This is a genomic window from Acidovorax sp. (assembly GCF_021287135.1).
Classification (GTDB): domain Bacteria; phylum Pseudomonadota; class Gammaproteobacteria; order Burkholderiales; family Burkholderiaceae_C; genus Acidovorax.
In genome coordinates this window covers 1-56,537 of record NZ_JAJTBB010000036.1, presented here as the reverse complement: position 1 = coordinate 56,537, position 56,537 = coordinate 1, and the positions used below count along the sequence as shown (strand labels likewise).

The 56,537-nt window shown below is 66.8% G+C and carries 50 protein-coding genes and 1 tRNA gene (1 of these 51 running past the window's edge); 31 read left to right on the top strand and 20 right to left on the bottom strand.

What is annotated here, in order from left to right; genetic code table 11:
* Positions 1-419: the 5' portion of a GspH/FimT family pseudopilin gene (locus LWW96_RS09335; RefSeq protein WP_291486245.1), read on the bottom strand. The gene continues 118 nt to the left of window position 1, outside the view; the window shows 419 of its 537 coding nt (coding positions 1-419); the start codon lies at positions 417-419; the stop codon falls past the left edge of the window.
* 586 nt (positions 420-1,005) lie between these two features.
* Between LWW96_RS09335 and rpsO the strand changes: the two genes are divergently transcribed.
* The 22 genes from rpsO to LWW96_RS09220 all read left to right on the top strand — a co-directional run bounded on the left by rpsO (position 1,006) and on the right by LWW96_RS09220 (position 21,630).
* Complete coding sequence (gene rpsO, locus LWW96_RS09325) at positions 1,006-1,272, top strand: 30S ribosomal protein S15 (RefSeq protein WP_291486243.1); 267 nt, start codon at positions 1,006-1,008, stop codon at positions 1,270-1,272.
* 206 nt (positions 1,273-1,478) lie between these two features.
* A complete protein-coding gene (gene pnp / locus LWW96_RS09320) occupies positions 1,479-3,728 on the top strand; it encodes a polyribonucleotide nucleotidyltransferase (protein ID WP_291486241.1) in 2,250 nt (749 codons plus the stop codon).
* Between the two features lie 97 nt (positions 3,729-3,825).
* Entirely contained in the window at positions 3,826-4,812 is a 987-nt protein-coding gene (locus LWW96_RS09315) for an NAD(P)H-quinone oxidoreductase (protein WP_291486238.1), read from the top strand.
* 2 nt (positions 4,813-4,814) lie between these two features.
* Entirely contained in the window at positions 4,815-5,564 is a 750-nt protein-coding gene (tpiA, locus tag LWW96_RS09310; RefSeq protein WP_291486236.1) for a triose-phosphate isomerase, read from the top strand.
* A 37-nt stretch (positions 5,565-5,601) separates the two neighbouring features.
* Complete coding sequence (secG, locus tag LWW96_RS09305) at positions 5,602-5,961, top strand: preprotein translocase subunit SecG (protein ID WP_291486234.1); 360 nt, start codon at positions 5,602-5,604, stop codon at positions 5,959-5,961.
* A gap of 117 nt (positions 5,962-6,078) precedes the next feature.
* Positions 6,079-6,163, top strand: a tRNA-Leu gene (locus tag LWW96_RS09300).
* A gap of 72 nt (positions 6,164-6,235) precedes the next feature.
* Positions 6,236-6,595 (top strand): NADH-quinone oxidoreductase subunit A, encoded by a 360-nt coding sequence (locus LWW96_RS09295; RefSeq protein ID WP_291486232.1) that lies wholly within the window; start codon positions 6,236-6,238, stop codon positions 6,593-6,595.
* 25 nt (positions 6,596-6,620) lie between these two features.
* Entirely contained in the window at positions 6,621-7,100 is a 480-nt protein-coding gene (locus tag LWW96_RS09290) for an NADH-quinone oxidoreductase subunit B (RefSeq protein ID WP_007849129.1), read from the top strand.
* 10 nt (positions 7,101-7,110) lie between these two features.
* A complete protein-coding gene (locus LWW96_RS09285; RefSeq protein WP_291486230.1) occupies positions 7,111-7,722 on the top strand; it encodes an NADH-quinone oxidoreductase subunit C in 612 nt (203 codons plus the stop codon).
* 27 nt (positions 7,723-7,749) lie between these two features.
* Positions 7,750-9,003: an NADH-quinone oxidoreductase subunit D gene (locus LWW96_RS09280; protein WP_291486228.1), complete on the top strand. Its 1,254-nt coding sequence runs from the start codon at positions 7,750-7,752 to the stop codon at positions 9,001-9,003.
* Positions 9,000-9,488, top strand: coding sequence for an NADH-quinone oxidoreductase subunit NuoE (gene nuoE, locus LWW96_RS09275; RefSeq protein ID WP_291486226.1), 489 nt, complete (start codon positions 9,000-9,002; stop codon positions 9,486-9,488). Before LWW96_RS09280 ends, nuoE begins: the two co-directional genes overlap by 4 nt.
* A complete protein-coding gene (gene nuoF, locus LWW96_RS09270) occupies positions 9,488-10,843 on the top strand; it encodes an NADH-quinone oxidoreductase subunit NuoF (protein ID WP_291486224.1) in 1,356 nt (451 codons plus the stop codon). The genes nuoE and nuoF overlap by 1 nt, the downstream gene beginning before the upstream one ends.
* 14 nt (positions 10,844-10,857) lie before the next feature.
* Complete coding sequence (nuoG, locus tag LWW96_RS09265) at positions 10,858-12,993, top strand: NADH-quinone oxidoreductase subunit NuoG (RefSeq protein ID WP_291486222.1); 2,136 nt, start codon at positions 10,858-10,860, stop codon at positions 12,991-12,993.
* Positions 12,990-14,072 carry an NADH-quinone oxidoreductase subunit NuoH gene (nuoH, locus tag LWW96_RS09260; RefSeq protein WP_291486220.1) on the top strand — a complete coding sequence of 361 codons (1,083 nt, stop codon included), beginning with the start codon at positions 12,990-12,992 and terminating at the stop codon, positions 14,070-14,072. Before nuoG ends, nuoH begins: the two co-directional genes overlap by 4 nt.
* Before the next feature lie 15 nt (positions 14,073-14,087).
* On the top strand, positions 14,088-14,600 hold the full coding sequence (gene nuoI / locus LWW96_RS09255) for an NADH-quinone oxidoreductase subunit NuoI (RefSeq protein ID WP_291486218.1): 513 nt from the start codon (positions 14,088-14,090) through the stop codon (positions 14,598-14,600).
* A gap of 49 nt (positions 14,601-14,649) precedes the next feature.
* Entirely contained in the window at positions 14,650-15,318 is a 669-nt protein-coding gene (locus tag LWW96_RS09250; protein WP_291486215.1) for an NADH-quinone oxidoreductase subunit J, read from the top strand.
* The gene (gene nuoK, locus LWW96_RS09245) at positions 15,315-15,623 is read left to right on the top strand and encodes an NADH-quinone oxidoreductase subunit NuoK (protein ID WP_005793248.1); all 309 of its coding nucleotides are present in this window, start codon (positions 15,315-15,317) and stop codon (positions 15,621-15,623) included. Before LWW96_RS09250 ends, nuoK begins: the two co-directional genes overlap by 4 nt.
* Before the next feature lie 31 nt (positions 15,624-15,654).
* On the top strand, positions 15,655-17,706 hold the full coding sequence (gene nuoL / locus LWW96_RS09240) for an NADH-quinone oxidoreductase subunit L (RefSeq protein ID WP_291486212.1): 2,052 nt from the start codon (positions 15,655-15,657) through the stop codon (positions 17,704-17,706).
* A gap of 12 nt (positions 17,707-17,718) precedes the next feature.
* Entirely contained in the window at positions 17,719-19,194 is a 1,476-nt protein-coding gene (locus LWW96_RS09235) for an NADH-quinone oxidoreductase subunit M (RefSeq protein WP_291486210.1), read from the top strand.
* Between the two features lie 32 nt (positions 19,195-19,226).
* Positions 19,227-20,720 carry an NADH-quinone oxidoreductase subunit NuoN gene (nuoN, locus tag LWW96_RS09230; protein ID WP_291486208.1) on the top strand — a complete coding sequence of 498 codons (1,494 nt, stop codon included), beginning with the start codon at positions 19,227-19,229 and terminating at the stop codon, positions 20,718-20,720.
* A gap of 53 nt (positions 20,721-20,773) precedes the next feature.
* Complete coding sequence (locus LWW96_RS09225; protein ID WP_291486206.1) at positions 20,774-21,079, top strand: DUF2818 family protein; 306 nt, start codon at positions 20,774-20,776, stop codon at positions 21,077-21,079.
* 26 nt (positions 21,080-21,105) lie between these two features.
* Entirely contained in the window at positions 21,106-21,630 is a 525-nt protein-coding gene (locus tag LWW96_RS09220; RefSeq protein WP_291486204.1) for a DUF1178 family protein, read from the top strand.
* A gap of 178 nt (positions 21,631-21,808) precedes the next feature.
* On the opposite strand, the gene LWW96_RS09215 is transcribed toward LWW96_RS09220, so the two are convergent.
* A complete protein-coding gene (locus LWW96_RS09215) occupies positions 21,809-23,614 on the bottom strand; it encodes an ABC transporter transmembrane domain-containing protein (RefSeq protein WP_291486202.1) in 1,806 nt (601 codons plus the stop codon).
* A gap of 391 nt (positions 23,615-24,005) precedes the next feature.
* Between LWW96_RS09215 and LWW96_RS09210 the strand changes: the two genes are divergently transcribed.
* The 5 genes from LWW96_RS09210 (at position 24,006) to LWW96_RS09190 (ending at position 28,912) form a co-directional block, all read left to right on the top strand.
* Positions 24,006-24,779, top strand: coding sequence for an ABC transporter ATP-binding protein (locus LWW96_RS09210; protein WP_291486201.1), 774 nt, complete (start codon positions 24,006-24,008; stop codon positions 24,777-24,779).
* Between the two features lie 145 nt (positions 24,780-24,924).
* Positions 24,925-25,641 carry an ABC transporter ATP-binding protein gene (locus LWW96_RS09205; protein WP_291486199.1) on the top strand — a complete coding sequence of 239 codons (717 nt, stop codon included), beginning with the start codon at positions 24,925-24,927 and terminating at the stop codon, positions 25,639-25,641.
* A gap of 58 nt (positions 25,642-25,699) precedes the next feature.
* On the top strand, positions 25,700-26,896 hold the full coding sequence (locus tag LWW96_RS09200) for an ABC transporter substrate-binding protein (protein ID WP_291486198.1): 1,197 nt from the start codon (positions 25,700-25,702) through the stop codon (positions 26,894-26,896).
* 113 nt (positions 26,897-27,009) lie between these two features.
* Positions 27,010-27,894 carry a branched-chain amino acid ABC transporter permease gene (locus LWW96_RS09195; protein WP_291486196.1) on the top strand — a complete coding sequence of 295 codons (885 nt, stop codon included), beginning with the start codon at positions 27,010-27,012 and terminating at the stop codon, positions 27,892-27,894.
* 16 nt (positions 27,895-27,910) lie between these two features.
* Positions 27,911-28,912: a branched-chain amino acid ABC transporter permease gene (locus tag LWW96_RS09190; protein WP_291486194.1), complete on the top strand. Its 1,002-nt coding sequence runs from the start codon at positions 27,911-27,913 to the stop codon at positions 28,910-28,912.
* Between the two features lie 29 nt (positions 28,913-28,941).
* Here LWW96_RS09190 and LWW96_RS09185 read toward each other — a convergent pair whose 3' ends face one another.
* From LWW96_RS09185 to LWW96_RS09155, 7 genes are all read right to left on the bottom strand, one after another.
* Positions 28,942-30,117 (bottom strand): carotenoid 1,2-hydratase, encoded by a 1,176-nt coding sequence (locus tag LWW96_RS09185; RefSeq protein WP_291486192.1) that lies wholly within the window; start codon positions 30,115-30,117, stop codon positions 28,942-28,944.
* A 184-nt stretch (positions 30,118-30,301) separates the two neighbouring features.
* Positions 30,302-31,396 (bottom strand): PLP-dependent cysteine synthase family protein, encoded by a 1,095-nt coding sequence (locus LWW96_RS09180; RefSeq protein ID WP_291486190.1) that lies wholly within the window; start codon positions 31,394-31,396, stop codon positions 30,302-30,304.
* A gap of 53 nt (positions 31,397-31,449) precedes the next feature.
* Positions 31,450-32,526, bottom strand: a complete 1,077-nt coding sequence (locus LWW96_RS09175; RefSeq protein WP_291486188.1) for a glycosyltransferase — start codon at positions 32,524-32,526, stop codon at positions 31,450-31,452.
* A gap of 103 nt (positions 32,527-32,629) precedes the next feature.
* The gene (locus LWW96_RS09170) at positions 32,630-33,736 is read right to left on the bottom strand and encodes a collagen-like protein (RefSeq protein ID WP_291486186.1); all 1,107 of its coding nucleotides are present in this window, start codon (positions 33,734-33,736) and stop codon (positions 32,630-32,632) included.
* 129 nt (positions 33,737-33,865) lie between these two features.
* Positions 33,866-34,120, bottom strand: coding sequence for a hypothetical protein (locus LWW96_RS09165; RefSeq protein ID WP_291486184.1), 255 nt, complete (start codon positions 34,118-34,120; stop codon positions 33,866-33,868).
* A 759-nt stretch (positions 34,121-34,879) separates the two neighbouring features.
* Entirely contained in the window at positions 34,880-35,584 is a 705-nt protein-coding gene (locus tag LWW96_RS09160; RefSeq protein ID WP_291486183.1) for an IPTL-CTERM sorting domain-containing protein, read from the bottom strand.
* 230 nt (positions 35,585-35,814) lie between these two features.
* The gene (locus LWW96_RS09155; RefSeq protein WP_291486181.1) at positions 35,815-38,472 is read right to left on the bottom strand and encodes an FtsX-like permease family protein; all 2,658 of its coding nucleotides are present in this window, start codon (positions 38,470-38,472) and stop codon (positions 35,815-35,817) included.
* A gap of 200 nt (positions 38,473-38,672) precedes the next feature.
* Here LWW96_RS09155 and LWW96_RS09150 point away from each other — a divergent pair, with 200 nt between their 5' ends.
* Positions 38,673-39,101, top strand: coding sequence for an Hsp20/alpha crystallin family protein (locus tag LWW96_RS09150; protein WP_291486179.1), 429 nt, complete (start codon positions 38,673-38,675; stop codon positions 39,099-39,101).
* A gap of 39 nt (positions 39,102-39,140) precedes the next feature.
* Here LWW96_RS09150 and LWW96_RS09145 read toward each other — a convergent pair whose 3' ends face one another.
* The 7 genes from LWW96_RS09145 to gdhA all read right to left on the bottom strand — a co-directional run bounded on the left by LWW96_RS09145 (position 39,141) and on the right by gdhA (position 48,111).
* Positions 39,141-39,800, bottom strand: coding sequence for an ABC transporter ATP-binding protein (locus LWW96_RS09145; RefSeq protein WP_291486177.1), 660 nt, complete (start codon positions 39,798-39,800; stop codon positions 39,141-39,143).
* Positions 39,797-40,807, bottom strand: a complete 1,011-nt coding sequence (miaA, locus tag LWW96_RS09140) for a tRNA (adenosine(37)-N6)-dimethylallyltransferase MiaA (RefSeq protein WP_291486174.1) — start codon at positions 40,805-40,807, stop codon at positions 39,797-39,799. The genes LWW96_RS09145 and miaA overlap by 4 nt, the downstream gene beginning before the upstream one ends.
* A complete protein-coding gene (locus LWW96_RS09135; protein ID WP_291486172.1) occupies positions 40,800-42,038 on the bottom strand; it encodes a multidrug effflux MFS transporter in 1,239 nt (412 codons plus the stop codon). Before LWW96_RS09135 ends, miaA begins: the two co-directional genes overlap by 8 nt.
* Positions 42,039-42,127: 89 nt before the next feature.
* Positions 42,128-42,961: an alpha/beta fold hydrolase gene (locus tag LWW96_RS09130; RefSeq protein ID WP_291486170.1), complete on the bottom strand. Its 834-nt coding sequence runs from the start codon at positions 42,959-42,961 to the stop codon at positions 42,128-42,130.
* Between the two features lie 100 nt (positions 42,962-43,061).
* The gene (locus tag LWW96_RS09125; RefSeq protein WP_291486168.1) at positions 43,062-45,512 is read right to left on the bottom strand and encodes an ATPase, T2SS/T4P/T4SS family; all 2,451 of its coding nucleotides are present in this window, start codon (positions 45,510-45,512) and stop codon (positions 43,062-43,064) included.
* Positions 45,509-46,642 (bottom strand): PilT/PilU family type 4a pilus ATPase, encoded by a 1,134-nt coding sequence (locus tag LWW96_RS09120; protein WP_291486167.1) that lies wholly within the window; start codon positions 46,640-46,642, stop codon positions 45,509-45,511. The genes LWW96_RS09125 and LWW96_RS09120 overlap by 4 nt, the downstream gene beginning before the upstream one ends.
* A 125-nt stretch (positions 46,643-46,767) precedes the next feature.
* Positions 46,768-48,111 carry an NADP-specific glutamate dehydrogenase gene (gene gdhA / locus LWW96_RS09115; RefSeq protein WP_291486165.1) on the bottom strand — a complete coding sequence of 448 codons (1,344 nt, stop codon included), beginning with the start codon at positions 48,109-48,111 and terminating at the stop codon, positions 46,768-46,770.
* Between the two features lie 265 nt (positions 48,112-48,376).
* Here gdhA and LWW96_RS09110 point away from each other — a divergent pair, with 265 nt between their 5' ends.
* Positions 48,377-49,540: a glycerophosphodiester phosphodiesterase gene (locus LWW96_RS09110; RefSeq protein WP_291486163.1), complete on the top strand. Its 1,164-nt coding sequence runs from the start codon at positions 48,377-48,379 to the stop codon at positions 49,538-49,540.
* Between the two features lie 119 nt (positions 49,541-49,659).
* Here the strand turns inward: LWW96_RS09110 and LWW96_RS09105 are convergent, their stop codons facing one another.
* The gene (locus LWW96_RS09105; protein WP_291486161.1) at positions 49,660-50,553 is read right to left on the bottom strand and encodes a methyltransferase domain-containing protein; all 894 of its coding nucleotides are present in this window, start codon (positions 50,551-50,553) and stop codon (positions 49,660-49,662) included.
* A gap of 202 nt (positions 50,554-50,755) precedes the next feature.
* Here LWW96_RS09105 and LWW96_RS09100 point away from each other — a divergent pair, with 202 nt between their 5' ends.
* The gene (locus tag LWW96_RS09100) at positions 50,756-52,630 is read left to right on the top strand and encodes a hypothetical protein (protein WP_291486159.1); all 1,875 of its coding nucleotides are present in this window, start codon (positions 50,756-50,758) and stop codon (positions 52,628-52,630) included.
* A 39-nt stretch (positions 52,631-52,669) separates the two neighbouring features.
* Here the strand turns inward: LWW96_RS09100 and mutL are convergent, their stop codons facing one another.
* Complete coding sequence (gene mutL / locus LWW96_RS09095) at positions 52,670-54,685, bottom strand: DNA mismatch repair endonuclease MutL (RefSeq protein WP_291486157.1); 2,016 nt, start codon at positions 54,683-54,685, stop codon at positions 52,670-52,672.
* Between the two features lie 95 nt (positions 54,686-54,780).
* On the opposite strand from mutL, the gene LWW96_RS09090 reads away from it, so the two are divergent.
* Complete coding sequence (locus LWW96_RS09090; protein WP_291486155.1) at positions 54,781-55,437, top strand: DedA family protein; 657 nt, start codon at positions 54,781-54,783, stop codon at positions 55,435-55,437.
* A gap of 78 nt (positions 55,438-55,515) precedes the next feature.
* Here the strand turns inward: LWW96_RS09090 and LWW96_RS09085 are convergent, their stop codons facing one another.
* Positions 55,516-55,755, bottom strand: a complete 240-nt coding sequence (locus LWW96_RS09085) for a glycine zipper 2TM domain-containing protein (protein WP_291486154.1) — start codon at positions 55,753-55,755, stop codon at positions 55,516-55,518.
* Between the two features lie 192 nt (positions 55,756-55,947).
* Positions 55,948-56,283: a cupin domain-containing protein gene (locus LWW96_RS09080; RefSeq protein ID WP_291486153.1), complete on the bottom strand. Its 336-nt coding sequence runs from the start codon at positions 56,281-56,283 to the stop codon at positions 55,948-55,950.
* Positions 56,284-56,537: the final 254 nt, after the last annotated feature.

Sequence of the window (56,537 nt, the reverse complement as noted above, 5' to 3'; positions counted from 1 at the left end):
CCCAGCGCCGGGGCGCCGCCATTGGTCTGGGAGAGCATGCCCCAACGATCCACGTATAACATATTCACGCCGCCACTTTGAACCATCGTGAGCTTGCTGGGGGCCGCGCTGACCTGCAAATCTGTCGTGATGCCGCCCTGGGTATGGGTAACTTTCCAGCCCTGGTTCCACCCTGCTGAGGCGTCGATCGCTACGCCGCCGCCGCGCTTGATGGCTTCCGAGCGAGCGAAGTACAAGGTGGATGTAAGTTCTTCGGCAGCGCTGCGCACGCGCCAGCGTTCAATCAAAGGCCTGAAGCTGGGGGCGGCCAGGGCGGCCAGGATGGCAACAATGGCGACGACAACCATCAGTTCAATCGCGGTAAAGCCGCGTTGGGTTGGCTGGTCGGGGCGTCTTGGCGATGGGCGCAGTGCGTGCATGGCTGCGATCGTAAGAAGTCTCCGATCGCTTCCATCCAGTACCCGCGACAAGTGGTGCCGCCGCCGTGACGAATGGCGTTATTTGCGCGTGTAGCCCCTGCAGGCGCCCGCGTTGTGCAGCCCCTTGCACTCGCGGTACATGCGGCGGTCGTGCTCGGCCGACGTTTCCTCGGAGCTGCTGCGTTGGTGAGTCACCTTGCTGACGCCTTTCTTTTTTGCCGCTGGAGCGGAGTCAGCCGCCGTTGGGTGGGCGCCTTTCGTTCTGGCGGACGCGGGCGCAGCGCCAGCCAGTGTGCCTGCCACGAGGATGCAGGCCGCAGCAAACGGGAGCCATCGCTGTTTCGTAAGAGGTGAAGGGCCTGTTGGCAAGGAGGTGGTGGTGTGGTGTTTCATGGGCGCGTTTCCCTCGGATGGTCGTGCCAGTATGGCCGGGCGCGCAGGCTTGGCAACGGGGCAAATGTCAATCAGAGTTATAATCCCTGGGTTTTGCACGGTGCAAGACGCACGCCCGCAGCCTTTCCAGCCGCTGGCGCAAGTAAAAACCCAGGGCCCGCACGCTGTTCGGGCCTGTCACCAAGGAAAACCAATGATCGCATCTTCCATCAAGGCCGAGGTCGTCAAGGCCAACGCTCGTTCTGCCAACGATACGGGCAGTCCAGAAGTCCAGGTGGCTCTGCTGACCGCTCGCATCAACGAACTGACGCCCCACTTCAAGACCCACGCCAAGGACCACCACGGTCGCCGTGGCCTGCTGCGGATGGTGAGCCGCCGCCGCAAGCTGCTGGACTACCTGAAGGCCAAGGACGCTGACCGTTACACCGCGCTGATTGCCAAGCTGGGTCTGCGCAAGTAATCTTTGCAGCATGCAAGAACGCCTGGGTTAGTCCGCTAGCTCAGGCGTTTTTTACTTCGGAGCCGCAAAACAGAGCGAAGCTGTGTCATTCCAATGGGGCGCGCCAGCCGCTGGCCGCTGCGCCCCATTGGAATGGCATCGTGTTCTGAATTGCCCTCCATCCCAATCTGGCAGCGCGCTGCCAGCTATTAAAACAGGAGCTGAACATGAGCATTTTCAACAAGGTCACCAAGTCATTCCAATGGGGCGACAAGACCGTCGTCATGGAAACCGGCGAGATCGCCCGCCAGGCCTCCGGCGCTGTGCTGGTGAACATCGACGACACCGTGGTGCTGGCCACCGTGGTGGGTTCCAAGATCGCCAAGGCTGGCCAGGACTTCTTCCCCCTGACGGTGGACTACATCGAGAAGACCTACGCCGCCGGCAAGATCCCCGGCAGCTTCTTCAAGCGCGAAGCGAAGCCCAGCGAACTTGAAACGCTGACCAGCCGCCTGATCGACCGTCCCATCCGTCCGCTGTTCCCCGAAGGCTTCTACAACGATGTGCATGTGGTCATCCACACCATCTCGCTGAACCCCGAAGTGGACGCCGACATCGCCGCCATGATCGCCACCAGCGCCGCGCTGTCGATCTCGGGCATCCCGTTCAACGGCCCTATTGGCGCTGCGCGCGTGGGTTACATCAACGGCGAATATGTGCTGAACCCGGGCCAGACGGCCCGCAAGAATTCGCAGATGGACCTGGTCGTCGCCGGCACCGAAGCTGCCGTGTTGATGGTCGAGTCCGAAGCGCAGCAGCTGTCTGAAGACGTCATGCTGGGCGCCGTGGTGTTCGGCCACGAGCAGGGCAAGATCGCCATCAACGCCATCCACGAACTGGTGCGCGAGGCCGGCAAGCCCGTGTGGGACTGGCAGGCGCCCGCCAAGGACGAGCCCTTCATCGCCAAGGTCACGGGCCTGGCCGAGGAAAAACTGCGTGCCGCCTACCAGATCCGCAGCAAGCAGGCCCGTACGCACGCGCTGCGCGAAGCCACGGCTTCGGTGTTCGCGTCGCTCAAGGCCGAAGGCGTGGAATTTGATTCCGTGAAGGTCGAAGGCCTGCTGTTCGAGATCGAAGCCAAGATCGTGCGCAGCCAGATCCTGGCGGGCGAGCCCCGCATCGACGGCCGCGACACGCGCACCGTGCGCCCCATCGAGATCCGCAACAGCGTGCTGCCCCGCACGCACGGTTCGGCCCTGTTCACGCGCGGTGAAACCCAGGCGCTGGTGATCTCCACGCTGGGCACCGAGCGCGACGCGCAGCGCATCGACGCGCTGGCTGGCGAGTTCGAAGACCGCTTCATGTTCCACTACAACATGCCTCCCTTTGCCACCGGCGAAGTGGGCCGCATGGGCTCCACCAAGCGCCGCGAAATCGGCCACGGCCGCCTGGCCAAGCGCGCCCTGGTGGCCGTGCTGCCGACGAAGGAAGAGTTCCCCTACACCATGCGTGTGGTGTCGGAAATCACCGAATCGAACGGCTCCTCCTCGATGGCTTCCGTGTGCGGCGGCTGCCTGTCGCTGATGGATGCGGGCGTGCCCATGAAGGCGCACGTGGCCGGCATCGCCATGGGCCTGATCAAGGAAGACAACCGCTTCGCCGTGCTGACCGACATCCTGGGGGATGAGGACCATCTGGGCGACATGGACTTCAAGGTGGCTGGTACGACCAACGGCATCACCGCCCTGCAGAGGGACATCAAGCTCCAGGGCATCACCAAGGAAATCATGCAGGTGGCGCTGGCCCAGGCCAAGGAAGCGCGCATGCACATCCTGGGCAAGATGCAGGACGCCATGGGCGAAGCCAAGACCGAAGTGTCCAGCTTCGCGCCCAAGCTCTACACCATGAAGATCAACCCCGAGAAGATCCGCGACGTGATCGGCAAGGGCGGTGCAGTGATCCGCGCCTTGACGGAAGAGACGGGCTGCCAGATCAACATCGAGGAAGACGGCACGATCACCATCGCCGCCACCGACGCCGCCAAGGCCGACGAGGCCAAGCGCCGCATCGAGCAGATCACGGCCGAAGTCGAGATTGGCAAGGTGTATGAAGGCCCCGTGACCAAGATCCTGGACTTCGGCGCGCTGATCAACCTGCTGCCTGGCAAGGATGGGCTCCTGCACATCAGCCAGATCGCCCATGAGCGGGTGGAGAAGGTGTCGGACTACCTCACCGAAGGCCAGATCGTGAAGGTCAAGGTCCTGGAAACGGACGAAAAGGGCCGCGTGAAGCTGTCGATGAAGGCTCTGGCCGACCGTCCCGCAGGCAGCGACCGCCCGGCACCAGCCGAGCGCGGCGACCGCGAACCGCGCCGCGACCATGCTCGCGACAACAACCGCCAGCCGGTGGAACAGCAGCAGCAACAACAGCAACAAGCCGTGCCGTCGTCCGACGGTTCGGGCCAGATGGCTGGCTGATCGATATTTGCTATTGTTTTTGTAGCTTCTTGCGCTTACTGGATAAGCGCAAGAGGCCAAAAACACTTCAAATAACCGACTGTTCAAGGAGTCCGACATGCAAGCTGTCGAGATCACGTCCTTCGGGGCTCCGGAGGTGTTGCGCCTGGGCGAGCGCCCCGTGCCGCAGCCCGGTGCTGGCGAAGTGCTGATCCGTGTTGCTGCCAGTGGCATCAACCGGCCGGACGTGCTTCAGCGCAAAGGGCACTACGCACCACCCCCCGGCACTTCCGATCTGCCGGGCCTGGAGGTTGCGGGCGTGGTGGAGTCCGGCGATGCTGCTGCGATGGCGGAGGCGGGCCTGAAGGTGGGCGACAGGGTCTGCGCCCTGTTGGCTGGCGGTGGGTATGCGCAATGGTGCGTTGCGCCGGTTGCGCAGTGCCTTCCGGTGCCCCAGGGCTTCAGCGATGTCGAGGCGGCCTCGCTGCCCGAGACCTTCTTCACTGTGTGGAGCAACGTGTTTGACCGCGGGCGTCTACAGCCGGGCGAGAGCCTGTTGGTGCAGGGTGGAACCAGTGGCATTGGCGTCACGGCCGTGCAATTGGCGCGGGCGATGGGCGCGACGGTCCTGGCCACGGCGGGAAGCGACGCCAAGTGCGCGGCCTGTCTGCAACTGGGCGCGCACCACGCCATCAACTACAAGACCCAGGACTTCGTGGCCGAATCTCGGCGCATCACGCAGGGGCGGGGCGTGGACGTGGTGCTGGACATGGTCGCCGGTGACTACGTGGCGCGCGAGGTGGAGTGCCTGGCCGAGGATGGCCGGCTCGTCATCATTGCCGTGCAAGGCGGGGTGAAGAGCGATTTCAACGCTGGGTTGGTGCTGCGGCGCCGTCTCGCCATCACGGGCTCGACCTTGCGCCCGCGCCCGGTGGCGTTCAAGGGCGCCATCGCCCGCGCCCTGCGCGAACATGTGTGGCCGTTGCTGGAGGCGGGGAAGGTGCGTCCTGTGATCCACAGCACCTTTGCCGCGGCGGAGGCTGCCAAGGCCCATGCCTTGATGGAGTCGAACCAGCACATCGGCAAGATCGTTTTGACGTGGTGACCATGAAAAGCAAGAAAAAACTCATTGCCGGCAACTGGAAGATGAACGGCAGCCTGGCTGTCAACGACGCGTTGCTCAAAGGCCTGGTCGCGGGCCTGGCCGAGGCGGCCTGCGACGTCGCGGTGGCCGTGCCGGCACCGTATCTGGCGCAGGTCCAGGCGGCCGTCTTCGGGTCGGTCATTGCGGTGGCGGCGCAAGATGTCTCGCAGCACGACGCGGGCGCCTACACCGGCGAGGTGTCTGCGGCCATGCTCAAGGATTTTGGCGTGCGCTACACGCTGGCGGGGCATTCGGAGCGCCGGCAATACCACGGCGAGACGGATGCCGTGGTGGCCGAGAAGGCCCAGCGCGCGCTGGCCGCCGGCATAACGCCCATCGTCTGCGTGGGCGAGACCCTGCAAGAGCGCGAGTCCGGCCAGACCGAGGCCGTGGTCAAGCGGCAGCTGGCCGCAGTGATCCACTTGAACGGGCATTGCATCAGTGAAGTGGTGGTGGCGTACGAGCCGGTCTGGGCGATCGGCACCGGCCGCACGGCGTCGCCGGAACAGGCGCAGGCCGTGCATGCCGTGCTGCGCGCGCAACTGGCGGCGGCCAGCGAGCACGCCGACCGCATCCGCCTGCTGTACGGTGGCAGCATGAATGCGGCCAATGCAGCCCAGCTGCTGGCCCAGCCGGACATCGACGGCGGCCTGGTCGGGGGCGCATCCCTCAAAGCCGCGGACTTCCTGCAAATCATCGGGGCCGCCCGCTGAGGCGCCCTGCAACTATTCAATCCGGAGTGAACAAAGAATGAACGTGATCGTGAACTTGGTCTTGGCTGTGCAGATGATCGCAGCCCTGGGGATGATTGGTCTGGTGCTCGTCCAGCACGGCAAGGGGGCCGACATGGGGGCGGCCTTCGGCAGCGGCAGTTCCGGCAGCCTGTTTGGCGCCAGCGGCAGTGCCAACTTCCTGTCGCGCACCACCGCGGTGCTGGCGGCGGTGTTCTTTTGTGCGACGCTGGCCCTGGCCTACTTTGGCAACGCCCGCCCCACCAGCTCGGGCAGCGTGCTGGAAGCGCCGGTTGCCGCACCGGCCGCCGCCGCGTCGGACGCTGCTGCGGCGCCTGCCGTGCCGGCCTCTGGTGCTGCCCAGATCCCGACCAAATAATCTGCGCGAAATTGAGCCCTGTAAGCAGAAGCAGGGTTTTTCCGAGGTAGAATCCTGGATTGTCTGGAAAGCCAACGCCGCAAGGCTCCTCATGCCATCCAGATACATGCAAAATCAGCCGTCGTGGTGAAATTGGTAGACACGCTATCTTGAGGGGGTAGTGGCGAAAGCTGTGCGAGTTCGAGTCTCGCCGACGGCACCAAAACAAGGCCTGCCTGTGTGACCCGGCTGGGGTCCTGACAAGCAAGGCATCAGCGGTGAGCACCTCCTCAAGATGAACCTCGATCAGTACCTCCCCGTCCTTTTGTTCATCTTGATCGGCATTGCCGTCGGGGTGGTGCCGTTGGCGTTGGGTTACATCCTCGGCCCCAACCGCCCGGACGCAGCCAAGAACTCGCCCTACGAGTGCGGCTTTGAGGCCTTCGAGGATGCGCGCATGAAGTTCGATGTGCGCTACTACCTCGTTGCCATTCTCTTCATTCTGTTCGATCTCGAAATCGCATTCCTCTTTCCGTGGGCCGTGACGCTGCACGAGGTGGGGTTTGCCGGCTTTGCTGCGGTCCTGATCTTCCTGGCCATCCTCGTCGTGGGCTTCGCCTACGAGTGGAAAAAGGGTGCCCTGGACTGGGAATAGGCAAGCCCTCAACAAGGATGATGCAATGATTGAAGGCGTGATGAAGGAAGGCTTCATCACCACGAGCTACGACTCTGTGGTGAATTGGGCCAAGACCGGCTCCCTGTGGCCCATGACGTTCGGCCTGGCCTGTTGTGCCGTCGAGATGATGCACGCGGCGGCGGCCCGCTATGACATCGGCCGCTTCGGCGCGGAAGTCTTCCGTGCCAGCCCGCGCCAGTCCGATCTCATGATCGTTGCGGGCACGCTGTGCAACAAGATGGCGCCCGCCCTGCGCAAGGTGTACGACCAGATGTCCGAGCCCCGCTGGGTTCTGTCCATGGGTTCGTGCGCCAATGGCGGTGGCTACTACCACTACAGCTACTCCGTGGTCCGCGGCTGTGATCGCATCGTTCCTGTCGACGTGTATGTGCCCGGTTGCCCGCCCACTGCCGAGGCGCTGATCTACGGGATCATCCAGCTGCAGCAGAAGATCCGCCGTACCAATACCATTGCTCGCGTCTGAAGGGTCGATGATGACTACCCCTGTTGCCATTCGGCCTGAGAAACTCAAGGACGCCATTGCCGCTGCGCTGGGTTCCAAGGCGCGCCAGGTCACCTTGGCCCTGGACGAGGTTACCGTGGTCGTGGCGGCCCAGGATTACCGCGATGCCATGCGGGTGCTGCGCGATGCGCAAGACTGCCGGTTCGAGCAGCTGGTGGACCTGTGCGGCGTGGACTATTCCTCCTATGGCGATGGGGTGCACGAAGGCGCCCGCTACTGCGTGGTGTCGCATCTGCTGTCGGTCAGCTTGAACCAGCGTGTGCGGGTCAAGGTGTTCTGCGCGGATGACGATTTCCCGGTCATTGCCTCCGTGGCCGACCTCTGGAATTCTGCCAACTGGTACGAGCGCGAGGCGTTTGACCTGTTCGGCATCGTGTTCGATGGGCACAACGACCTGCGCCGCATCCTCACGGACTACGGTTTCATTGGCCATCCCTTCCGCAAGGACTTCCCCCTGTCCGGCCATGTCGAGATGCGCTATGACACCGAGCAGCGCCGCGTGGTCTACGAGCCCGTGTCCATCGAGCCGCGCGAGATCACCCCGCGCATCATTCGCGAAGACAAGTACGGAGGCCTGCACTGAGCCGCCCGGCGTCTCATGTGATCCATCATGGCTGAAATCAAGAACTATTCCCTGAACTTTGGTCCGCAGCACCCGGCCGCGCACGGTGTGCTGCGCCTGGTGCTGGAGCTTGATGGCGAGGTGGTGCAGCGCGCCGACCCGCACATCGGGCTGCTGCACCGCGCCACGGAGAAGCTGGCCGAGCACAAGACCTACATCCAGTCGCTGCCCTACATGGACCGCCTGGACTACGTGTCGATGATGTGCAACGAGCACGCCTACTGCCTGGCCATCGAGAAGCTGCTGGGCCTGGAAGTGCCCCTGCGCGCGCAGTACATCCGGGTGATGTTCTCGGAAATCACGCGCCTGCTGAACCACCTCATGTGGCTGGGTTCGCACGGCAATGACTGCGGCAGCTCCACCATCCTGATCTACACCTTCCGCGAGCGCGAAGACCTGTTCGACATGTACGAGGCCGTCTCCGGCGCGCGCATGCACGCGGCGTACTTCCGTCCGGGTGGCGTGTACCGCGATCTGCCGGACTCGATGCCGCAGTACAAGGCCAGCAAGATCAAGAACGCCAAGGCGCTGGAGGCCCTGAACCAGAACCGCCAGGGCTCGTTGCTGGACTTCATTGACGACTTCACCCAGCGTTTCCCCGGCTGCGTGGACGAGTACGAAACGCTGCTCACCGACAACCGCATCTGGAAGCAGCGCACCGTGGGCATTGGCGTCGTGCCGCCTGAGCGTGCGCTCAACCTGGGCATGACCGGGCCGATGCTGCGTGGCTCCGGCATTGCCTGGGACCTGCGCAAGACCCAGCCCTACGATGTGTACGACCGCGTCGATTTCGACATCCCCGTGGGCAAGACCGGCGACTGCTACGACCGCTACCTGGTCCGCGTGCAGGAAATGCGCGAGTCCAACCGCATCATCAAGCAGTGCGTGGACTGGCTGCGCGCCAACCCCGGCCCCGTGATCACGGACAACCACAAGGTGGCGCCTCCGGCGCGCGAATCCATGAAGTCGAACATGGAAGAGCTGATCCACCATTTCAAGCTCTTCACAGAAGGCTTCCGCGTGCCCGAGGGCGAGGCCTACGCCGCGGTGGAGCATCCCAAGGGCGAGTTCGGGATCTATCTGGTGAGCGACGGCGCCAACAAGCCCTACCGCCTGAAGATCCGCGCACCCGGTTTTGCCCACCTCGCGACGCTCGATGAAATGGCGCGCGGCCACATGATTGCGGATGCCGTGGCCATCATTGGCACCATGGACATCGTGTTCGGAGAGATTGACCGATGATTACCGAAGCGACGAAGGCGCGTTTTGCGCGCGAAGTGGCCAAGTACCCCCCCGAGCAGAAGCAGTCGGCCGTGATGGCCTGCCTGTCCATCGTGCAGCAGGAAGAGGGCTGGGTCAGCGCCGAGAGCGAAGCGGTCATTGCCGAGTACCTCGGCATGCCCCAGATCGCCGTGCACGAAGTTACGACGTTCTACAACATGTACAACCAGCAGCCCGTGGGCAAGTACAAGCTGAACGTCTGCACCAACCTGCCGTGCCAATTGCGCGACGGCCAGAAGGCATTGCACCACCTGGAAAAGAAGCTGGGCGTGTCCATGGGCGAGACCACGGTCGACGGCCTGTTCACCTTGCAGCAGTGCGAGTGCCTGGGTGCGTGCGCGGATGCACCGGTGATGCTGGTCAATGACCGCACCATGTGCAGCTTCATGGACAACGACAAGCTGGACCAGCTGGTCGACGGTCTGCGCGCGGCGGAGGGCAAGTGATGACCACGGCAGCACAGATTCTTTCCCAGTTCCGTGCCACGGGCGTACAGACCTGCTTCCATGACCGCCACATCAACCCGCAGATCTATGCGGGCCTGGACGGCACGAACTGGAGCCTCAAGGACTACGAAGCGCGCGGCGGCTACCAGGCCCTGCGCAAGATCCTGGGCAAGGACGGTGGCGAAGGGCTCAGCCAGGACCAGGTGATCGCCACGGTCAAGGAGTCCGGCTTGCGCGGCCGCGGCGGTGCAGGCTTCCCCACGGGCCTGAAGTGGAGCTTCATGCCCCGTTCGTTCCCCGGCCAGAAGTACCTGGTCTGCAATTCGGACGAGGGCGAGCCCGGGACCTGCAAGGACCGCGACATCCTGCAGTTCAACCCGCACATCGTCATCGAAGGCATGATCATCGCGGCGTACGCGATGGGCATCACCGTGGGCTACAACTACATCCACGGCGAGATCTTCCAGACGTACGAGCGCTTTGAAGCCGCCCTGGAAGAAGCCCGCGCGGCCGGCTACCTGGGTGACAACATCCTGGGCGGCAGCTTCAGCTTCCAGCTGCATGCGGCCCATGGCTTCGGCGCGTACATCTGCGGCGAAGAAACGGCCTTGCTGGAATCGCTGGAAGGCAAGAAGGGCCAACCGCGCTTCAAGCCGCCGTTCCCGGCCAGCTTCGGCCTGTACGGCAAGCCCACCACCATCAACAACACCGAAACCTTCGCGGCAGTGCCCTGGATCATCCGCAACGGCGGCCCGGCCTACCTGGAATGCGGCAAGCCCAACAACGGCGGCACGAAGATCTTTTCGGTGTCGGGCGACGTGGAGCGGCCCGGCAACTATGAGATCCCGCTGGGCACGCCATTTGCCAAGCTGCTGGAACTGGCCGGCGGCGTGCGCAAGGGCCGTCAGCTCAAGGCGGTGATTCCCGGCGGCTCGTCCGCGCCGGTGCTGCCCGCGTCCATCATCATGGAATGCACGATGGACTACGACTCCATCGCCAAGGCTGGCTCCATGCTGGGTTCGGGTGCCGTGATCGTGATGGACGACTCCCGCAGCATGGTCGAGAGCCTGCTGCGCCTGTCGTACTTTTATTCGCACGAATCCTGCGGCCAGTGCACGCCCTGCCGTGAAGGCACGGGCTGGATGTGGCGGGTCATTGACCGCATCCAGCATGCCCAGGGCCGCGAAGGCGACCTGGACCTGCTCAATTCCGTGGCCGACAACATCCAGGGTCGCACGATCTGTGCGCTGGGTGATGCCGCCGCCATGCCCGTGCGCGCCATGCTCAAGCACTTCCGTCCCGAGTTTGAGGCACTGATCCGGAACAAGGGCCCGCAGGCTGCGGCCTCCGCCTGATCGCGAGAAGACATATGGTTGAAATTGAACTGGACGGCCAGAAAGTGGAAGTCGCCGAGGGCTGCATGGTGATGCATGCGGCCGAGAAGGCGGGCACCTATATTCCGCATTTCTGCTACCACAAGAAGCTTTCGATCGCGGCGAACTGCCGCATGTGCCTGGTGGACGTGGAGAAGGCCCCCAAGCCCATGCCCGCCTGCGCCACGCCCGTGACGCAGGGCATGATCGTGCGGACCAAGAGCGACAAGGCCATCAAGGCCCAGCAGTCGGTCATGGAGTTCCTGCTGATCAACCACCCGCTGGATTGCCCCATCTGCGACCAGGGTGGTGAGTGCCAGCTGCAGGATCTTGCCGTGGGCTACGGCGGCTCGTCGTCGCGCTACGAGGAGGAAAAGCGTGTCGTGGTCCACAAGGATGTGGGGCCGCTGATCTCCATGGAAGAGATGAGCCGCTGCATCCATTGCACCCGCTGCGTTCGCTTCGGCCAGGAGGTCGCCGGCGTGATGGAGCTGGGCATGGTCAACCGCGGCGAGCATTCCGAAATCACCACGGTGATGGGCGATACGGTGGACTCCGAGCTCTCGGGCAACATGATCGACATCTGCCCGGTCGGTGCCTTGACCAGCAAGCCGTTCCGCTACAGCGCCCGTACCTGGGAACTGTCGCGCCGCCGCTCGGTGAGTCCGCATGACTCCACGGGTGCCAACCTGATCGTGCAGGTCAAGAACCACAAGGTCATGCGCGTGGTCCCGCTGGAAAACGAGGCCGTCAATGAGTGCTGGATCGCCGACCGCGACCGTTTCTCCTACGAGGCCCTGAACAGCGACGAGCGCCTCACTCGCCCCATGCTCAAGCAGGGTGGCGTGTGGCAGGAGACGGACTGGCAGACGGCCCTGGAATACGTGGCCAACGGCCTCAAGAACATCAAGAACGAACACGGCGCCGGCAGCATCGGTGCGCTGGTGAGCCCGCACAGCACGGTCGAGGAGCTGTACCTGGCTTCCGCCCTGGTGCGCGGCCTGGGTAGCGACAACATCGACTACCGCCTGCGCAACGCAGAATTTGCAGCGCCCGAAGGCGTTCGCTGGCTTGGCACCTCGATTGCCTCGCTGTCCACGTTGCAGCGCGTGCTGGTGGTCGGCTCCAACCTGCGCAAGGACCATCCGCTGTTCGCGCAGCGCATCCGGCAAGCGGCCCGCCACGGCTGCCAGGTCAGCGCCATTGATGCGGTGGCGCACGACTGGGCGCTTCCTGTGGCCCAGTGGGTGGTGCAGGGCGCCAGCCAATGGGTGCCGGTGCTCGGCGGCATTGCGTCCGCGGTGGCCCAGGAGAAGGGCATCGCCGCGCCAGCGGGTGCTGCGGCTGCCGACGAAGCGGCTGTGGCCATCGCCCGGTCTCTGCTGGGCGGCGAACGCAAGGCGGTGCTGCTCGGCAATGCCGCTGCGCATCACGCGCAAGCCACGCAGCTGCTGGCCCTGGCCCAATGGATTGGCGAGCACACGGGTGCGACGGTCGGCTATCTGACCGAAGCGGCCAACACCGTGGGCGCGCAATTTGTGGGCGCACACCCGGTCAACGGTGGATTGAATGCTGCTCAGATGCTCTCCGGTGGGGTGAAGGCCGCAGTGCTGCTCAACACGGAGCCCGTTCATGATTCCGCAGTGGGCGCGCAAGCTGCCGCGGCCCTGTCTGGTGCAGACATGGTGGTGACGCTGAGCCCCTTCAAGGCCAACCTGGAGTTCAGTGACGTCTTGTTGCCGATCGCTCCGTTCACTGAAACGTCCGGCAGCTTCATCAACGCCGAAGGGCGTCTGCAAAGCTTCCACGCGGTGGTGAAGCCGCTGGGCGACACCCGTCCCGCCTGGAAGGTGCTGCGCGTGCTGGCCAATCTGCTGGGGGTTCCCGGTTTCGATTTCGAAACCTCGCAGGATGTGCTGGTGCGGGCAACCAATGCGCCCGCCGGCTCTGTGGCCCAGCTGGGCGCCGACCAGCTCTCCAACAAGGTGTCGCAACGGCCTGCAGCCGCGCCCGCTGCCGCCGCAGCGGAGCCGGTTGTGGCCTCCATCTACCAACTGGACGGCCTCGTGCGCCGTTCGCCGTCGCTGCAACTGACTGCCGACGCACGCCTGGCACGTGAGGTGGCCGCATGATCGACGCACTCTACAACGGCGGGTTGAACCTGCTGCCTTTCGGCTGGTGGGCCACCGTGGCCTGGCCAGTGCTCTGGATTTTGATCAAGATCGTGTGCATCCTGGCGCCGCTGATGGGCGCCGTGGCCTACCTGACGCTCTGGGAGCGCAAGCTGCTGGGCTTCATGCAAGTGCGCTACGGTCCGAACCGCGTAGGCCCCATGGGCCTGCTGCAGCCCATTGCCGACGCCTTGAAGCTGCTGACCAAAGAAATCATCCAGCCCGCGGCCGCGAGCAAGGGCCTGTTCGTGCTCGGCCCCGTGATGGCGATCATGCCTGCGCTGGCTGCGTGGGTGGCGATCCCGTTCGGTCCGGACGTGGCGTTGGCCAATGTGAACGCCGGCCTGCTGCTGATCATGGCCATTACCTCCATTGAGGTGTACGGTGTGATCATCGCCGGCTGGGCTTCCAACTCCAAGTACGCCTTCTTGGGGGCGCTGCGCGCCTCGGCCCAGATGGTGAGCTATGAAATCGCGATGGGCTTCTGCTTCCTCGTGGTGATCATGGTGTCCGGCAGCATGAACCTCACTGAAATCGTGATGGGCCAGGGCCGTGGCATGGCGGCCGACAAGGGCCTGGTGTTCCTGTCGTGGAACTGGCTGCCGCTGCTGCCGATCTTCCTCGTCTACCTGATCTCGGGCGTGGCTGAAACCAACCGCCACCCGTTCGACGTGGTGGAAGGCGAAGCGGAAATCGTGGCCGGCCACATGGTCGAGTATTCGGGCATGGGCTTCGCGATCTTCTTCCTGGCCGAGTACGCCAGCATGTGGCTCGTGTCCATCCTGGCGGCGCTGATGTTCCTGGGTGGCTGGCTGCCTCCCGTGGACAGTGCGCTCTTCAACTGGATTCCCGGGTGGATCTGGCTGGGCATCAAGACCTTCCTGGTGGTGTCCATGTTCATCTGGATCCGCGCCACCTTTCCGCGCTTCCGCTATGACCAGATCATGCGGCTGGGTTGGAAGATCTTCATTCCGGTCACCCTGGTGTGGCTGCTCATCGTGGGTGGGTGGTTGCTCTCGCCCTGGAACATCTGGAAATAAGCGGGGACAACACGTATGACTGCTACTGTTGCTGCTGCACCTTTTTCCCTGAAGGACTTTCTCAAGAGCTTCATGCTCGTGGAACTGGCCAAGGGCATGGCCTTGACGGGCCGCTACGCATTCCGCCGCAAGGTCACGGTGCAATTCCCGGAAGAGAAGACACCGCTGTCGCCCCGTTTCCGCGGCCTGCACGCCCTGCGCCGGTACGACAACGGTGAAGAGCGCTGCATTGCCTGCAAGCTGTGCGAAGCCGTGTGTCCCGCGATGGCGATCACCATCGAGTCCGACGTGCGGGCCGATGGATCGCGCCGTACCACGCGCTACGACATCGACCTGACCAAGTGCATCTTCTGCGGATTCTGCGAGGAGAGCTGCCCCGTCGATTCGATTGTGGAAACGCACATCTTCGAATACCACGGAGAAAAGCGCGGCGATCTGTATTTCACGAAGGACATGCTCCTGGCCGTGGGGGACCGGTACGAAGGCGAGATCGCTGCGGCAAAGGCCGCCGACGCCAAGTACCGCTGAGCGGTGATGGGTTCAGCCTCGTTGCCCGACTTTCTATAAAGACCGACCCATGGACGCCAAGACCGGTTTCTTCTACCTCTTCTCGGTTGTGCTGCTGTTTGCAGCCTTCCGGGTGATCACCGCCCGCAACCCCGTGCATGCGGTGCTGTACCTCATCCTCGCGTTCTCGCAGGCGGCCGCTGTGTGGCTGCTGCTCAAGGCCGAGTTCCTGGCCATTGCGCTGGTGCTGGTGTACCTGGGCGCAGTGATGGTGCTGTTCCTGTTTGTGGTGATGATGCTGGACATCCACATCGACACCGTGCGCAAGGGTTTCTGGAAGCACTTTCCCCTGGCGGCGACGGTGGGCGCCCTGATCGCCCTCGAAATGGCCGCCGTGCTGATGGGGGGCTTTCGCAGCATGGATGAACCCAAGGCCATCGCGGCCGTGGTGGACGCTGCGGGCCAGGTGGTGCCTTATTCCAACACCAAGGCGCTGGGCAAGCTGCTCTACACCGAATACCTCTTTCCGGTGGAAATCGCAGCCGTGATCCTGCTGGTGGCGATGGTGGCGGCCATTGCCCTGACCCTGCGCCATCGCAAGGACAGCAAGGCCATCAATCCGTCCGAACAAATCCGCGTGCGCGCCGCAGACCGCCTGGAGGTCGTGAAGCTGGCGGCGACCCAGAAGCCTGCTGCTGAAGTGGCCGCCGCGCCTGCTGCCGAGGAGAAAAAAGCATGACGCTGACGTTGGGACACTTCCTCTCTCTGGGCGCGATGCTGTTCGCGCTGGCGGTGATCGGCATTTTCCTGAACCGCAAGAACCTGATCGTGCTGCTGATGGCGATCGAGCTGATGCTGCTGGCGGTCAACATGAACTTCGTGGCGTTCTCCCATTACCTGGGTGACATGCACGGGCAGGTCTTCGTGTTTTTCATCCTGACGGTGGCGGCGGCCGAGTCCGCCATTGGCCTGGCCATCCTGGTGCTGTTGTTCCGCAACAAGTCCAGCATCAACGCGGAAGACCTCAACACCCTCAAGGGTTGATGGGCTGCCAGTATTCCCAAGGTTCTCAAGAATGAGTCAAACCCTCTCTGCTTCAACGCTCCTGGCCGTGCCATTGGCCCCGCTGGCGGGCGCCTTGCTGGCCGGTATCTTCGGCACGACCTTTGGTGGTAACTGGATTGGCCGCCGCCTGAGCCACACCCTGACGATCCTGGGGGTGCTGGTGGCGTTCGTGCTGTCCGCGATGACCCTCAAGAGCGTGGCGCTGGACGGCGCACGCTTCAATGAAACCCTCTACACCTGGATGGTGGTGGGCGGATTGAAGATGGAAGTGGGCTTCCTGGTGGACAGCCTGACGGCCATGATGATGGTGGTGGTGACCTTCGTGTCGCTGATGGTGCACATCTACACCATCGGCTACATGGAAGAGGATGACGGCTACAACCGTTTCTTCGCGTACATCTCGCTGTTCACGTTCTCCATGCTCATGCTGGTCATGAGCAACAACCTGCTGCAGCTGTTCTTCGGCTGGGAAGCGGTGGGCCTGGTGTCGTACCTGCTGATCGGCTTCTGGTTCAACAAGCCGTCGGCCATCTTTGCCAACATGAAGGCCTTCCTGGTCAACCGCGTGGGCGACTTTGGCTTCATCCTGGGCATCGGCCTGATTGCGGCCTATGCAGGAACGCTGAACTACAGCGAGATCTTTGCCAAGGCGGGCGAACTCGGCGGGTTGCCCTTCCCTGGCACCCAGTGGATGCTGATCACCGTCATCTGCATCTGCCTGTTCATCGGCGCGATGGGCAAGTCGGCCCAGTTCCCGCTGCACGTGTGGCTGCCGGATTCCATGGAAGGCCCCACGCCCATTTCGGCGCTGATCCACGCGGCCACCATGGTGACCGCCGGCATCTTCATGGTGTCGCGCATGTCGCCGCTGTTCGAGCTGTCGGAAACCGCGCTCAACTTCATCATGGTGATTGGTGCCATCACGGCCCTGTTCATGGGCTTCCTGGGCATCATCCAGAATGACATCAAGCGCGTGGTGGCGTATTCCACGCTGTCCCAGCTGGGCTACATGACGGTAGCGCTCGGTGCGTCGGCCTACTCGGTGGCGGTGTTCCACCTGATGACCCACGCGTTCTTCAAGGCTCTGCTGTTCCTGGGTGCTGGTTCCGTCATCATGGGCATGCACCACAACCAGGACATCCGCTGGATGGGCGGCGTGCGCAAATACATGCCGATCACTTGGCTCACTTCGCTGCTGGGCTCGCTGGCGCTCATCGGTACCCCGCTGTTCTCGGGCTTCTACTCCAAGGACAGCATCATCGAGGCCGTGCATTTCAGCCATCTGCCGGCTGCCGGTTTTGCGCACTTCGCCGTCCTGGCCGGCGTGTTCATCACCGCGTTCTATTCGTTCCGCATGTATTTCCTGGTCTTCCACGGCAAGGAGCGTTACGACCAGAATCCGGACGCGCACCACGATGACCACCACGGCCATGACGACCACCACGGCCACGCTGCCAAGCCGCACGAGTCTCCCTGGGTGGTGACGGTGCCGCTGGTGCTGTTGGCGATCCCCTCGGTGGTGGTGGGCTTCATGTTCATCGAGCCCATGCTGTTCGGCGACTTCTTCAAGGACGTGATCTTTATCGATGCCGCCAAGCACCCGGCGATGGCCAAGCTGGCCGAGGAGTTCCACAGCCCCGTGGCCATGGCCCTGCACGGCTTGCAGACCGCGCCGTTCTGGCTGGCACTGGCCGGGGTGGTCCTGGCGTACTACATGTACATGGTCAAACCGGCGGTGCCTGCGGCGCTCAAGCGGTTCTTTGAATCGGTCGGCATCTACCAGTTGCTGGAAAACAAGTACGGCATGGACTGGATCAATGAAAACATCCTGGCCCGCGGTGCGCGCGCTCTGGGCGTGGGCTTGTGGAAGGGTGGCGACCAGGCCGTCATCGATGGGGCCCTGGTGAATGGTTCCTGGCGCATCGTGGGGGCGGTCTCCGGCGTCGTGCGCTGGCTGCAGTCGGGCTTTGTCTTCCACTACGCGCTGGTGATGATCCTGGGGGTCTTCGCACTGATGACCTGGTTTGTCTGGGGCGACGCTGTGTTGCGGCTCATCAAATAAGGAAAACAACAAATGGGTCTGTTGAGTCTTGCAATCTGGACGCCGATCGCCTTCGGTGTGCTGCTGCTGGCCCTTGGGCGGGATGAGCATGCACGGGCGGTGCGGTGGATCGCGCTGCTGGGGGCCTTGATCGGCTTCCTGGTCACCTTGCCCCTGTATGGCGGGTTCGAACTGGGCACGGCTGCAATGCAGTTCGTCGAGAAGGCGGCGTGGATCGAACGCTTCAACATCCATTACCACCTGGGTGTGGATGGCATTTCGTTCTGGTTCGTGCCCCTGACGGCGTTCATCACAGTGATCGTGGTGGTGGCTTCGTGGGAGTCGATCACCGAGCGCGTCAACCAGTACATGGGTGCGTTCCTGATCCTGTCGGGCCTCATGATCGGCGTGTTCGCAGCACTGGACGGCATGCTGTTCTACGTGTTCTTCGAGGCCACGCTGATCCCGATGTACCTCATCATCGGTATCTGGGGCGGCCCCAACAAGATCTACGCAGCGTTCAAGTTCTTCCTGTACACGCTGCTCGGTTCGCTGCTGATGCTGATCGCGCTGATCTACCTGTACAACCAGTCGGGTGGCAGCTTTGAAATCGCCACCTGGCACCAGCTGCCGCTGAGCGGCCGTGCGCAGACGCTGCTGTTCTTTGCCTTCTTTGCCGCCTTTGCCGTGAAGGTGCCGATGTGGCCGGTGCACACCTGGCTGCCCGACGTGCACGTGGAAGCGCCCACCGGCGGTTCTGCCGTGCTGGCCGCCATCATGCTGAAGCTGGGGGCCTATGGTTTCCTGCGCTTCTCGCTGCCCATCGCACCGGACGCTTCCCGCGAGTGGGCCTGGCTGATGATCGGCCTGTCGCTGATCGCCGTGATCTACGTGGGCCTGGTGGCCATGGTCCAGAAAGACATGAAGAAGCTGGTGGCGTATTCGTCCGTGGCGCACATGGGCTTCGTCACGCTGGGCTTCTTCATCTTCAACGACCTGGGCGTGTCTGGCGGCTTGGTGCAGATGATTGCCCACGGTTTCGTGTCCGGCGCCATGTTCCTGTCCATCGGCGTGCTGTACGACCGGGTGCACTCGCGTGAAATCGCGGCCTACGGCGGCGTGGTCAACACCATGCCCAACTTCACGGCCTTTGCGCTGCTGTTCGCGATGGCCAACTGCGGCCTGCCGGGCACGGCAGGTTTCGTGGGCGAGTGGATGGTGATCCTGGGGGCGGTCAAGGCCAACTTCTGGATCGGCGTGGCTGCAGCCACGGCGCTGATCTTTGGTGCCGCCTACACCCTGTGGATGTTCAAGCGCGTGTACCTGGGGCCGGTGGCCAATGACAACGTGAAGGGCCTGAGCGATATCGTGACCCGTGAATTCCTGGTGCTGGCCGTGCTGGGCGTTGCCGTGCTGGCCATGGGCCTGTTCCCACGCCCCTTCACGGATGTGATGGATGTCTCCGTGGCGGAGCTGCTCAAGCATGTCGCGCTGTCCAAGCTGAATTGAGCGAACCCAGACTGAACTGAGAGATTCCAAAGATGATTGACAACATCAGCTGGCTCGCGATTTACCCTGAAATCGTGCTGTTGACGATGGCCTGCGTGATCGCGCTGGTCGATCTGGGGGTGCACAGCGCCCGGCGCACCGGTACCTACGTGCTGACCATGCTCACCCTGGCCGTGGTTGCGGCCTTGCAGGGCCTCTATGCCACGGGCGGCAACACGTTCTACGGCTTCGGCAACATGGTGGTGAGCGATGCCATGGGCAACTGGCTCAAGTGCTTTGCCACGGTGGCCATGATGATCACGCTGGTCTATGCCCGCCCCTACGCGGCCGACCGCGGAATGCTGCGCGGCGGTGAAATGTTCACGCTGTCGATGTTTGCGCTGCTGGGCATGTTCATCATGATCTCGGGCAACAACTTCCTCGTGATCTACCTGGGCCTGGAGCTGCTGACCCTGTCGAGCTATGCCCTGGTGGCCCTGCGCCGCGACAACGCCACCGCCACCGAGGCGGCCATGAAGTACTTCGTGCTGGGCGCCATGGCCAGCGGTTTCCTGCTGTATGGCCTGTCCATGGTCTACGGCGCCACCGGCTCGCTCGATATCGGCCAAGTGTTCAAGGCGGTCAACTCCGGCCAGATCCGCCACCAGGTGCTGGTGTTCGGCCTGGTGTTCGTCGTGGCCGGCCTGGCATTCAAGCTGGGTGTGGTGCCTTTCCACATGTGGATCCCGGACGTCTACCAGGGCGCGCCCACGGCGGTGACCCTGATGATCGGCGGCGCTCCCAAACTGGCGGCGTTTGCGATCACCATCCGCCTGCTGGTGGACGGCTTGCTGCCGCTGGCGATCGACTGGCAGCAGATGCTGGCCGTGCTGGCCATCGGCTCGCTCCTGGTGGGCAATCTGGCGGCCATCCCGCAGACCAACCTCAAGCGCATGCTGGCGTACTCCACCATCTCGCAGATGGGGTTTGTGCTGCTGGGCCTGATGTCGGGGGTGGTGAACGGCAACGTGGATGCCACCGCCGTGGAAAACGCCTACAGCGCGTCCATGTTCTACGTGATCACCTATGTGCTCACCACCCTGGCTGCGTTCGGCGTGATGCTGCTGCTGGCCCGCGAAGGCTTTGAAAGCGAAGAGATTTCCGACTTTGCCGGCCTGAACCAGCGCAGCCCGCTGTACGCCGGCATCATGTCGGTGTGCCTCTTCTCGATGGCCGGCATTCCGCCGATGGTCGGCTTCTATGCCAAGCTGGCCGTGCTGCAGGCTCTCATCGCGTCCGGCCAGACCCTGTACATGGCAATGGCGGTGTTCGCGGTCATCATGTCCCTGATCGGCGCGTTCTACTACCTGCGCGTGGTCAAGGTGATGTACTTCGACGCTCCGCTGACGGCCTCCAACGTGGCGGCCCCTGCCGATGTGCGCGTGGTGCTCACCCTCAACGGTGCGCTGCTGCTGGTGCTGGGCCTGCTGCCGGGTGGGCTGATGGCGCTGTGCGCGGATGCCGTCGTGCGCGCGCTGGCGACCTGAGCCCCGCAGCCGGACCCGTCCGTTCCTCGCCCGCTCCTCTCGCACTCGCTGCCGTGTCTCTTACCGCGTCCGTCTGGCTGGTCATCGTGGCGGCCCTGGTGGCGGCCAACCTGCCGTTCGTCAACCACCGCTGGCTGGTGGTGGGGCCGGTGGCGGCCCCGCGCAAGCCGCTGGCCGGGCGGCTGGGGGAACTGGTGCTGTTCTACTTTCTGGTGGGCGGCCTGGCCCTGCTGCTGGAACGGCGGGCAGGGCAGGCGGCCTCTCAGGGCTGGGAGTTCTACGCCATCACGGGTGCGCTCTTCCTGACGCTGGCCTTCCCCGGCTTTGTGTACCGGTACCTGTTGCGGCGCCACGGCTGAGGGCGCGGCCAGGGCGAGGGCTTTTCATGAAGGTGCTTGATCTCCAGTGCCGCGGCGGCCATGTCTTTGAAGGCTGGTTTGCGTCCGAGGACGATTTTCAGCACCAGAAGCAGCGCGGCCTGGTGCAGTGCCCCCTCTGCGCCGATGCGCACATTGAAAAGCGCCTGAGCGCCCCGCGGCTGAACCTGGGCGCACGGGAGCCTGCCGGGGCTTCTTCTTCTTCTTCTTCTTCTTCTTCTTCGTCTTCTGCTTCGGCCGTGTCCAGCGGTCCATCCACCGAAGGAAATGGCCATCCGATGGAGGTCGCGGGCGGCGCGCCTTCGCCGGCACTCCAGGCGGCGTGGCTGGCGCTGGCCCGCAAGATCATGGCCAGCACGGAGGACGTGGGCGAACGTTTCGCCCAGGAGGCCCGGCGCATGCACCATGGCGAACAGCCAGAGCGCCCGATCCGAGGGCAGGCAACGCCCCATGAAACCCTGGAGCTGCTGGAAGAGGGCATTGCCGTGCTGCCCCTGCCGCTGCCCGCCGCCGCCAAGGAACCCCTGCAGTAAGGCCAGCGCGGCCCCGCGGGTCGGCGGGACGGGAATCCCGGCCCCGAGATGCCAGCGAACTTTAGGTCTTTTTAGCCTCTAGCGCCCGTCAATCAATCGTAAGCAGCTATAAAAAAGATAGCAAAATAGGTGCGCCACACGCCTGCGCTTGCAGTGTGCCCGACGGGCGCCCGCCGGCCTACGCCGTGAACTGCAGTGCCGCCAGGCGGGCATAGACCCCGCCCCGGGCCAACAAGGCCGTGTGGCTGCCTTCTTCAACGACACGGCCGTGTTCCAGCACGACAATGCGGTCCGCGTTCTGCACCGTGGCCAGCCGGTGGGCAATGACCAGGGTGGTGCGGCGGCCGGTGTGCCGTTGCATGGCCGAGTCGAGGGCGGCCTGCACCATGCGTTCGCTTTCGGCGTCCAGGGCGCTGGTGGCTTCGTCCAGCAGCAGCAGCGGCGGGTCCTTCAGCATGGCCCGCGCAATGGCGATGCGCTGGCGCTGCCCGCCCGACAGGCGCACCCCCCGTTCGCCCAGGAAGGTGGAATAGCCCTCCGGAAGGGCCTGGAGGAAGTCGTGGGCAAAGGCCGCGCGCGCGGCCGCGACAACGTCCTCGTCGCTGGCCCCGGGGCGCCCATAGCGGATGTTGTCCAGCGCCGATGCCGAGAAGACCACTGCGTCCTGCGGGACCGTGCCCGTGTGGGCGCGCAACGCCTCCAGGGAAAGTTGGCGCACATCCACCCCGTTCAGGCGGATGGCGCCCCCGGCCGGGCAGGTGTCCACGTCATAGAAGCGCTGCAGCAGCTGGAACACGGTGGTCTTGCCGGCCCCGCTGGCGCCCACCAAGGCCACCGTTTCCCCTGGCGCCAGCCGCAGCGAGAAGTCCTGGAGCGCCGCAGCCTCGGGCCGCGACGGGTAGTGGAACGACACCCGGTCGAATTCCACCGCCAGCCCCCGGCCGGACAGCGGCAACTCCTGCGGTGCGGCGGGGTCGGCCACCGGCGAGGCGCTGGCCAGCAACTCCATCAGCCGTTCCGTGGCACCTGCGGCACGCAGCAGGTCGCCATAGACCTCGCCCAGCACCGCCACTGCCCCCGCCAGCAGGATCACATAGACCACGGTCTGTCCCAGGTGGCCCGCCGTCATCTGGCCCGCCAGCACGGCCTCGGTGCCGCGGTACAGCCCCCACAGCAGCAGCGCCGCGTTGGCCACGATGATGAAGGCCACCAGCAGCGCCCGGGCCCTGGAGCGCTTCACGGCCGTCTGGAACGCGTTGTCGGTGGCACGCCCGAAGCGGGCGGACTCGCGCGCCTCGGCCGTGTAGCTCTGCACCACGGGCACGGCATTGAGCACCTCGGCCGCGATGGCACTGGAATCGGCCACCCGGTCCTGGCTGTCGCGCGACAGGCGCCGCACGCGGCGCCCGATCCACAGCGTGGGCAGCACCACCAGCACGACCGCCAGCAGGACCACCGACATGACATAGGGGTTGGTCCACACCAGCATGGCCAGCGCCCCCACCCCCATCACGGCATTGCGCAGGCCCATCGACAGGGACGAGCCGACCACCGTCTGCACCAGCGTGGTATCCGTGGTCAGGCGCGAGAGCACCTCGCCCGTCTGCGTGGTCTCGAAGAACGCCGGGCTTTGCCGCAGCACGTGGGCATATACGGCGTTGCGCAAGTCGGCCGTGACGCGCTCGCCCAGCCAGCTCACCGTGTAGAAGCGGGCCGCGGAGAACACTCCCAGTGCTACCGCCACGGCAAACAGCGCGCCGAAATGGTTGCGCAGGGCCAGGGCTTGCGCACCTTTGTCTGCCTGGGACAGGCCCCCGTCCACCAGATTGCGCAGGGCCAGCGGGAAGGCCAGCGTGGCCAGGGCCGCCAGCACCAGGAAAACGCCCGCCAGTGCGATGCGGACGCGGTAGGGCCGCAGGAAGGGGAGCAGGCCGGTCAGCGACCGGGGTGCCCCGCGGGCGGAGGTGCGGGCAGTGGCGTTCATGCGCGCAGTGTAGGAGGAAGGCCTGCCGGGCCGCAGCCCACCGCGGGGCTGCGCTCAGCCCCCAAAGCGTGCTGGGCCGGGAGTAGGCGTTTATACATAGGCATTAGTCCCAGTACCTGCCGGTAGGTGGGCGGGCATACGATGCATTGCGTTCGCACCTGGTGTCCCGCGTTGGAAGTTCGTTGATGAGATAAAGAGGTCGAAATCGCCGTCAGGCAAGGCGCAAACCGCAGCGATAGCCAGTGGCTGTCGCGAGGGTTGGCAACGCGGCATGGCGGCGATTCTGGGCGTCTTTATGAAACGAATTTCCAACTCGGGACACCCGCTACGCACGCACCGGCGCCCTCCTGCAGGGCATCTTTCTCGGCACCCCACGGAGCAACCCAGGCGCATGAGCGATGTCATTCTCGAAACCCGCAGCCTGACCAAGGAGTTCAAGGGCTTCACGGCGGTCAGCGATGTGAACCTGGCGGTGCGCCGCGGCTCCATCCACGCGTTGATCGGGCCCAACGGCGCGGGCAAGACGACCTGCTTCAACCTGCTGACCAAGTTTCTCACGCCCACCTCCGGGGCCATACGGTTCAACGGCCACGACATCACGCGCGAACAGCCCGCCCAGATTGCGCGGCGCGGCGTGATACGGTCGTTCCAGATTTCCGCGGTGTTCCCGCACCTGACGCTGCTGGAGAACGTGCGGCTGGGCCTGCAGCGCAAGCTGGGCACCTCATTCCATTTCTGGCGCAGCGAGCGCAGCCTGCGGCAGCTGGACGACCGGGCCATGCAGCTGCTGACCGAAGTGGGCCTGGAAGATCTGGCCGATGAAGTCACCGTGAACCTGCCGTACGGCCGCAAGCGCGCGCTGGAGATCGCCACCACGCTGGCCATGGAGCCTGAACTCATGCTGCTGGACGAGCCCACCCAGGGCATGGGCCACGAGGACGTGGACCGGGTCACGCAGCTCATCAAGAAGGTGTCCGCCGGCCGCACCATCCTGATGGTGGAGCACAACATGAAAGTCGTCTCCACCATTGCGGATCGCATCACCGTGCTGCAGCGCGGCGCCGTGCTGGCCGAAGGTCCGTACGAAGAGGTCTCCAACAATCCGCAGGTCATGGAAGCGTACATGGGGACGACGGACGGGCAGCTGCAAGGAGCGCATGGATGACCGCCCCCCTGAGTCGCCTGCGGCGCCTTCCCCCCGAAGGGGACGACGCCAGCGGCCGGGCAAAGCCCGTTCCGCGGCGTCTGCTGGCCTGGACCGTGGCCGTTATGCGCTGCGGGGCTCCTGCGTAGCCATGGATATCGATGAGATGAGCACAAAGACCCCCGCACTCGAAATCAAGAACCTCGAAGCCTGGTACGGCGAATCGCATGTGCTGCATGGCGTGGACATCGTCGTGCAGCCCGGCGAGGTCGTCACGCTGCTGGGCCGCAACGGGGCAGGGCGCACCACCACGCTGCGCGCCGTGATGGGCCTGACCGGTGCGCGCAAGGGCTCGGTCAAGATTAACGGCGTGGAGACCATCCACATGCCCACGCATCGCATCGCCCACCTGGGTGTGGGCTACTGCCCGGAGGAGCGGGGCATCTTCTCCAGCCTGTCGTGCGAGGAAAACCTGTTGCTGCCACCGGCCCTCAAGACCGGAACGCACGGCATGTCGGTGCCGGAGATCTATGCCATGTTTCCCAACCTGGCGGAGCGAAAGCACAGCCAGGGCACGCGCCTGTCGGGCGGTGAGCAGCAGATGCTGGCCGTGGCCCGCATCCTGCGCACCGGGGCCAACCTGCTGCTGCTGGACGAGATCTCCGAAGGCCTGGCGCCCGTCATCGTGCAGGCCCTGGCCCGCATGATCACCATGCTGCGCGAGAAGGGCTACACCATCGTCATGGTGGAGCAGAACTTCCGCTTTGCCGCCCCCCTGGCCGACCGGTTCTACGTGATGGAGCACGGCCGCATCGTCGAAAAGTTCGGCGCCGCCGAGCTGGAGCAGAAGATGCCCGTCCTCAACGAATTGCTGGGTGTGTAGTACGCCCTGGCCGCGGTCCTTCCTCCCCTTTTTTCCCAACCACTACAGGAGACAACCCATGAAGCATCCCGTCAAAGTGCTCGCACTGATGCTCGGCGCCGCCGGTCTGGCCACTTCGGCCGTACAGGCGCAAGACAAGGTCAAGATCGGGTTCATCACCGACATGTCCAGTCTGTATGCGGATGTGGAGGGCAAGAACGGTGCGGTGGCCATCCAGATGGCGATTGACGACTTCGGCGGCAAGGCGCTGGGCCAGCCCATCGAACTGATCTCGGCCGACCACCAGAACAAGGCCGACATCGCCGCGTCCAAGGCCCGGGAGTGGATTGACACGCAAGGGGTCACGATGGTCTTCGGCGGCACCAACTCCGGCACCGCCCTGGCCACCGCCAAGGTGGCTGCCGAGAAAAAGCGCGTCTACATCAACAACGGCGCGGCCACCTCGGCGCTGACCAACGAGCAGTGCACGCCCTACACCGTGCACTATGCCTACGACACCGTTGCCCTGGCCAAGGGAACGGGCGCGGCGATCGTCGATGGCGGCGGGAAGAGCTGGTATTTCCTGACGGCCGACTATGCCTTCGGCCACGCGCTGGAAGCCGACACCAGCACGGTGGTCAAGGCCAAGGGCGGCAACGTGGTGGGCGCGGTGCGCCATCCGCTCAACGCGTCGGACTTCTCCTCGTTCCTGCTGCAGGCGCAAAACTCCAAGGCGCAGATCCTGGGGCTGGCGAACGCCGGGGGCGACACCATCAACTCGATCAAGGCCGCCAAGGAATTCGGCATCGGCAAGAGCATGAAGCTTGCGGGGCTGCTGATCTTCATCAGCGATGTGCACAGCCTGGGCCTGCGCAATACCGAGGGGCTGCAGTTCACCACCAGCTGGTACTGGGATCTGAACGATGAAACGCGCAAGTTCTCGGCGCGGTTCTTCGAGAAGACCAAGCGCATGCCCACGGAAATCCAGGCGGCCGACTATTCGGCCACCATGAACTACCTGAAAGCCGTGGAAGCCGCCAAGTCGGCGGACGCCGACAAGGTGATGGCCGCCTGGCGCGGCATGAAGATGAACGACTTCTTCGGCTCCGGCCAACTGCGCGCGGACGGCCGCTATGTCCACGACATGTATCTGATGGAAGTGAAGAAGCCTTCGGAGTCCACCAAGCCCTGGGACTACTACAAGCTCGTCAAGAAGCTGCCCGGCGACCAGGTGTTCACCACCAAGGCCGAGAGCAAGTGCCCGCTCTGGAAATGACGCGCAGCGCCGGGCTTCGGCCGCTGGTCCCCGCCCGCACCCGGGCGGGCCTGCGTTGCCAGAACCCGGTCTGACGACTCCCCCCTCTGTCTCTCCTTCGCTGCGGCTTGCCCATGGAAATCTTTGGTGTCTCCCTGCCGGGCCTGTTGAGCCAGCTCCTCCTGGGGCTGGTCAACGGGTCGTTCTACGCCATCCTCAGCCTGGGGCTGGCGGTGATCTTTGGCTTGCTCAACGTCATCAACTTCGCCCACGGGGCGCTGTTCATGACGGGCGCGCTCTTCACCTGGATGGCCATGAACTACTTTGGCATCAACTACTGGGTGATGCTGCTGCTGGCGCCCGTGCTCGTCGGGGTGTTGGGGGTGCTGATCGAGCGGCTGCTGCTGCGCTGGATCTACCAGCTTGACCATCTGTACGGCCTGCTGCTGACGCTTGGGCTCACGCTGCTGATCGAGGGCGTCTTCCGCTCCATCTACGGCGTCTCGGGCCTGGGCTATGACACGCCCGAGCTGCTGGAGGGCGCGACCAACCTGGGCTTCATGATCCTGCCCAACTACCGTGCCTGGGTGGTCGCGGCGTCGGTGGTGGTGTGCGTGGGCACGTGGTACGTGATCGAGAAGACCAGGCTGGGCGCCTACCTGCGCGCCGGCACCGAGAACCCGCGCCTGGTGGAGGCCTTCGGCATCAACGTGCCTGTCATGGTGACACTGACCTACGCCTTTGGCGCTGCGCTGGCCGCCTTTGCCGGCGTGCTGGCGGCACCGGTGTACCAGGTGACGCCGCTCATGGGCCAGAACCTCATCATCGTGGTGTTCGCGGTGGTGGTGATTGGCGGCATGGGCTCCATCATGGGGTCCATCCTCACCGGCCTCGGGCTCGGTGTCATCGAGGGGTTCACCAAGGTGTTCTACCCCGAAGCCTCGTCCACCGTGGTGTTCGTCATCATGGTGATCGTCCTTCTCATTCGCCCCGCCGGCCTGTTCGGCAAAGAGAAATAAGCCAGGGGCCGCCCGCATGAATACCAAGAACATCGCCGCCCTGGGCTACGGCCTGCTGCTGCTGGGCCTGGTGCTGGCCCCCTTTCTGGGGGCCTATCCCGTGTTTGTCATGAAGCTCATGTGCTTTGCGCTGTTCGCTTCGGCCTTCAACCTGCTGCTGGGCTACACGGGGCTGCTGTCCTTCGGCCATGCCGCCTTCCTCGGCGGGGCGGCCTACGTGACCGGCCACGCGGTGAAGGTGTGGGGCGTCACCCCGGAAGTGGGCCTGCTGCTGGGCACGGCGGGGGGCGCGCTGCTCGGGCTGCTGTTTGGCTGGCTGGCCATTCGCCGCCAGGGCATCTATTTCTCCATGATCACGCTGGCACTGGCGCAGATGTTGTTCTTCGCCTGCCTGCAAGCCCCGTTCACCGGCGGCGAGGATGGCCTGCAGGGCGTGCCCCGCGGCAAGCTGTTCGGCGTCATCGACCTGTCGAACGACCTGGTCATGTACTACGTGGCGCTGGCGGTGGTGGGCGCCGCCTTCCTGCTCATCGTGCGCACCATCCACTCGCCCTTCGGCCAGGTGCTCAAGGGCATCAAGGAAAACGAGCCGCGGGCCATCTCGCTGGGGTACGACACCCACCGTTTCAAGCTGCTGGCGTTCGTCATTTCGGCCGCCCTGGCCGGTCTGGCGGGCTCGCTCAAGACCCTGGTGCTGGGCTTTGCCACTTTGTCCGACGTGCACTGGACAGCGTCCGGCCAGGTCATCCTGATGACGCTGGTGGGCGGCCTGGGCACGCTGTCCGGCCCGTTGATCGGCTCGGCCGTCGTGGTGCTGCTGGAGAACAAGATCGGCGAGTTCGGCAACTTGCTCGCGGCGCTGACGCAGGTGGAATGGTTCAAGACGCTGGGCGAATCCGTCACCATGGTCACCGGGCTGATTTTCGTGGTGTGCGTGCTGGCGTTCCGCCGCGGCATCATGGGCGAGATCATTGCCTGGCTGGCACGGCGCCGGGGAGGGCGCCCGGCCGGCCACTGATCCGCTGCGCTGCCCGGCCCTCCTGCCGTTCAAAGGCGCAGGGGCTTGGCGTAACCGGTCATTTCCAGGTAACCCCGGCCTACTGGGCGGCCGCCGCCGTCCAGCAGGTCGGACAGGCCTTCCCAGTAGATGGCGCCGGTGGAGGCTTCGCTGTCCAGTTCCTGGTCGTCCAGCAGCGCCCGCACTTGGAAGTGTCCGGCGGGTGTCTGCACCGCCCACTGCACCGGGTACCGGGCGCCGCTGCGCGGGCTGGTCCACCAGCGCTCGGCTGTGAACGCCACCGCATCGGCCCCGAAGATCCGCGGTGCCTCCCCGGGGCGCCGCCATGATCCGCCGGCCCACAGGACGGACCCATCCGCGCGGCGCAGCCGGAAGGCTGTCAGCGCACTGCCGTCGTCCAGGTTCATGCCGATCCAGTCCCAGCCCCGGGCGTCCGGGTGCATCAGGGCCTCGCTCCATTCGTGGTCCAGCCAGGCGCGGCCCGTGCCGGGCGTGGCCTCCATGCGGCGCCCCTGCACCACCACACTGCCGGCCACGCGCAGCTGCGGCTGGCTGTAGTAGTAGCTGGCCTGCGCGGCCTCGGGCCCCTTGCGGGACAAGCCTTGCGCCCCTTGCAGCAGCAGGGGCTGGGTGGTTTCAAAGCTCAGGTCCAGGCTGAACTGCGCGCCGGTGATGCGCGCGGCGTAGCGGCTGCCTGGCGTCCGTGGTATCCCAGAGGCCCCGGGCGCTGCGGCGCCGGGGGCCTCCGCGCGTTCCAGCTGCCAGTCGTGCAGCCGAATGCGCGTGTCCTCTTCGCTGACTTGCGCCACGCCAAAGCCGGCCCGGGCGATGCGCTGGTCGTGCAGCAGCCGCCGGCCTTGCACATCCGTCACGGCCGCATGGGCAAACAGCAGCTGCTTGGCGGCGAACGCGGACCGCAGGCTCTGCGTGCTGTCCACACGCGAACGGAAAAAGGTGACTTGAAAACCCCAGGGCCGGCCGTCTGCCTGCAGGTGCCCCGTGATGTACCACCACTCGGTGCGCAGCTCCGGGTGGCTGCCATGGTCGCGGGGAAACACCAGCGGGCGCGCGGGCAGCGCGCGGGCAGGGCCCGCCCATCCGCCGGTGCCCGCCAGCCCTGCCAGCACCCAGCCCGCGGGCGCGTTGCCGAGCAGCCATTGCCGGCGTGTGAGGCCTGTGATGGGGGTGGGATGCGGCTGTTGCATCACGCGGTTTCCGTGGCTCCTTGGGATGTTCTGCACGAATCGAGCGGAAAGTGTGCGCTGCGGATCGGGATGGGCTGCAAGGCGCAAAACGCAGCAATAGCCGCAGCTATTGCGAGGCTTTGCAACGCAGCAGACCGCCCGAGACCGCAGATGCACACGGCGCGACGATTCGTGAAGAGGATCCCTAGGCCATCATCTGGTCGATCTTGTGCTGTGCCGCCGTGCAGTCGCCAAAGCACTGCGCCACCCACTCGGGGTTGAAGTAGGTGGGCAGGTAGCGTTCGCCCGCGTCGCACAGCAAGGACAGGATGGCGCCCCGCTCGCCGCGCTCGCGCATCTCGCACGCCAGCGCGAGCATGGCCACAAAATTGGTGCCCGTGGACGGGCCGACCCGCCGCCCCAGCAACTGCGACAGTGCCCGCATGGCCGCGACCGATTCGGTATCGGGCACCTCGACCATGCGGTCCACCAGCGTGCGGATGAAGCTGGGCTCCACGCGCGGCCGGCCGATGCCCTCGATGCGCGATCCCGGCGCCGACAACGTAGCGTCGCCCGTGCGGTGGTAGGCGCTGAACACCGATCCTGCCGGGTCGGCCACGCATACCTGCGTGGCATGCCGCTGGTAGCGCAGGTATCGGCCGATCGTGGCGCTGGTGCCGCCCGTGCCGGCACCCACCACGATCCAGCGTGGCACGGGGTGGCGCTCGCGCGCCATCTGCGTGAACATGCTTTCGGCGATGTTGTTGTTGCCGCGCCAGTCGGTCGCGCGCTCGGCATACGTGAACTGGTCCATGTAGTGCCCGCCCGTCTCCGCCGCGATGGCGCGGGCCGCGTCATACACCTGGCCTGCGCCGTCCACGAAGTGGCAGCGGCCGCCGTGGAACTCGATCAGCGCGATCTTCTCCTCGGACGTGCTGCGCGGCATCACGGCCACGAAGGGCAGGCCCAGCAGCCGCGCAAAGTAGGCCTCGCTCACGGCGGTGGAGCCGCTGGAGGCTTCCACCACCGTGGATCCCTCGCGCACCCAGCCATTGCACAGGGAATACAGGAACAGCGAGCGTGCCAGGCGGTGCTTGAGGCTGCCCGTGGGATGGGTGGATTCGTCCTTCAGGTACAGGTCGATGCCCTGCCCGGCAAACGCGGGCAGCCGCAGCGGAATCAGGTGGGTGTCGGCGCTGCGCTGGTAGTCGGCCTCGATGCGGGCGATGGCCTCGTGCAGCCAGGGGGACGAAGAAGGGGCGCCAACGGAAGCGCCGGGAGGGAAAGGTTGGTGGTGCATGGGCGGGATTGTCGCAGCCCCGCCCGGCAGGCCCCCGTGCCTTGGAACCGTCCCTACAGGCCGTAGAACGCGCGGTTGGCCTCGATGCGCTGCGCGTCGCCCGCCGGGTATCGGCGGTCCGCCAGCAGGCGCTGGAGCGCGGCGCGGCCCAGGTCGCGGTGCGGGGTGTAGAACGCGCTCACCGCCAGTTCATCCAGGGCGCGCCAGGCATACACCTGCGTGTCCACGAACAGGATGTCCGCCGTGGGCTGGGGGATCTGCGTGGCCTGCAGCGCGAACATTGTGGCCAGGGCGTATTCCGCCCGCTCGCGGTGGTAGCGCGCCAGCTCGCACAGGGGTTCGGCCCGCTGCGGCCGGGCAGCGTAGGCGGCCAGGTAAGCGTCCCGGACCGCGGGCGCAGGGGCCTGCTGGCGCTCCTGCAGCACGGCCGCCTGGAAGAGGGCGTACCAGCGCTCTTCCTCCCAGCCTCCCATGTCGACGCGCCGCTGGTACCAGGCCAGCGCCGCGTCGATGCGGCCCGCGTCGCGGCAGCTCTGGGCCAGGTAAAACACATTGCGGGTGTTGGCGGGGTCGTCGCGCACCGCCTGCTCGAGCAAGGCCATGTCGCGCAGGTAGGTCTCGGGGTCGCGCGCGCGGGCGCCGTCGTGCGATACGTCGATGACCGGGCCGCGCAAGGCCTCCCAGGGGCCGTGCTGCGCCGCGGTGAGGTACTCGTGCAGCACCCCTTCCCAACGCCACCGCACGCGCGCCGCCACCAGGGCGTTGCGCTGGTATTCCCAGCCATCCATGCGGCAGGTCAGCGTATAGCCATCGGCCGTGAGGCGGGGCCAGGCGAAGCCCTCGGGCGCCCGCAACTGCTCGTCCGCATCGATGAACAGCAGGTAGCCGCCGTAGGGGCGCGCCAGCTCCAGGGCCTCGTTGCGGTTGTGCGCGAAGTTCTTCCAGGGCCGCTCGTGCAACGTGCCGGGAACGCCTTGCATGAATTCACGGACGATGTCCTGCGTGCCATCGGTCGAGCCGGTGTCCACGATCACCCAATGGTCGATCCAGGGCTTGACCGAGGCGAGGCACCGGGCAATGACCGGCGCCTCGTTCTTCACGATCATGTTGAGCACAACGGCGTGCTGCATCGGTGTACTTGGGTGCGGTGTCCGGGGTGTGGGACGGGGCAAAAGCACGCCGGCTTCTGCGGCGGCGGGGCGGCGGTCGCGTGCCTCCGGCCCCGCCGACGGGTTACTGGCAATAGACGGTGCTGATGGCCGTGCCTTCGATGGCCGCATTGGAGGGACTGCTCACCATGAAGCCTCCCGTGTGCGTAGTGCTCATGTGCAGCGCGATCTCGTCGGTGGACGCGATCGACACGGCCGCCGTTGCGTTGCAGGTGGCTGCCAAGGTCCCCGCGACCGAACAGGTAAGGCCGGTCGCGGTGCCGTTCCTGTACAGCGTCACGGTCAGCGGAATCGTCGGTACGGTCGTGTAGTTTCGAACATGCAGCTGGGCGTTGCTGCAGCTCGTGAACGCCGGCACCGAGACATTGGCGAATACTGTGGGATCTACCGTGCAGCCCGATCCTGCGGTGTATGAACAGCGCGTGTAGTCCCACAGCCCGCCGCCCACGCCGCCAATGCCGAAGGGGAAGAACACGGCCGACTCCGATGTGGCGGGCATGACGGCGGCGGTGGAAAAGACAATGCCGCCTCCCCCGCTGCCGGCGGGACCGGTTGCGCCGGTGGCGCCTGTCGCCCCCGTTGCACCAGGCGCGCCCGGTATCCCCTGAAGGCCTTGCGGGCCCGGAACCGTGCTGTCGGCGCCGGTAGCACCCATGGGGCCCTGCGGGCCCATAGCACCGGTGGCTCCCGTGGCGCCAGTTGCCCCAGTCGCGCCGGTCGCACCCGTTGCCCCGGTTGCCCCGGTTGCCCCGGTTGCCCCCGTGGCTCCGGTGCCCGATGCGCCCGTCGCGCCAGTGGCTCCGGCCGGGCCTGTCGCTCCTGCGGGGCCGGCTGCCCCCGTGGCACCGGCCGGCCCTGTCGCTCCGGTGGCGCCCGTGGGCCCCGTGGCGCCAGAGCCGATGCCGGCCGCGCACGGCCCCAGGCGGCCGGTGGGGCCGTCAAAACAGGTCAGGCTGGTGTTGGGGATGGCGGTGCCCAGGCTGGGCACGGTCACTTCGCCGCTGTCCTGCACCCGAAAGCGTTCCGGAGAACCGCCGGAGCTTTTGACCACGAAACCGCCGCCGCTGGGCACGGTGACGGTCACATCGGCGGCCAGGGCCAGCGGAGTGTGCAGGGCGTAGGCGGCGCCCAGGGCGAGGCCCAGACGGTGGACTCGAGTGACAGGCTTCATGGTGGAAAAAAGAAAGTGACGATCGGTGAAACGGCGGTGAGAGGAGCAGGGCACAAGAGGCCTGTGCTGATGGCGGCCTTTTGGCTGCCCCGCCGCGGGGGCTTGCGCACGTTCAGGCTTGTGAGCAACTCACTGGCAAACGGCGTATGCCTCAGCGGACAGGTCGTTGAACACCGAGTACTGGCAGGTCCACTGGTCTATGGCGGACGGATAGCCCCCCTCGAAATAGCTTCCACCCCGGCCCGCCGTGATGCGGCATCCGCCGGTAACAAGGGTTTTTCCCGAGGCGCACGTGGCGGTCAGTTCAACGTCTCCTGTATTCGCCGGCGGCGTATGGTCGGCATACAACCAACTGCCGTTCGTGGAGTAGGTCGTCAGCGTCACGGTGCCAGTACCCGACACGCCGGTGGCCCCGGTCGCGCCAGTGGCCCCCGTTGCCCCCGTCGGGCCTGGAACGCCCTGGAGGCCTTGAATCCCTTGAATCCCCTGAGGGCCTGTCGGACCGGGTACCGTGCTGTCGGCACCCGTAGCTCCCGCAGGGCCAGTGGCACCGGTGGCTCCCGTGGCGCCAGTTGCGCCAGTCGCCCCGGTCGCACCCGTTGCCCCGGTGGCTCCGGTGCCCGATGCGCCCGTCGCGCCAGTGGCTCCGGCCGGGCCTGTCGCTCCCGCGGGGCCGGCTGCCCCCGTGGCGCCGGCCGGCCCTGTCGCCCCGGTGGCGCCCGTGGGCCCCGTGGCCCCGGAGCCGATGCCGGCCGCGCAGGGCCCCAGGCGGCCGGTGGGGCCGTCAAAGCAGGTCAGGCTGGTGTTGGGCGCTGCGGTGCCCAGGCTGGGCACGGTGACTTCGCCACTGTCCTGCACCCGAAAGCGTTCCGGTGCGCCGCCGGAGCCTTTGACCACGAAACCGCCGCCGCTGGGTACGGTGACGGTCACATCGGCGGCCAGGGCCAGCGGAGTGTGCAGCAAGGAGGCTGCGCCCAGGGCGGCAACCAGCCGGAAGGGGCGGGGCAGGCGTGTCATGAAGATCCCTCTCTCTGTCTGTGTCTCTTTGCGGGGGCGAAGCGGTTGCGCTTTCCCTCTGGGTGTGGGGAGGCTGCCGGGCTGTCGCGGGGGACAGCCCGTTGCCCGGCACGCGTTGGTGCTGGCCTAGAGACGCCGCGAGATCGCGGCGGCGAAGGAGCGGCGTTGCACGAAGGCCGCGATGCCCATCAGCAAGGCCAGCAGCATGAGGCTGGTTTCGCCCAGGGTCGGAATGCTGGCAGCCGCTGCGGCTCCACCGATGACGACCGTGCCGGTCACCGTGGCGAAGTTCTGGTTGACCGATGCGCTGGGGCCCAGGTTGATCACCGCCGTGCCGCCGCCAGAGGAGATCAGCTGGATGTTCTGTCCGGGCGCGCCTTGCAGTGTCAGGGTGCCCAGCACGGTGATGTTGGTGCCCGCGGGGATGACAAAGGTGCGGCCGGAGGTGCTGGACAGCGTCAGGTTCTGGAACACCATGGTGCCCGAGAGCTGGCTGGTGTTGCCCGTGCAGCCGTCGGTGAGAACCACCGAGCCGGTGCCGGCATTGAACGTGCCGCTACTGCTCAGGTCGCCGCCCACGGCGAGCACGCCGGAGCCGCCATTGAACTCGCCGCCACCTGCCACGTTGAGGTTGCTGCTGGTGGCGAACTGTCCGTCGCCAATGAGGAGCGCGCCCTCCACTTGCACGGCCAGGCAACCCATGTCCATGGACCCGCCGCCCGACATGTCCATGGACCCGCCCGCGCCGATCACGTATTGGGCCCAGGCCGGTGCGGCCAGGCCCAGGCACAGCAGGGCGGCAGCAGCCGCTTGGCGAAAGATGGACTTCATGGTTCTCCCTTGTGTTGGTGGGGCAGCTGCAGGCGGGGCCAGGCGGCTGCTCGACGGCATGTTGTTTCCCGCGCACAGGCGGGGGCGCGGCCCCGCGGAAAAAGCAGCCCGGCCCCTGCGGGGCGCAGCAGCCTTCAGAACCACGGTCGCGCCAAGGGATGATTATCAAAATTTGCCGCGATTGCAAACAATATTTAACGAAATGCGCGACTTCTTGACAGTGCTGGCGGTTACCAGTCCTCCTTGACGGCCAGCACGGCGTTCTGCCCTGCCGCAGCGCGGCCTGACGCCCAGGCCGTCAGCGTGCCGGCGGCCACCACGGCGGCGCACAGGCCCAGCAGCCGCAGGGCCGGCACGCGCAGGTCCATGGTCCAGTGAAAGCTTTGCGGGTTGACCACATGCACCAGCACCACGGCAACCGCCAGGCCCAGAAGCACCCCGGCGGCAGCGCCGGCCGCCGTCCAGGCAGCGCCTTCGCCGGCCACCACGGCCAGGATTTGGCGCCGGGTGAGCCCCAGGTGGGCGAGCAGGCCGAACTCCTTGCGCCGTGCCAGCACCTGCGCGCTGAAGCTGGCCGCTACGCCGAAGAGGCCGATGCCGATGGCCACGGCCTGCAGCCAGTAGGTCACGGCGAAACTGCGGTCGAAGATGCGCAGCGAGCGCTCGCGGATCGCGCCGGCCGAGACAAATTCCACCAGGGCGGGGGCCTGCGGCGTGGCGTCCCCGGCCGTCGCGGCCCGGCCGCCCTGCGCCTGCGCCGACGCCAGGGCGCGCACCGCCGCCTGCAGCGCGGCGGTGTCGGCGCCGTCACGCGGCCACACGGCCAGGTCGCTGGTGCGGCCGTCACCCGTCAGCCGCAGCCACACCGCGCGGTCCATCACCACGGCGCCCGATTGCCGGGCGTAGTCGCGCCACACGCCTGCTATGTAAAAGATAGCTGCTTGCGCTTGATGGGATTGGGCTAGCGGCTCAAAAGCCTTTGAAAATGCGGGCCAGTCCATGCCAGGGCGCACGCCGTACAGGTCGAGAACAGCCTCGCTCACATACACCGCGGTGCGCCCGGCGGGCACCGGCAGGGCCTGGCCGACCAGCGGCAGGCTCTGCGCCGCGCCGCCCGCGCCGGCCTCCTGCCCGCCCAGCGGGCGGCTGAGGACCGTGAGCGCCGGGCGCGCAGGGTCCAGCTGCAGCGGACTGGCGCGCAGGGCCTGCAGCCGTTCGACCTGCGGCAGCCGCGCCACGGCTTCGGCAAAGCCCGCAGGCAGCAGGGCCGCATCCCCGCTGCCGGGCGCGCCAATGGCCGAGCGCACGTACAGCGGCGAGGGCAGCACCGCGTCCAGCCACTGCAGGACGGAGCCCCGAAAGCTCGACACCATCACCGTCAGTGCCACCGCCAGGCTCAGGCTGGCCACCACGCCGCCGACGGCCATGGCGGCGGTGGCGCGCATGCGCCGTGCGCGCTCCAGGGCCAGCAGCGGCAGGGCACCGCGGCCGGCCAGCGGCTGCAGGCGGCGCAGCACCTGGTCCAGCCCCCAGGGCAGCAAGGCGATGCCGCCCACCAGCAGCAGCGCCACGGCCAGGTAGGCGGCCAGCGGGATGCCAAAAACGGGAGGAGCCAGCGCCAGCAGCACGCCCAGGGCGATCAAGACGAGCCCCGTGGCCCCGGCGCGGCCCCGCGCAGCGGCCGTGCCCAGCCCTTTGAGCGTCTGGGCCGGCGGCAGCGCCTGGGCGGCACGCGCCGGCCACCAGCCGCCCGCCAGCGCTGCCAGCGTGCCCAGCCCGCCGTACACCCCGGCGGCAGGCAGGCTCCATTGCAGCGCCGGCTGCACGCCTGCGAAGTAGCCACCCCCCAGGTCGCCCCCCAGCAGCCGCAGGGCAGCCGCGGCCAGGCCGGTGCCCAGCGCAATGCCGGCCGTGCTGCCCAGCAGCCCCAGGGCGGCCGACTCCCACAGCACCAGGGCCAGCCGCTGGCGCGGCGTGGCGCCCAGCACCGCCAGCAGCGCAAACTGTGGTGCGCGCTGCGCCACGCTGAGGGCCAGCACCGAATACACCAGGAATGCGCCCGTGAACAAGGCCACCAAGGCCAGCACGTTGAGGTTGACGCGGTAGGCCCGCGAGAGGTTGCCGATGCGCTGCGCCGCGTCCCCCGGCTGCGCAAACACGGCCTGGGTCGGCCAGCCGGGCAGGGCGCGCACGGCCTGCTGCCACGCGCGGGCGTCGGTGCCGGGCTGCAGCTGCAGGTCGATGCGGGTGAGCTCACCGGTGCGGCCCAGCAGGTCCTGCGCCGCCCCCAGGTCCATGACGGCCAGCGGCGCGCCGCCCGCAGCCACGGTGCCTGCCACGCGCACGGACCATTGCTGCAGCCCGGCCTGCAGCAGCACCGGCGGCGCGGTGCGTGCGGATTCGTGCCCCGACAGGCCCAGCGCCTGCAGTGCCGCCGCGTTGAGGAACACGGTGGCCGGGGCCAGCAGCGCCAGCCGGTCGGCGTCCTTCCAGGGGCGGGGCATCAGTGCGGGGGCCACGGCGGGCAGCAGCAGCGCATCGGCGCCCACCACGCGCAGCGGCGTGCCGGCGGCGGCCGTGCCCTGCGCCGCCGTGCGGGCCACGGCGGTCCACTCCAGCACCGGGCTGGCGCGCGCCACCTGCGGGTGGGTGGCCAGCGGGCCGTACACGGCCTCGGGCAGGCTGCCCTGCATGGCGCGCAGCTCCAGGTCGGGCTGGCCGTTGACGGCGCGCACGGCCTGCGAAAACTCGTCCAGCGCCGAGGCATTGATCACCTGCACCGCAAACCCGAGCGCCACGCCCAGCATCACCGCCACCACGGCGGCGGCGCTGCGCCAGGGGTGGTGGCGCAGGTCCCGCCAGGAGAAGGTGCGAAGCAGCGCCAGCATGGCGCGATTGTGGCGTGCGCCGCCGTCGGGCGCAGCGCCCGCCCGGCACTGATGCAGGTCAAGCTTGCCGCCAGAAGGTCTTGAAGCCGCGGCGCAGGGTACTTATCTTTATCAACGGAAGGTTGCCAGGCGGGCAGCCTCCCGGGGTCGCGCTGCGATGCCGGCCCTGGTGTGACCACCCTTTTTTCAGGAGCTCAACCATGAATTCGCTGGTATCTCGCGGCAGTCTGTTCGATGACTTCTTCAAGGACATTGCACCCGGGTTCTATGTGCGGCCACTGCACGGCGACAACCTGCCCTCGCCCTCGCAGATCAAGGTGGATGTGTCCGAAAACGACAGCGGCTACACCGTGCAGGCCGAAGTGCCCGGCGTGGCCAAGGAAGACATCCACGTCTCGCTGGAAGGCAACGTGGTGAGCCTGCGTGCCGAAGTGCGGCAGCACGACGAGAAGTGCGAGGGCGACAAGGTGCTGCGTTCGGAGCGCTATTTCGGGTCGGTGGCCCGCAGCTTCCAGCTGCCCGACGAAGTGGATGCCGCCCAGGCCAAGGCCAAGTACGACAACGGCGTGCTCACGCTGACCCTGCCCAAGAAGGCCAGCAAGGCCGCGCAGCGGCTGCACATCGAATAAGGCCGGGTACGCCGCCCGCCCGGCGCAATCGGGCCGGTGTCAGCGCAAGGGCGCCATGCCCGCGGTGGTCAGCCGCAGCACGCGGTCGGCACGCTCAGCGGCGGCCTGCGAGTGCGTGACCAGCACCAGCGAGGCGCCGTGCTGGCGTGTCTGCGCCAGCAGCAGGTCCATCACGCGGGCGGCGGTGCCTGGGTCCAGGTTGCCGGTGGGTTCGTCGGCCAGCAGCAGGCCGGGGCGGTGCACGAGCGCGCGGGCAATGGCCACGCGCTGCAACTGCCCGCCGCTGAGCTGCTGCGGCAGCCGCGCGCCCAGCCCCTCCAGGCCCACGGCCTCCAGCATTTGCTGCACGCGCGGCGGGTCCGGGCGCTCCAGCAACATCAGCGGCAGGGCCACGTTCTGCGCCACGTCCAGGTGCGGCAGCACGTGGAAGGCCTGGAACACGAACCCCACGTGGGCGCGGCGCCACAGGGCCCGCTGCGTGTCCGTGAGAGCGTCCAGGCGTGTGGCGCCGTGCGTGATGGTGCCCGTATCCCAGGTGTCCAGGCCCGCCAGGCAGTTGAGCAGGGTGGACTTGCCCACGCCGGAGTCGCCCACGATGGCGACGAACTCGCCCGGCTCCACCGCGAACTCCACGCCAGTAAACACGGGCGCGTCGCCATAGCGCTTGCCCAGCTGTTCCACGCGCAGCCAGGCCGTCATGGCGCGTCGGGTTGCGCGGGCGGGGCGGACAGCCGCTGCAGCACGGCCTGCACCAGCTGGGCCACCGCGTTCGGCTGGTCGCAGGCCACGGCGTGGCGGGCGGGCATGCTGCGCAGCCAGGTGATCTGCCGCTTGGCCAGCTGGCGCGTGGCGGCGATGCCGCGCTCGCGCAGGCTGTGCAGGGGCCAGGTGCCGTCCAGGCTTTCCCAGGCCTGCCGGTAGCCCACGCAGCGCATGGAGGGCAGGTCCGGATGCAGGTCGCCCCGCGCCCGCAGGCCGCGCACTTCGTCCAGGAAGCCGGCGGCCAGCATGGCATCAAAGCGCTGCGCAATGCGCTCGTGCAGCCAGGCACGGTCTTGCGGTTCCAAGGAAAAAAGGGCGGTAGCGCTTGCTGCACCAGCGCGAGCAGCTCCTGTTTTTGTAGTGTGAAAACTCGACAGCGGGCGGCCGGAGACGTGCCACACCTCCAGCGCGCGCTGGATGCGCTGGCTGTCCGCCGGGGCCAGCCGCGCGGCGGTGCTGGGGTCCACGCGGGCCAGTTCGGCGTGCAGTGCGGGCCAGCCCTGTTCGGCGGCCTGGGCCTCCAGCCGCGCACGCACGGCGGGGTCCGCGGGTGGCATGTCGTCGATGCCGTCGAACAGCGCCTTGAAATACAGCATGGTGCCGCCCACCAGCAGGGGCAGCGCGCCCCGGGCGCGGACGGCGTCCATGAGCCGCGTGGCGTCCTGCACGAACTCGGCCGCGCTGTAGGCCTGCAGCGGATCGCGGATGTCGATGAGGTGGTGCGGCACGGCGGCGCGCTCCGCAGCCGTGGGCTTGGCCGTGCCGATGTCCATGCCGCGGTACACCAGGGCCGAATCCACGCTGATGATTTCCACCGGAATACCCTGCTTGTCCAGCACGGCAGCCAGCGCCAGGGCGCCAGCCGTCTTGCCCGAGGCGGTGGGGCCTGCGAGCGCAATGGCGGGCAGGGCCGCGTCGCGCCGGATCGGTGCCAGGTCAGGCATGGTCCTGGGGGGCTCCGAATCGCTGCACCAGGGTCCAGGAGATGGCGGCCAGCACCACCGACCAGAACCACACGCCGTTGACCAGGGGCCAGACCGTTCCGTCCAGCCGCCGGCCCAGCCAGGCCCCGATGCCGAACGCCGCCAGCATCATCATGAAACCGTTGAGTGCAGAAGCCACGCCCGCCGCCCGGGGAAACGGCCCCACCGCGCCGCTTTGCCCGCAGGGCTGGTGGATGCCGTGGCCCAGCATGAACAGGTAGAACGGCAGCAGCAGCGCCACCGGATGGTGCCAGCCCGCCCAGGCCACCGCGCCCATCAGCGAGCCGCCCGCCACGCTGAGCGCGCCCGCGATGGCCACCGTGCGCCGCAGTCCGTGGCGCGCCAGCAGGCGCCGGCAGAGGAAGGTGCCGGCCAGGTAGGCCACGCACGCGGTGGCCATGACCCAGCCGTACTGCGTGCGCGTGACGCCCAGCACGTCGATGTAGACGAACGAGGACGCGGCCAGAAAGCTGAACAGGCCGCCGTAGGTGGCCGTGGTCTGCAGCGAAAACGCCCAGAACGTGGGACTGCGCAGCACCTGCAGCCAGGTGCCCACCAGGGCGCGCGGCTGCAGGGCCTGCGGATTGCGGTGGGCCAGGGTCTCGGGCATGCGCAGGGCCACCACGGCCAGCGTGGCCACCGCGTAGGCGGTGACGGCGAGCAGCGCGGCGCGCCAGCCCAGCCACTCGCTGAGCAGGCCGCCCAGCGGCGCGCACAGGCACGCGACGATGCCCAGGCCCGTGAGCGCCTTGGACATGGCGCGGGCACCCTCGTGCGGCGTGTACAGGTCGCGCACGATGGCGCGCGCGCACATCACCACCGCACCCATGGCGGCGCCCTGCGCCACGCGCCAGGCAATCAGCAGCGCCATGCTGGACGCTAGCGCGCTGCCCAGCGAGGCCACGGTGTAGATGGCCAGCCCCGCCAGCAGGATCGGGCGGCGCCCGAAGCGGTCCGACAGCGGCCCCCACACCATCTGCGAGCAGCCGAACGCCAGCAGCAGGCCGCTGAGGGTCAGCTGGGCCGCCGCCAGCGGTGCGTCCAGGCTGCGCGTGAGGGCGGGCAGGGCCGGCAGGTACAGGTCCGTAGTGACGGGCTGGATGGACAGCAGCAGCGCCAGCACGAGGATGGCCAAGCCAGGCTGGACGGCGGGGAGGGCGGCTGTGGGCGCAGCGGCGGACGGGGCAGACATATCCGTCTGAGCGTAACAGAAGGCCCGTGCCCGCAGGGCCCCGGGGACATGCCGCGGCATGCGGCGCCGCAGGGGGGGGCTGGCGGCCGCTACTGCAGCCGGAACAGCGACGCGAGGGCCTGGCGGTACTGGGCCTGGCCCACGGTGAGGGTCGTGTGGTGCGACCCGCCGTCCACCAGCACGAACTGCTTGGGCTCTTGCGCCGCCTCGTACAGTTTGCGTCCCAGCGAAGGCAGGATCAAGCTGTCCTCGCTGCCATGCACCACCAGCAGCGGGGACCCGATGTGCGCCACCTTGCGAACGGACTCGAACCGCTGCGTGATGAGGGCCGACACGGGCAGCCATCCCCACTTGAAGGTGCTGACCACCTCGGGCACGCTGGTGAAGGTGCCTTCGACCATGGTGCCTTGCTCGTCGTTCACCTTGCTGGCCAGGTCGATGGCGATGGCGCCCCCCAGCGAGTGGCCGAAGATGTAGCGGGGGCTGCCCGGCTGGTGCTGCGCCAGCCAGTCCCAGGCGGCGCGGGCGTCCTCGGCGGCAGTGGTTTCGGAAGGCAGGCCGGCGCTGCTGCGGCCAAAGCCCCGGTAGTCGATGGCCAGCACCGAGAAGCCCAGTTCGTGCATGCGCCGGATGCGCCCGGCGGAGCCCGCCACGTTCCAGCGCGCGCCGTGCAGGTACAGCAGCGCCGGTGCGTCGGCGCGTCCCTGCGGCAGCCACAGGCCGTGCAGCCGCGCCGGGCTGCCCGTGGCTTCGGACGCAAAGTCGATCCACACGTCCTGCATGCCCTCGGTGGATGGCGCGCCGCCCCAGCTGCGGTCGCTGGGCTGGAAAATCCACTCGCGCTGCTTGGCGTCCAGGGTGGCACAGCCCACGCTCAGGGCCACTACCAGGCCCAAGGATGCAAGAAGAGGGGTGCGTTTCATCGTCCGACAGATTCTGGCGCCCATGCAAAAGTTCGGTGAGGGCCGGTGGTATGGGAGTCTGCGAGCGATCCCCTGCGAGATCGTCAACACGTTCTGAGGCTCAGGAGCAGGCGCCGCGTACGCTGCGCTGGTCGGTCACACCCTCCAGCACCTTGAGCAGCCCGTACTGCAGCAGCCGCAGCATGCCTTGCGCGGTAGCCGCCTCAAACAATCGGTCCACGGGGGCGCGGGTCTGGATCAGCTTCTTGATGCCTGGCGAGGCGGCCATCAGCTCGTAAATGCCCACGCGGCCCTTGTAGCCTGTCTGGTCGCAGTGGCGGCACCCCTGGGCGCGGTACAGCACCCAATCCGAAGCCCCTGCGGGGACAAAGCGGCTGCGCCAGGGCGCCAGCAGGCTCTCGGGCGCCAGGCCGGTGCCGGCCGCGTAGTCCGTGGCGATCTGCTGCAGTTCCTCGGCGTCCGGGGTGTAGGGCTGCTTGCAGTCGGGGCACAGGCGGCGCGCCAGGCGCTGGCTCAGCACCCCCACCAGCGCATCGGCAAAGTTGAAGGGGTCCAGCCCCATGTCCAGCATGCGGATCACGCTCTCGGGCGCGCTGTTGGTGTGCAGGGTGGACATCACCATGTGGCCGGTCAGCGAGGCCTCGATGGCGATGTGGGCGGTTTCGCTGTCGCGCATTTCGCCCACCATGATCACGTCCGGGTCGGCCCGCAGAAACGCGCGCATGGCGGTGGCAAACGTGAGTCCGATGCGCGGGTGCATCTGGATCTGCCGCAGACCCTGGTGCGTGATCTCGATGGGGTCTTCCGCGGTCCAGATCTTGGTGTCGGGGTGGTTCACCTCGGCCAGCAGCGAGTGCAGGGTGGTGGTCTTGCCCGACCCGGTGGGCCCGCACACCAGGATCAGGCCGTAGCTGCGGTGCACCATCTGCTGCAGTTGTTCGACCAGGGCCTTGTCCATGCCCAGCTTGGCCAGCGGGATGGGTTTGGACGATGCCAACAGCCGCATCACGATGTCTTCGAGCCCGTTGGTGGTGGGCAGCACGGCCACGCGCAGCTCCAGCTTGGTGTGGCCGAAGCGCGAAAAGTCGATCTTTCCGTCCTGCGGCAGCCGGTGCTCGGAGATGTCGAGGTTGGCCATGATCTTGATGCGTGACAGCAGCGCCGCGCGCAGCACAAACGGGATGCGCAGGTATTCGGTCAAATCGCCGTCCACGCGCAGCCGGATTAGCGTGGGCTGCTCCTCGGGGTAGGCCTCGATGTGAATGTCCGACGCGCCCCGTGCCTGGGCGTCCAGGATGGTCTTGTTGACCAGCCGCACCACCAGGCTGTCGTTGTCGGACACCTGCCGCTGCAGGTCTGCGTGGCCCGGCGCTGCGTCGCTGGCCGTGAGCCGCTGCGACAGTTGCCGCAGTTCTTCCTCGATCGACAGGTCGGTGCGGTCTATGCCCTGCTTGGAATATTCGAACGTGATGCGTGCCGCCAGCTCGTCGGGGTTGGCAATGACGGGCACCACCTGCTTCTGGGCCGAGAACCGCAGCTCGTCCAGGTAGTCGGCATCCACCGGGCTCTCCACCGCCACCACCAGGCTCTTGTCGCTCACCAGCAGGGGCAGCACCTGGTGCTCCACCGCATATTCCTTGGGCACCAGGCGCAGGACTTCCGGCTGCACCACAAAGCCGTCCAGCGCCACCAGCGGAATGCTGAACTGCTGCGCCACCACTTCGGTCAGCTGGGCCCGGCTCAGCGCGCCCATTTCGACCAGGATGTTGCCCAGCAGGTGTTTGTTGCCCCGCTGCATCAGCGTGAGCGCGTCACGCATCTGGTCATTGCTCACCAGCCCCTGGTTGATCAGGATGTCGCCCAGCCGCACCGGCACAAAGCTGCCGATCTGGGTGATCTGGCCCTCCAGCTGCGTGGGGCTGCGGATCGGCTGCATGGGGGCTTGCGCGTTCGGCGGGACCGTTGCGGCTGGGGCGCTCGGGCCCTGCCTGCGCCGCTCCTGCTCTGTCAGTGCCTGCTGCAGGGTGTCGGCGCTGACCAGATTCGACTGGACCAGGTGCTGGCCCAGCAGCCCCCCCACCTGGTAGCTGCGCAGCGCGGTGGCCGGTATGAAAATCCGCACACAGTGCACCGCGTCGGTCGTCAGATAGAAGAACAGGCCCTGGCGGGTTTTGACAAAGCCTTTGGTCTCGCCGCGCAGGGTTTCACCATCGACGAACTGCACGGTGAAAGGGCGTGACGTGGTGTGGACCTCGTGCCCCCCCGCTGCCTGGTAGCGCGCGGTCAGCTCGGCGTCGGCCGCCAGGGGGACAGGCGGCATCAGCTGAATGCTCTTGATTCCTGCAAAAGGCAGCGCCACAGCGGCCGAGTCCCCTTGCGGCGTCAGCAGGGCGTGCTGCGTCTGCGGGTCAAACTGCTCCAGCACGCCGTGGCGGGTCTCGCCGCTGGTGGTAAAGACGATGGCCTCGGCCGCAGCCTGGGCCTCGGCCGGGCGCGCGTCGCGAAAGAACGGCGGAAACGGCCACTGCGGCATGCGCGCGACGTCCGTCACGACAGCCGAGAGGCCGACTGCATGGGCGAAGACGTGTCGATGGAAAGGTCCCCTGCATCCTGCGTGGTCACGCCCGCCGCCAGGCGCACGCGAAGCGCCAGATCGGTGCGCGAGTCCGCGTTGTGCAGCGCCTCGTCCAGCGAGATGCGGCCATCGGCGTAGAGCTGGTACAGCGCCTGGTCAAAGGTGCACATGCCGATCTCGGTGCTGTGACCCATGGCGTCCTTGATGCCCGAGAACTCGCCCTTGGCGATCAGGTCCGCGATGTACGGCGAGTTGAGCATCACCTCCACCGCAGGCACCAGCTTTTCGTGCAGGCCGGGGATCAGGCGCTGCGAGATCACGCCGGCCAGGTTCAGGCTCAGGTCCATCAGCAGCTGGTGGTGTGCGTCTTCAGGAAAGAAGTTGATGACCCGCTCCATGGCCTGGTTGGCGTTGTTGGCGTGCAGCGTGGACAGGCAGAGGTGGCCGGTCTCGGCATAGGCAATCGCCTGCTTCATGGTGTTGCGGTCGCGGATCTCGCCGATCATGATCACGTCCGGCGCCTCGCGCAGCGCGTTCTTCAGCGCTTCCTCGTACGACTGCGTGTCGATGCCCACCTCGCGCTGGTCGACCACCGAGCGCTTGTGGGCGTGCAGGAATTCCAGCGGGTCCTCGATGGTGAGGATGTGGCCCGTCACGTTCTCGTTGCGGTAGTTGATCATGGACGCCAGCGTGGTGGACTTGCCCGACCCCGTGGCGCCCGTCACCAGCACCAGCCCGCGCTTGCGCAGCACCAGCTTTTCCAGGATGGCCGGCAGGCCCAGGGCCGACAGCGCCGGAATCTTGTTCTTGATGTAGCGCACCACCATGCCCGTCTCGCCGCGCTGCACGAACACATTGACGCGAAAGCGCCCCAGGTTCTCGGCCGAGATGGACAGGTTCATCTCCTGCCGCGCCTCGAACTCGCTGATCTGCTTCTCGTTCATCACGGAATAGGCCAGCTGCTTGACCTGGCCGGGCAGCAGCGCCGGCATTTTCAAAGGGTGGGTGACGCCCTCGATCTTGAGGTTCACCGGAGCGCCCACGCTGAAAAACAGGTCGGAGCCGCCCTTTTCGACGAGGGCGTTCAGAAAGCTGAAGATTTCCACGGTGGACTCCTGCGCAAGAGGCAAAAAGGGCGGGCCCGCCGCCGGGTGGGCCTGGGCCAAGGCGCCTGTAGCATACGCTTACATGCGGCTTGGCCCAAGCCGCGCCCCGCCTGCCGCAGGGGCTCTTACACCACGCCTTGCGCCAGCATGGCGTCCGCCACCTTGACGAAGCCCGCAATGTTGGCGCCGTCGATGTAGCTCACCGAGCCATCGGCGCGGCGGCCGTACTGCAGGCACGCGGCGTGGATGCCCCGCATGATCTGCAGCAGGCGCGCGTCCACCTCGTCGCGCGGCCAGGACAGCCGGGCGGAGTTCTGGCTCATTTCCAGGCCCGAGGTGGCCACGCCGCCGGCGTTGCTGGCCTTGCCGGGGGCGTACAGCACGCCCGCCGCCTCCAGTGCCTTGGCCGCCTCGATGGTGGCGGGCATGTTGGCCCCTTCGGCCACGCAGACCACCCCGTTGCGCACCAGGGTGGCGGCATCGTTGCCGTCCAGCTCGTTCTGCGTGGCGCAGGGCAGGGCCACGTCGACCGGCACGTGCCACGGGCGCACGCCGGCTTCAAACTGCACGCCGGTGCGGGCCGCGTAGTCGCTCACGCGACCGTAGTGGTGGTTCTTCACCTCCATCAGGATGGCGAGCTTCTCGGGCGTGAAGCCTTCCTCATCCACCACCGTGCCGCTGGAGTCGGACACCGTGACGACCTTGGCGCCCAGCTGCATGGCCTTTTCCACCGCGTACTGCGCGACATTGCCCGAACCCGACACCGACACCCGCAGCCCGTCAAACGAGCGGCCCCGCGTCTTCAGCATCTCCTCGGCAAAGTACACCGTGCCATAGCCCGTGGCCTCGGGGCGGATCAGCGAGCCGCCGAACGACAGGCCCTTGCCCGTGAACACGCAGTCGGCGCGGTTGCTGAGCTTTTTCATCATCCCCGCCATGTAGCCCACCTCGCGGCCGCCCACGCCGATGTCGCCCGCCGGCACGTCGGTGTCCGCGCCCACGTGGCGGAACAGCTCGGACACGAACGCCTGGCAAAAGCGCATGACTTCGCCGGGGCTCTTGCCCTTGGGGTCGAAGTCGCTGCCGCCCTTGCCGCCGCCCATGGGCAGCGTGGTCAGCGCGTTCTTGAAGGTCTGTTCAAACGCCAGGAATTTCAGCACCGACAGGTTCACCGAGGGGTGGAACCGGATGCCGCCCTTGTAGGGCCCGATGGCCATGCTGTGCTGGATGCGGTAGCCGCGGTTGACCTGCACGGCGCCGTGGTCGTCCACCCAGGCCACGCGGAACATCACGGTGCGCTCGGGTTCCACCAGGCGCTCCAGCAGGCCGTGTTCGGCATAGCGCGGGTGTTCGGCAATGAAGGGCCACAGGCTCTCCAGCACTTCGGTAACGGCCTGTAAAAACTCGGGCTGACCCGGATTGCGAAGGGCCACGTGGGCCAGGAAGCTGCCTGCAGTTTCGTATTTCATAAGGTTCAAAAGACTCTCAACGTCGTCCACCGGGAGCAGGCACCATGCACTGCAATGGAGCATTATGTTCAAAAGTCATACTTTCATGCCGATGGCTATGCACAATGCTGGGGATTTGGCGATCAAAAATGGAGTGAATTGCATTGATTTGGTGCGTTCCTGGACGGTTTTAAGGAGCTAATGGGCCCCGGCGCTGGCTGTCACGGCCGTGTCACAGGGTGCGCCCACAGTTCGGCGGTTTTTCAACCACAACGAGGAGAAGTGCATGCACATTTCTGGTGCGAGAGGGAGTTTGCTGGCGCTGGCGGCAGTGCTGGCGGCCTGCGGCGGCAGCGACGGGCCGCGCTATCCCACGCTCAACGGCGACACCCCCTTGGTCATTGGCCACCGCGGGGCTGCCGGCTACCTGCCCGACCACACGCTGGAGGGATACCAGCGCGGCATCGACATGGGCGCGGACTTCATCGAGCCGGACCTGGTGGCCACCAAGGACGGCGTGCTGGTCGCGCGGCATGAGCCCAACATCACCGGCACCACGGACGTCGCCTCGCGCCCCGAATTCGCCAGCCGCAAGACCAAGAAGGTGGTGGACGGGGTGGAGGAAGAGGGCTGGTTCGTGTCCGACTTCACCCTGGCCGAGCTCAAGACCCTGCGGGCGATCCAGCCGCTGTCCGACCGCGATCCGTCGTTCAACGGCAAGTTCCAGATCCCCACGCTGGAGGAAGTGCTGGACCTGGCCAAGAGCGCGGGCGCCAAGGCGGGCCGTACCGTGGGTGTGTACCCCGAAACCAAACACCCCACGTACCACGCCAAGCTGGGGCTGCCGCTGGAGGACCGCCTGCTCACGGTGCTGGCCAAGTACGGCTACACCAGCAAGAGCTCGCCGGTGATCATTCAGTCGTTCGAGGTGTCCAACCTCAAGTACCTGCGCACCAAGACCCAGGTCCGCCTGGTGCAACTGGTGGATGCCAATGACGTGAACCCCGACGGCAGCATGGACCTGACGGCGCCGTACGACCGGCCGTATGACTTTGCGGTGGCTGGCGACTCACGCACCTTCGCCAGCCTGCTCACCCCGGCCGGCCTGAAGGAAGTCAAGACCTATGCCGACGGCGTGGGGCCGTGGAAGCCGTACCTGATCCCCTCCAAGCAGGTGGACGCCAACAAGGACGGCAAGGCCGATGACCTCAACGGCGACGGCAAGATCGACGAACGCGACCGCGTCATGATGCCCCCGACCGACGTGGTGAAGAACGCCCACGCCGCCGGGCTGTTCGTGCACGCCTACACCTTCCGCAACGAGGCCAAGCGCCTGGCGTCGGACTTCAAGGGGGATCCGAAGGCGGAATACAAGCTGTTCTACGAGCTGGGCGTGGACGGCATGTTCAGCGACTTCGCCGATACGGCCAAGGCTGCGCGCGACCAGTGATGCGCTGGGGTGATTCCCCAAGAAGCACCCGGAGAAAAGCGCCGCAAGGCGCTTTTCTTTTTTAGCGCGAAAGGACGGGAAAAGAAAAAGGGCGCGCCACAAATGGGCGATGCCGGCCCCTACGCAACGTGGGGCACGGTTTTCTCAAAGATGAAGACCACTTCTTCCTTGTTCTTCAAGACCAGCCGGGTCTCGTACGCCAGGCGGTACAGGCCCTTGGCCCGGGAGAACATCTCCACCATGCCGTCCATGGTCCAGGCATGAAAGTGGATGCTGTAATTGGCCGCGTTCAGTTCCTGCGCCACTTCGCTTTCAAACTGCGCGAGCGCCGCCCCGCTGCGGCGGGGGAACAGCCCTTTGTCCATTCCGTTGGCGGCAAAGATCTTTGCGAACTCGGCATAGGCCAGTTCCCGGGACCAGCCCGGCCCCTCCTCATAGTCCCGTTGAAGGTGCTCGAAGGGCGTGGGCTGCCGCACGCTGTCGAAGCTGTGCCGCATTTCGGGCAGGCTCAGGTACAGGATGCCCCCGTGCTTGAGCACCCTGAGCATGTTGCGGAAGCCCTTGATCGGGTCTTCGAAATGCTCCAGCACATGGTTGGCAATGACGAAGTCCTGCGAGTAGTCCCCCACCTTCGAGAGGCATTCGCCGTCGTCCACGATGTCGGGGCGCACCACGGTGCTCAGGTCCACCCCGAAGTCCTTCAGCGACAGCCCGGCCACCTTGTGGTTGGCGTCCAGGTCTTCCAGGTTGTATTTGTCAACATAGGTCACCTGCGCTGCCGTCGGCACCGGCAGGGGCGAGGCAAAGGCGCCGATTTCCAGCCCCTGGCCCGCGATGAAGTTGTCTGCAATGGTCTTGCGGACCTCGGTCATGGAGGCGCACAGCGATCGGGACACGGGCGCCGCGGGCACTTCGTTTTTTTGCTGAAGGGCCAGTTCGATGTTGGCGAGCCGGCTCTGCAGGCCTGGCGTGCCGACCAGCCGGCGGATGAGGGATGTGATCGCTGTTTTCAAGGTCAAGATTTTTCTTCGAGGTTTCGGAGACGGCCAGGGCCGTCAACGCGCGGCACGCGCGCTGTTCCCGGGTTTTGCGTTGTATTCTTCCCGATTTCCCGCGTCTTGTGCGGGACTTCGCATTTTCAGCTGCGCCGGCCGCCGACTGCCGGCGGGCTTCCCGGGCTGCGGCGCAAGCCCACCACTGTCGACCCTCTCTTTCATGAACGCACCCACCGTTTTCCCCCCGCCGTCGCGCACCCACCCCAGCGACTGGCTGGCCGTGCTGCTGTTGCTGGGCTTCGGTTTTCTGCAGGTGTACTACTGCGATCTCACGTTCCACGGCCCCGACCAGATCCGCGACGTGGAGACGGTGCGGCAATGGCTGCACCAGGGCCAGTGGCCCCGCAGCAGCACGCCGTTCAACGGGCGGTTCTTTCTGCCGCCAGGGTTTTATTACCTGCTGGGGCTGCCCCTGCTGGTGGCCGACCGCGAGACCAGCATCTTTGCGGCCTTCGGGCTGTTCAATCTGGCCTGCCTCGGCTGGGCCTGGGCCACGTTCCGCGCGCACCTGGGCCACCGCGTCGCCCTGGGCTTTGTGGCGCTGTGCATGCCCATCGTTGGCAGCATGTACACCCACAGCGCCTGGAACCCGGCGCTCGTGATGGGGCTGTCCAGCGGGGTGCTGGCGCTGTGGGTGCGCGCCCTGCACCGGCCCGGCTCGGGGTGGTTTGCGCTGGCGCTGGCGATGTTCCTGCTGCTGCAGATCCACCCCTCGGCGGTGCCGCTGGCGGTGGCGATGGGGCTGTATGCCCTGCTGCACCCGGCCGTGCTGCGCCAGCGCGGCACCTGGGCCGGTATCGGCGTGGTGCTGGCCCTGACGGCCGGGTGGGCGCTGTGGGCCCAGCCTTGGAACATTGCGCACGTGGTGGCTGCCCCGCCGCCGCCTTCCGAGGCCGGCTGGATGGGGCTCGCCGGCCGTCTGCTGAGCCCGGGCAAATGGTGGGATGCGTTGGCCATGCCCTACTACATGGTGGCCGGCATCTCACCCGCCCAGCCGGGGGTGACGGCCGCGGCGGCCGTGCTGCTGGGCGTGGTGCTGGTGGGGGCGGTGCTGGGGCTGGTGCGGGCCGTCCGGTCGCCCGCCCTGCGCTGGGTGGCCGTGGCGATGCTGGTGTGGTGGGGGATGGCCATGCTGATGCTTCCCTTTGGCGCTTTTTGGCACCTGGACGTGATCCAGCCCTGGATGGCCCTGGTGGCGGCCTATGGCTGGGCGGGCGCCAGCGAGCGGTGGGTGCGCAGCGCCGCGGCCTGGCTTGCGGGGACGGCCGCTGTCGGCGCGCTGGCGCTGGGCGGGCAGTGGGCGCTGTACCGGCAGTTCGAGGTGCTGGGCAAGCTGGACCTGGGGGCCAATGTGTCGTTCTTTCCGCACATCGGGGGGCCGCTGCGCTGGGTGCCGTCCTTCAGCTTCCGCTACCTGCGCGCCATGCAGGACTATGTGGACTCGGAAGGCCTTTGCCAGAGCCAGCTCCGGGGCCTGTACTGGATGCTGGCGCGTGACCTGACCAACCGCCAGTTCGACGCCCGCTGCCCCGTGGCCGCGGCGGGGGCCTCGGCCACGCAATATCTGATCGAGCCCGCGGCTCCTGCAGTGCCTTCGGCATTCACCCAGGGGCTGGCGCCCGTGGCCGCGCTGCCGGGCGCGGCGGTGTTTGCCTTTGCGCCGCTGCCCGTGCGCGTCAACGGCCGGGACGGGGGCAATGTCTTCACCGACGAGCGGGTGGACTACATGACCTTCCTGCCGGCCACGCACCCGCAAGGCATTGCGCTGCAGCTCACCGCCCCAGGGCCGGCCGTGCTGCGCGTGGCCCTGCGCTGCGCCGACGCCTCGGTGCTGCCCGCGCCGGAAGGCTGGTCGCTGTCCCAGGCCCGTGCCATGGCGGCGCCGCGCGCCGAGCACTTCCGGTACATGGGCAGCAACTACTACACGCTGGAGTGGACCCTGCAGCCGGCGCAGCCCGGCGCGCCCATGGCGCTGGCGACGCCGCCGGCGGCGCTGCAGTGCGACGTGTCCGCGGCGGCGCGCGCCTTGCCCTGACCGGGCGTCGGTGCAGGGGCTGCTGCGGCCTGGGCTGGCCTACCGCCCGCGCAGGAACAACCCGTCCAGCTCTTTCATCGTCAGCTGCCGCCAGGTGGGCCGGCCGTGGTTGCATTGGTCGCTGCGGTCGGTGGTCTCCATCTGCCGCAGCAGCGCGTTCATCTCGTCGAGCGTGAGCTTGCGGTTGGCGCGCACCGCGCCGTGGCAGGCCATGGTGCCCAGGATTTCGTTGCGGGCGCGCTGCACCACGGTGGTGGCGTCATGCTGGGCCAGCTCGGCCAGCACGCTGCGGGCCAGTTCCACCGGGTCGCCAAAGCCCGACGCCGTGGCCAGCGTGGTGGGCACGGCGCGCACCGCCAGGGTCTTGGGGGAGAAGGGCACGACCTCCAGGCCCAGCGTCGCCAGCACTTCCACGGACTCTTCGGCGGTGGCTACCTCTTGCGGTGTGGCGGCGAAGGTGGCCGGGATCAGCAGCGGCTGGCTGGCAATGCGCGCGCCGCTGTCCACCTGGGCCTTGAGGCGCTCGTACACGATGCGTTCGTGCGCGGCGTGCATGTCCACGACGACCATGCCCTGGGCGTTCTCGGCCAGGATGTAGACGCCGTGCAGTTGCGCCACCGCGCGGCCCAGGGGCCAGGGGGCGTCGCCGGGGTCGCGTGCGATGGCTGCGGGGTTCGCGACCGCGGCGGGCTCTGGCCATGCGGCCGGAGAGGCCGGCCCCGCCGCTGCCGGCTGCTGCGCCAGCGAAGGCGCCCACAGGCCGCCCACGGCGGCGGCGGGCGCTGCGGCCGGTTCGGCGGCCGGGCTGGTGCGTGGCGCCCACAGGGCCTGCAGGTCTTGCACGCGGTGGCCGCGCTGCGGTTCATCAAATTTGATAGCTGCTTGCGCTTGCCAGACGGGCGCTAGCGGCTGTTTTGGCTCTGAATCTCCAGCCGTCGCAGGCGCCGCGGGGGCGGCTGCGGCCGCCGCCAGGGCTGCGGCGCGAGGCGCGGCCAACGCGTTCTCCACCGCATGACGCACGGCCTGGTGCACCTCGCGGCTGTCGCGAAAGCGCACCTCGATCTTGGTGGGGTGCACATTCACGTCCACGCGGGCCGGGTCGATCTCCACATACAGCGCGTAGATGGGCTGTTTGTGGCCGTGCAGCACGTCTTCGTAGGCGCTGCGGGCGGCGTGGGTGAGCACCTTGTCGCGTACGAAGCGGCCGTTCACGTAGCAGTACTGGTGGTCGGGGCGCGAGCGGGCGGCGTCGGGCAGGCCGGCGCGGCCCGTGACGGTGACAGGCCCCACGCGGTGCCGCACGGCGACGGACTGGGTGACGAAGTCTTCGCCCAGCACGTCCGACAGGCGGCGGGCCAGCGCGTCCTGGGCGTCCTGCGCATCTGCATGGCCGGGCACGAACGTGGCGCGCCACTGCTCCACCAGCTTGCCTTCGTGCCAGATGGCAAAGCCCACGTCGGGCCGCGCCAGCGCATGGCGGCGCACGGATTCAATGCAGTGTGCCAACTCGGTCGCGTCGGTCTTCAAGAATTTGCGGCGGGCAGGGGTGGAGAAGAACAGCTCTTTCACCTCCACCGTGGTGCCGGTGCTGCGGGCGGCGGGGCGCAGTTCGCCGCTGCGTGCATCCAGCAGGAAGGCGCTGGCCTGGCTGGCCGGGCGCGAGAGCAGGGCCGTCTCGGACACCGAGGCGATGGCCGCCAGCGCCTCGCCCCGAAAGCCCATGGTGGCCACGGTTTCCAGGTCGTGCAGGTTGGTGATCTTGCTGGTGGCATGGCGGCGCAGGGCCACGGCCAGCTCGTCCTGCGGGATGCCGCAGCCGTCGTCCTCCACGGTGATCAGGCGCACGCCACCGGCCGACAGGCGCACGGTGATCTGCGTGGCGCCGGAGTCCAGCGCGTTGTCCACCAGCTCGCGCACCACCGAGGCGGGGCGCTCGACCACTTCGCCCGCGGCGATCTGGCTGATCAGCTCGTCGGGCAGGTCGCGGATGGGGCGGCGGGCGGGCGCTGCAGCGGGCGCTGCTGCCGCGAGGGAGGCAGTGGTGTTGTCGGTCACCGCGGGATTTTAGGGCGGAGGGCCGGCAGGGGTTTTGGCGCAGCGCCGCGGGCCGTGTGGGGATAATGCCCGCTACCTTTTTTGAACCCCCACCCATGGAACTCGCCACTTTTCTCATCGACTTCATCCTGCACGTGGACAAATACCTGGAGGCTTTCGTGCAGTCCTATGGCGTCTGGGTGTATGCGCTGCTGTTCCTGATCGTGTTCGTGGAAACGGGCGTGGTGGTCATGCCCTTCCTGCCGGGTGACTCGCTGCTGTTCATCGTGGGCGCGCTCAGCGGCGCCGGGCTGATGAGCTTTCCGCTGGCCTGCGCGGTGCTGCTGCTGGCGGCCATCCTGGGGGACCAGTGCAACTATTCCATCGGCCGGTGGGTGGGACCCAAGGTGTTCCAGTGGGAGCAATCGCGCTGGTTCAACCGCCGCGCGTTCGACCAGGCCCACGCGTTCTACGAGCGCTATGGCGGCATCACCATCGTGCTGGCGCGCTTCATGCCCTTCATTCGCACGTTTGCGCCCTTTGTGGCGGGCGTGGCCGCCATGGGGCGGGCCAAGTTCACGGGCTTCAATGTGGCCGGTGCCGTGCTGTGGGTTCTGGGGATCTGCACCGCCGGCTACTTCTTTGGCAACCTGGCGTGGGTGCGGGAACACCTGGACAAAATCATCTGGGCGCTGATTTTGGTGCCGGGCGTCATTGCCCTGCTGGGCGCCTGGCGCGCGGGCCGCACGCCGCAGGGCCCGGCTGCGACCTGACGTGGTACTTCAAAAAAGAGAGCTGCCCGCGCTTGTCAGACAAGGGCGGGCAGCTTTTTTGATGCCGAACGAAGGCGGTCAGCGGCGGTAGCCCCGGCGCTGGTCGCGGTCTTCGCCGATCTCGTGGCCGATCAGCGCGCCCGCTGCGGCGCCGCCGATGGTGCCTGCAGGCCCCCCGAAGACGGCATTGCCCACGGCGCCGCCGGCAACGGCGCCCACCCCGGTGCCGACCTGGGCGCTGGTGGGGTTGGAGGCGCACCCGCCCAGGGCCAGGGCGGCGGTGCACGTGGTAGCAAGAAGCATGTGACGGATTTTCATGGCTAGGGTCCTTTGTGAGTGGAACCAGGCCACGGTCCCGGCGGCACCTGCGGGGCGTTCGGGGAACGTGCCTGTGACTTCACTATCCCCCGCCCGGGGCGGGCCGCCCGTAGGCGACGGCGGCTTGCCGCTGTAGGACACCGGGGCACCACCGCGTGCGCGGCCGGCGGGCAGGCGCAGGGTGGGTGCGGGCTAACCAGCGGGTTTCAGGCACAGGGTGACCAGCAGCGACGCCGGCTCCAGCGCCCGCAGGGAGCGCAGCGCGCGCGGCGCCAGGTGCACGAAGTCGCCGGGTTGCAGCTGCTGGGTGCCGTCCTCGCTCAGGAACTCCACCACCCCTTCGATGCACAGCACGGTGGCCTCGCCGGGGGTTTGGTGCTCCTTCATGGATTTGCCGGCGTCCAGCACGACCCGCATGACTTCGAGCTGGCCGGCTTTCAAGATGGCTGCGGTGGTGGTTTCCAGCAGGCGCGCCCCCAAGGGACGCACGCTGACGATCTGGCCGGATTGGGCGTGGGGCAGGGCCATGGAATGCCTCCTTTCTTGCCGTGGAACTTGAGGGCCACTGTGCGCGCACTTTGCCGTGCGCGCAAGCCTGGTGCGGCCTTTGCCCTGGCAGGAAGGGTGTGAATGGCCTTCTAGGGATGCTCTGCACGAATTGAGCGGTAAGTGGGCGCTGCGGATCGGGAGGGGCTGCAAGGCGCAAAACGCAGCAATAGCCGCAGCTATTGCGAGGATTTGCAACGCAGCAGACTGCCCGAGGCCGCAGATGCACGCGGCGC

What these genes read in the sequence shown, in the direction of transcription:
- rpsO (WP_291486243.1), top strand. Translation starts at nt 1,006, where the DNA reads ATGATCGCATCTTCCATCAAGGCCGAGGTCGTCAAGGCCAACGCTCGT.
- pnp (WP_291486241.1), top strand. Translation starts at nt 1,479, where the DNA reads ATGAGCATTTTCAACAAGGTCACCAAGTCATTCCAATGGGGCGACAAG.
- LWW96_RS09315 (WP_291486238.1), top strand. Translation starts at nt 3,826, where the DNA reads ATGCAAGCTGTCGAGATCACGTCCTTCGGGGCTCCGGAGGTGTTGCGC.
- tpiA (WP_291486236.1), top strand. Translation starts at nt 4,815, where the DNA reads ATGAAAAGCAAGAAAAAACTCATTGCCGGCAACTGGAAGATGAACGGC.
- secG (WP_291486234.1), top strand. Translation starts at nt 5,602, where the DNA reads ATGAACGTGATCGTGAACTTGGTCTTGGCTGTGCAGATGATCGCAGCC.
- LWW96_RS09295 (WP_291486232.1), top strand. Translation starts at nt 6,236, where the DNA reads ATGAACCTCGATCAGTACCTCCCCGTCCTTTTGTTCATCTTGATCGGC.
- LWW96_RS09290 (WP_007849129.1), top strand. Translation starts at nt 6,621, where the DNA reads ATGATTGAAGGCGTGATGAAGGAAGGCTTCATCACCACGAGCTACGAC.
- LWW96_RS09285 (WP_291486230.1), top strand. Translation starts at nt 7,111, where the DNA reads ATGACTACCCCTGTTGCCATTCGGCCTGAGAAACTCAAGGACGCCATT.
- LWW96_RS09280 (WP_291486228.1), top strand. Translation starts at nt 7,750, where the DNA reads ATGGCTGAAATCAAGAACTATTCCCTGAACTTTGGTCCGCAGCACCCG.
- nuoE (WP_291486226.1), top strand. Translation starts at nt 9,000, where the DNA reads ATGATTACCGAAGCGACGAAGGCGCGTTTTGCGCGCGAAGTGGCCAAG.
- nuoF (WP_291486224.1), top strand. Translation starts at nt 9,488, where the DNA reads ATGACCACGGCAGCACAGATTCTTTCCCAGTTCCGTGCCACGGGCGTA.
- nuoG (WP_291486222.1), top strand. Translation starts at nt 10,858, where the DNA reads ATGGTTGAAATTGAACTGGACGGCCAGAAAGTGGAAGTCGCCGAGGGC.
- nuoH (WP_291486220.1), top strand. Translation starts at nt 12,990, where the DNA reads ATGATCGACGCACTCTACAACGGCGGGTTGAACCTGCTGCCTTTCGGC.
- nuoI (WP_291486218.1), top strand. Translation starts at nt 14,088, where the DNA reads ATGACTGCTACTGTTGCTGCTGCACCTTTTTCCCTGAAGGACTTTCTC.
- LWW96_RS09250 (WP_291486215.1), top strand. Translation starts at nt 14,650, where the DNA reads ATGGACGCCAAGACCGGTTTCTTCTACCTCTTCTCGGTTGTGCTGCTG.
- nuoK (WP_005793248.1), top strand. Translation starts at nt 15,315, where the DNA reads ATGACGCTGACGTTGGGACACTTCCTCTCTCTGGGCGCGATGCTGTTC.
- nuoL (WP_291486212.1), top strand. Translation starts at nt 15,655, where the DNA reads ATGAGTCAAACCCTCTCTGCTTCAACGCTCCTGGCCGTGCCATTGGCC.
- LWW96_RS09235 (WP_291486210.1), top strand. Translation starts at nt 17,719, where the DNA reads ATGGGTCTGTTGAGTCTTGCAATCTGGACGCCGATCGCCTTCGGTGTG.
- nuoN (WP_291486208.1), top strand. Translation starts at nt 19,227, where the DNA reads ATGATTGACAACATCAGCTGGCTCGCGATTTACCCTGAAATCGTGCTG.
- LWW96_RS09220 (WP_291486204.1), top strand. Translation starts at nt 21,106, where the DNA reads ATGAAGGTGCTTGATCTCCAGTGCCGCGGCGGCCATGTCTTTGAAGGC.
- LWW96_RS09215 (WP_291486202.1), bottom strand. Translation starts at nt 23,614, where the DNA reads ATGAACGCCACTGCCCGCACCTCCGCCCGCGGGGCACCCCGGTCGCTG.
- LWW96_RS09210 (WP_291486201.1), top strand. Translation starts at nt 24,006, where the DNA reads ATGAGCGATGTCATTCTCGAAACCCGCAGCCTGACCAAGGAGTTCAAG.
- LWW96_RS09205 (WP_291486199.1), top strand. Translation starts at nt 24,925, where the DNA reads ATGAGCACAAAGACCCCCGCACTCGAAATCAAGAACCTCGAAGCCTGG.
- LWW96_RS09200 (WP_291486198.1), top strand. Translation starts at nt 25,700, where the DNA reads ATGAAGCATCCCGTCAAAGTGCTCGCACTGATGCTCGGCGCCGCCGGT.
- LWW96_RS09195 (WP_291486196.1), top strand. Translation starts at nt 27,010, where the DNA reads ATGGAAATCTTTGGTGTCTCCCTGCCGGGCCTGTTGAGCCAGCTCCTC.
- LWW96_RS09190 (WP_291486194.1), top strand. Translation starts at nt 27,911, where the DNA reads ATGAATACCAAGAACATCGCCGCCCTGGGCTACGGCCTGCTGCTGCTG.
- LWW96_RS09185 (WP_291486192.1), bottom strand. Translation starts at nt 30,117, where the DNA reads ATGCAACAGCCGCATCCCACCCCCATCACAGGCCTCACACGCCGGCAA.
- LWW96_RS09180 (WP_291486190.1), bottom strand. Translation starts at nt 31,396, where the DNA reads ATGCACCACCAACCTTTCCCTCCCGGCGCTTCCGTTGGCGCCCCTTCT.
- LWW96_RS09175 (WP_291486188.1), bottom strand. Translation starts at nt 32,526, where the DNA reads ATGCAGCACGCCGTTGTGCTCAACATGATCGTGAAGAACGAGGCGCCG.
- LWW96_RS09170 (WP_291486186.1), bottom strand. Translation starts at nt 33,736, where the DNA reads ATGAAGCCTGTCACTCGAGTCCACCGTCTGGGCCTCGCCCTGGGCGCC.
- LWW96_RS09160 (WP_291486183.1), bottom strand. Translation starts at nt 35,584, where the DNA reads ATGAAGTCCATCTTTCGCCAAGCGGCTGCTGCCGCCCTGCTGTGCCTG.
- LWW96_RS09155 (WP_291486181.1), bottom strand. Translation starts at nt 38,472, where the DNA reads ATGCTGGCGCTGCTTCGCACCTTCTCCTGGCGGGACCTGCGCCACCAC.
- LWW96_RS09150 (WP_291486179.1), top strand. Translation starts at nt 38,673, where the DNA reads ATGAATTCGCTGGTATCTCGCGGCAGTCTGTTCGATGACTTCTTCAAG.
- LWW96_RS09145 (WP_291486177.1), bottom strand. Translation starts at nt 39,800, where the DNA reads ATGACGGCCTGGCTGCGCGTGGAACAGCTGGGCAAGCGCTATGGCGAC.
- miaA (WP_291486174.1), bottom strand. Translation starts at nt 40,807, where the DNA reads ATGCCTGACCTGGCACCGATCCGGCGCGACGCGGCCCTGCCCGCCATT.
- LWW96_RS09135 (WP_291486172.1), bottom strand. Translation starts at nt 42,038, where the DNA reads ATGTCTGCCCCGTCCGCCGCTGCGCCCACAGCCGCCCTCCCCGCCGTC.
- LWW96_RS09130 (WP_291486170.1), bottom strand. Translation starts at nt 42,961, where the DNA reads ATGAAACGCACCCCTCTTCTTGCATCCTTGGGCCTGGTAGTGGCCCTG.
- gdhA (WP_291486165.1), bottom strand. Translation starts at nt 48,111, where the DNA reads ATGAAATACGAAACTGCAGGCAGCTTCCTGGCCCACGTGGCCCTTCGC.
- LWW96_RS09110 (WP_291486163.1), top strand. Translation starts at nt 48,377, where the DNA reads ATGCACATTTCTGGTGCGAGAGGGAGTTTGCTGGCGCTGGCGGCAGTG.
- LWW96_RS09100 (WP_291486159.1), top strand. Translation starts at nt 50,756, where the DNA reads ATGAACGCACCCACCGTTTTCCCCCCGCCGTCGCGCACCCACCCCAGC.
- LWW96_RS09090 (WP_291486155.1), top strand. Translation starts at nt 54,781, where the DNA reads ATGGAACTCGCCACTTTTCTCATCGACTTCATCCTGCACGTGGACAAA.
- LWW96_RS09085 (WP_291486154.1), bottom strand. Translation starts at nt 55,755, where the DNA reads ATGAAAATCCGTCACATGCTTCTTGCTACCACGTGCACCGCCGCCCTG.
- LWW96_RS09080 (WP_291486153.1), bottom strand. Translation starts at nt 56,283, where the DNA reads ATGGCCCTGCCCCACGCCCAATCCGGCCAGATCGTCAGCGTGCGTCCC.